This window comes from Paucimonas lemoignei (genome assembly GCF_004342585.1).
GTDB classification, from domain to species: Bacteria; Pseudomonadota; Gammaproteobacteria; order Burkholderiales; family Burkholderiaceae_D; genus Paucimonas; species Paucimonas lemoignei.
The window spans coordinates 1-57,671 of sequence record NZ_SLZQ01000009.1 but is presented as its reverse complement, the minus strand read 5'-3'; the positions used below and the strand labels follow the sequence as shown (position 1 = coordinate 57,671).

General features: G+C 58.0%; 47 protein-coding genes and 1 other RNA gene (1 of these 48 running past the window's edge). 16 read left to right on the top strand and 32 right to left on the bottom strand.

From position 1 onward, the window contains the following. Nucleotides 1-140, bottom strand: the 5' portion of a protein-coding gene (locus EDC30_RS13770) for a hypothetical protein (protein ID WP_132259430.1). Its footprint begins 103 nt before the window's first position; only the first 140 of its 243 coding nucleotides appear in the window; the start codon lies at nt 138-140; its stop codon lies beyond the left edge, outside the window. Between EDC30_RS13770 and EDC30_RS13765 the strand changes: the two genes are divergently transcribed. Further along, a complete protein-coding gene (locus EDC30_RS13765; RefSeq protein ID WP_424446921.1) occupies nt 139-987 on the top strand; it encodes a Crp/Fnr family transcriptional regulator in 849 nt (282 codons plus the stop codon). The genes EDC30_RS13770 and EDC30_RS13765 overlap by 2 nt on opposite strands. A 68-nt stretch (nt 988-1,055) precedes the next feature. Here the strand turns inward: EDC30_RS13765 and EDC30_RS13760 are convergent, their stop codons facing one another. After that, on the bottom strand, nt 1,056-1,709 hold the full coding sequence (locus EDC30_RS13760; RefSeq protein ID WP_132259428.1) for a phasin family protein: 654 nt from the start codon (nt 1,707-1,709) through the stop codon (nt 1,056-1,058). 585 nt (nt 1,710-2,294) lie between these two features. Between EDC30_RS13760 and EDC30_RS13755 the strand changes: the two genes are divergently transcribed. The 4 genes from EDC30_RS13755 to EDC30_RS13740 all read left to right on the top strand — a co-directional run bounded on the left by EDC30_RS13755 (nt 2,295) and on the right by EDC30_RS13740 (nt 7,362). Further along, nucleotides 2,295-3,956, top strand: a complete 1,662-nt coding sequence (locus EDC30_RS13755) for a PHA/PHB synthase family protein (protein WP_132259427.1) — start codon at nt 2,295-2,297, stop codon at nt 3,954-3,956. Between the two features lie 87 nt (nt 3,957-4,043). Further along, nucleotides 4,044-4,529 (top strand): dihydrofolate reductase, encoded by a 486-nt coding sequence (locus EDC30_RS13750; protein ID WP_132259426.1) that lies wholly within the window; start codon nt 4,044-4,046, stop codon nt 4,527-4,529. Nucleotides 4,530-4,653: 124 nt separating this feature from the next. Continuing rightward, nucleotides 4,654-6,909, top strand: coding sequence for an arginine/lysine/ornithine decarboxylase (locus EDC30_RS13745; protein ID WP_132259425.1), 2,256 nt, complete (start codon nt 4,654-4,656; stop codon nt 6,907-6,909). 66 nt (nt 6,910-6,975) lie between these two features. Beyond that, the gene (locus tag EDC30_RS13740; protein WP_132259424.1) at nt 6,976-7,362 is read left to right on the top strand and encodes a YkvA family protein; all 387 of its coding nucleotides are present in this window, start codon (nt 6,976-6,978) and stop codon (nt 7,360-7,362) included. 112 nt (nt 7,363-7,474) lie between these two features. Here the strand turns inward: EDC30_RS13740 and EDC30_RS13735 are convergent, their stop codons facing one another. Both EDC30_RS13735 and EDC30_RS13730 read right to left on the bottom strand, forming a co-directional pair. Beyond that, nucleotides 7,475-7,858, bottom strand: coding sequence for an HPF/RaiA family ribosome-associated protein (locus tag EDC30_RS13735; protein ID WP_132259423.1), 384 nt, complete (start codon nt 7,856-7,858; stop codon nt 7,475-7,477). Between the two features lie 186 nt (nt 7,859-8,044). Next, the gene (locus EDC30_RS13730) at nt 8,045-8,986 is read right to left on the bottom strand and encodes a LysR family transcriptional regulator (protein ID WP_132259422.1); all 942 of its coding nucleotides are present in this window, start codon (nt 8,984-8,986) and stop codon (nt 8,045-8,047) included. A gap of 157 nt (nt 8,987-9,143) precedes the next feature. Here EDC30_RS13730 and EDC30_RS13725 point away from each other — a divergent pair, with 157 nt between their 5' ends. The 3 genes from EDC30_RS13725 (at nt 9,144) to EDC30_RS13715 (ending at nt 13,252) form a co-directional block, all read left to right on the top strand. Continuing rightward, nucleotides 9,144-10,283 (top strand): iron-containing alcohol dehydrogenase, encoded by a 1,140-nt coding sequence (locus EDC30_RS13725; RefSeq protein ID WP_132259421.1) that lies wholly within the window; start codon nt 9,144-9,146, stop codon nt 10,281-10,283. A 62-nt stretch (nt 10,284-10,345) separates the two neighbouring features. Beyond that, on the top strand, nt 10,346-11,929 hold the full coding sequence (locus EDC30_RS13720) for an aldehyde dehydrogenase (NADP(+)) (RefSeq protein ID WP_132259420.1): 1,584 nt from the start codon (nt 10,346-10,348) through the stop codon (nt 11,927-11,929). A gap of 120 nt (nt 11,930-12,049) precedes the next feature. Next, nucleotides 12,050-13,252, top strand: coding sequence for a beta-hydroxybutyrate-binding protein (locus EDC30_RS13715; protein WP_424446920.1), 1,203 nt, complete (start codon nt 12,050-12,052; stop codon nt 13,250-13,252). A gap of 200 nt (nt 13,253-13,452) precedes the next feature. Here EDC30_RS13715 and EDC30_RS13710 read toward each other — a convergent pair whose 3' ends face one another. From EDC30_RS13710 to hrpA, 4 genes are all read right to left on the bottom strand, one after another. Further along, nucleotides 13,453-14,235: a hypothetical protein gene (locus EDC30_RS13710; protein ID WP_132259418.1), complete on the bottom strand. Its 783-nt coding sequence runs from the start codon at nt 14,233-14,235 to the stop codon at nt 13,453-13,455. Between the two features lie 33 nt (nt 14,236-14,268). Then, the gene (locus EDC30_RS13705) at nt 14,269-15,825 is read right to left on the bottom strand and encodes an SH3 domain-containing protein (RefSeq protein ID WP_132259417.1); all 1,557 of its coding nucleotides are present in this window, start codon (nt 15,823-15,825) and stop codon (nt 14,269-14,271) included. A 429-nt stretch (nt 15,826-16,254) separates the two neighbouring features. Next, complete coding sequence (gene dcd, locus EDC30_RS13700) at nt 16,255-16,821, bottom strand: dCTP deaminase (RefSeq protein ID WP_132259416.1); 567 nt, start codon at nt 16,819-16,821, stop codon at nt 16,255-16,257. A 131-nt stretch (nt 16,822-16,952) separates the two neighbouring features. Next, nucleotides 16,953-20,927: an ATP-dependent RNA helicase HrpA gene (hrpA, locus tag EDC30_RS13695; protein WP_132259415.1), complete on the bottom strand. Its 3,975-nt coding sequence runs from the start codon at nt 20,925-20,927 to the stop codon at nt 16,953-16,955. Between the two features lie 23 nt (nt 20,928-20,950). Between hrpA and argA the strand changes: the two genes are divergently transcribed. Next, nucleotides 20,951-22,261, top strand: a complete 1,311-nt coding sequence (argA, locus tag EDC30_RS13690) for an amino-acid N-acetyltransferase (RefSeq protein WP_132259414.1) — start codon at nt 20,951-20,953, stop codon at nt 22,259-22,261. Nucleotides 22,262-22,270: 9 nt separating this feature from the next. Next, on the top strand, nt 22,271-22,543 hold the full coding sequence (locus tag EDC30_RS13685; protein ID WP_132259413.1) for an oxidative damage protection protein: 273 nt from the start codon (nt 22,271-22,273) through the stop codon (nt 22,541-22,543). Nucleotides 22,544-22,608: 65 nt separating this feature from the next. On the opposite strand, the gene rpiA is transcribed toward EDC30_RS13685, so the two are convergent. The 3 genes from rpiA to edd all read right to left on the bottom strand — a co-directional run bounded on the left by rpiA (nt 22,609) and on the right by edd (nt 25,941). Next, entirely contained in the window at nt 22,609-23,280 is a 672-nt protein-coding gene (rpiA, locus tag EDC30_RS13680; protein ID WP_132259412.1) for a ribose-5-phosphate isomerase RpiA, read from the bottom strand. A gap of 94 nt (nt 23,281-23,374) precedes the next feature. Beyond that, complete coding sequence (gene eda, locus EDC30_RS13675; protein WP_207907282.1) at nt 23,375-24,004, bottom strand: bifunctional 4-hydroxy-2-oxoglutarate aldolase/2-dehydro-3-deoxy-phosphogluconate aldolase; 630 nt, start codon at nt 24,002-24,004, stop codon at nt 23,375-23,377. 2 nt (nt 24,005-24,006) lie between these two features. Further along, complete coding sequence (edd, locus tag EDC30_RS13670; protein WP_132259410.1) at nt 24,007-25,941, bottom strand: phosphogluconate dehydratase; 1,935 nt, start codon at nt 25,939-25,941, stop codon at nt 24,007-24,009. Nucleotides 25,942-26,205: 264 nt separating this feature from the next. On the opposite strand from edd, the gene pgi reads away from it, so the two are divergent. The 4 genes from pgi to tal all read left to right on the top strand — a co-directional run bounded on the left by pgi (nt 26,206) and on the right by tal (nt 31,239). Beyond that, entirely contained in the window at nt 26,206-27,858 is a 1,653-nt protein-coding gene (gene pgi / locus EDC30_RS13665; protein WP_132259409.1) for a glucose-6-phosphate isomerase, read from the top strand. 12 nt (nt 27,859-27,870) lie between these two features. Further along, nucleotides 27,871-29,340 carry a glucose-6-phosphate dehydrogenase gene (gene zwf / locus EDC30_RS13660; RefSeq protein WP_132259408.1) on the top strand — a complete coding sequence of 490 codons (1,470 nt, stop codon included), beginning with the start codon at nt 27,871-27,873 and terminating at the stop codon, nt 29,338-29,340. Between the two features lie 6 nt (nt 29,341-29,346). Beyond that, nucleotides 29,347-30,198 carry an SIS domain-containing protein gene (locus EDC30_RS13655; protein ID WP_132259407.1) on the top strand — a complete coding sequence of 284 codons (852 nt, stop codon included), beginning with the start codon at nt 29,347-29,349 and terminating at the stop codon, nt 30,196-30,198. Nucleotides 30,199-30,303: 105 nt separating this feature from the next. Next, nucleotides 30,304-31,239: a transaldolase gene (tal, locus tag EDC30_RS13650; RefSeq protein WP_132259406.1), complete on the top strand. Its 936-nt coding sequence runs from the start codon at nt 30,304-30,306 to the stop codon at nt 31,237-31,239. A 121-nt stretch (nt 31,240-31,360) separates the two neighbouring features. Here tal and EDC30_RS13645 read toward each other — a convergent pair whose 3' ends face one another. The 5 genes from EDC30_RS13645 to dnaX form a co-directional block, all read right to left on the bottom strand. Further along, on the bottom strand, nt 31,361-32,224 hold the full coding sequence (locus EDC30_RS13645; protein WP_132259405.1) for a response regulator: 864 nt from the start codon (nt 32,222-32,224) through the stop codon (nt 31,361-31,363). A gap of 226 nt (nt 32,225-32,450) precedes the next feature. After that, the gene (locus tag EDC30_RS13640) at nt 32,451-33,689 is read right to left on the bottom strand and encodes a CaiB/BaiF CoA transferase family protein (RefSeq protein ID WP_132259404.1); all 1,239 of its coding nucleotides are present in this window, start codon (nt 33,687-33,689) and stop codon (nt 32,451-32,453) included. 191 nt (nt 33,690-33,880) lie between these two features. Then, on the bottom strand, nt 33,881-34,477 hold the full coding sequence (gene recR / locus EDC30_RS13635) for a recombination mediator RecR (RefSeq protein WP_132259403.1): 597 nt from the start codon (nt 34,475-34,477) through the stop codon (nt 33,881-33,883). Nucleotides 34,478-34,525: 48 nt separating this feature from the next. Continuing rightward, the gene (locus EDC30_RS13630) at nt 34,526-34,852 is read right to left on the bottom strand and encodes a YbaB/EbfC family nucleoid-associated protein (RefSeq protein ID WP_132259402.1); all 327 of its coding nucleotides are present in this window, start codon (nt 34,850-34,852) and stop codon (nt 34,526-34,528) included. A gap of 67 nt (nt 34,853-34,919) precedes the next feature. Beyond that, nucleotides 34,920-36,857, bottom strand: coding sequence for a DNA polymerase III subunit gamma/tau (gene dnaX, locus EDC30_RS13625; protein ID WP_132259401.1), 1,938 nt, complete (start codon nt 36,855-36,857; stop codon nt 34,920-34,922). A gap of 169 nt (nt 36,858-37,026) precedes the next feature. Here dnaX and EDC30_RS13620 point away from each other — a divergent pair, with 169 nt between their 5' ends. Then, on the top strand, nt 37,027-38,682 hold the full coding sequence (locus EDC30_RS13620; RefSeq protein ID WP_132259400.1) for an isovaleryl-CoA dehydrogenase: 1,656 nt from the start codon (nt 37,027-37,029) through the stop codon (nt 38,680-38,682). Here the strand turns inward: EDC30_RS13620 and EDC30_RS13615 are convergent. The 4 genes from EDC30_RS13615 to ubiD all read right to left on the bottom strand — a co-directional run bounded on the left by EDC30_RS13615 (nt 38,660) and on the right by ubiD (nt 44,847). Further along, nucleotides 38,660-41,770 carry an efflux RND transporter permease subunit gene (locus EDC30_RS13615; RefSeq protein WP_132259399.1) on the bottom strand — a complete coding sequence of 1,037 codons (3,111 nt, stop codon included), beginning with the start codon at nt 41,768-41,770 and terminating at the stop codon, nt 38,660-38,662. The genes EDC30_RS13620 and EDC30_RS13615 overlap by 23 nt on opposite strands. Nucleotides 41,771-41,810: 40 nt before the next feature. Further along, nucleotides 41,811-42,989 carry an efflux RND transporter periplasmic adaptor subunit gene (locus EDC30_RS13610; RefSeq protein WP_132259398.1) on the bottom strand — a complete coding sequence of 393 codons (1,179 nt, stop codon included), beginning with the start codon at nt 42,987-42,989 and terminating at the stop codon, nt 41,811-41,813. A 234-nt stretch (nt 42,990-43,223) separates the two neighbouring features. Beyond that, nucleotides 43,224-43,322, bottom strand: an RNA gene (ffs, locus tag EDC30_RS13605) — signal recognition particle sRNA small type. A gap of 40 nt (nt 43,323-43,362) precedes the next feature. Continuing rightward, nucleotides 43,363-44,847, bottom strand: coding sequence for a 4-hydroxy-3-polyprenylbenzoate decarboxylase (ubiD, locus tag EDC30_RS13600; RefSeq protein WP_132259397.1), 1,485 nt, complete (start codon nt 44,845-44,847; stop codon nt 43,363-43,365). Between the two features lie 475 nt (nt 44,848-45,322). Here ubiD and EDC30_RS13595 point away from each other — a divergent pair, with 475 nt between their 5' ends. Further along, nucleotides 45,323-46,309, top strand: coding sequence for a transglycosylase SLT domain-containing protein (locus tag EDC30_RS13595; RefSeq protein ID WP_132259396.1), 987 nt, complete (start codon nt 45,323-45,325; stop codon nt 46,307-46,309). Nucleotides 46,310-46,351: 42 nt separating this feature from the next. Here the strand turns inward: EDC30_RS13595 and EDC30_RS13590 are convergent, their stop codons facing one another. The 12 genes from EDC30_RS13590 to pilV form a co-directional block, all read right to left on the bottom strand. Further along, nucleotides 46,352-47,542 (bottom strand): pyridoxal phosphate-dependent aminotransferase, encoded by a 1,191-nt coding sequence (locus tag EDC30_RS13590; protein WP_132259395.1) that lies wholly within the window; start codon nt 47,540-47,542, stop codon nt 46,352-46,354. A 122-nt stretch (nt 47,543-47,664) separates the two neighbouring features. Then, entirely contained in the window at nt 47,665-48,135 is a 471-nt protein-coding gene (nusB, locus tag EDC30_RS13585) for a transcription antitermination factor NusB (RefSeq protein ID WP_132259394.1), read from the bottom strand. A 109-nt stretch (nt 48,136-48,244) separates the two neighbouring features. Continuing rightward, complete coding sequence (gene ribH, locus EDC30_RS13580; RefSeq protein WP_132259393.1) at nt 48,245-48,730, bottom strand: 6,7-dimethyl-8-ribityllumazine synthase; 486 nt, start codon at nt 48,728-48,730, stop codon at nt 48,245-48,247. Nucleotides 48,731-48,784: 54 nt separating this feature from the next. After that, on the bottom strand, nt 48,785-49,891 hold the full coding sequence (ribBA, locus tag EDC30_RS13575) for a bifunctional 3,4-dihydroxy-2-butanone-4-phosphate synthase/GTP cyclohydrolase II (RefSeq protein ID WP_132259392.1): 1,107 nt from the start codon (nt 49,889-49,891) through the stop codon (nt 48,785-48,787). 140 nt (nt 49,892-50,031) lie between these two features. Next, nucleotides 50,032-50,655, bottom strand: a complete 624-nt coding sequence (locus tag EDC30_RS13570; RefSeq protein WP_132259391.1) for a riboflavin synthase — start codon at nt 50,653-50,655, stop codon at nt 50,032-50,034. 13 nt (nt 50,656-50,668) lie between these two features. Then, nucleotides 50,669-51,733 carry a bifunctional diaminohydroxyphosphoribosylaminopyrimidine deaminase/5-amino-6-(5-phosphoribosylamino)uracil reductase RibD gene (gene ribD / locus EDC30_RS13565; protein WP_207907284.1) on the bottom strand — a complete coding sequence of 355 codons (1,065 nt, stop codon included), beginning with the start codon at nt 51,731-51,733 and terminating at the stop codon, nt 50,669-50,671. Nucleotides 51,734-51,877: 144 nt separating this feature from the next. Further along, nucleotides 51,878-52,459: a GspH/FimT family pseudopilin gene (locus tag EDC30_RS13560; protein WP_165973824.1), complete on the bottom strand. Its 582-nt coding sequence runs from the start codon at nt 52,457-52,459 to the stop codon at nt 51,878-51,880. Continuing rightward, nucleotides 52,450-52,935 (bottom strand): type IV pilin protein, encoded by a 486-nt coding sequence (locus tag EDC30_RS13555; protein ID WP_132259389.1) that lies wholly within the window; start codon nt 52,933-52,935, stop codon nt 52,450-52,452. The genes EDC30_RS13560 and EDC30_RS13555 overlap by 10 nt, the downstream gene beginning before the upstream one ends. Nucleotides 52,936-52,953: 18 nt before the next feature. After that, on the bottom strand, nt 52,954-55,119 hold the full coding sequence (locus EDC30_RS13550) for a pilus assembly protein (protein WP_132259388.1): 2,166 nt from the start codon (nt 55,117-55,119) through the stop codon (nt 52,954-52,956). A gap of 2 nt (nt 55,120-55,121) precedes the next feature. After that, complete coding sequence (locus EDC30_RS13545) at nt 55,122-55,796, bottom strand: pilus assembly PilX family protein (RefSeq protein WP_243656788.1); 675 nt, start codon at nt 55,794-55,796, stop codon at nt 55,122-55,124. After that, nucleotides 55,793-56,788, bottom strand: a complete 996-nt coding sequence (locus EDC30_RS13540) for a PilW family protein (protein ID WP_243656787.1) — start codon at nt 56,786-56,788, stop codon at nt 55,793-55,795. Before EDC30_RS13540 ends, EDC30_RS13545 begins: the two co-directional genes overlap by 4 nt. A 12-nt stretch (nt 56,789-56,800) precedes the next feature. Further along, entirely contained in the window at nt 56,801-57,358 is a 558-nt protein-coding gene (gene pilV / locus EDC30_RS13535; RefSeq protein ID WP_132259387.1) for a type IV pilus modification protein PilV, read from the bottom strand. Nucleotides 57,359-57,671: the final 313 nt, after the last annotated feature.

The window sequence follows — 57,671 nt, the reverse complement described above, 5'->3', positions numbered from 1 at the left end:
GTGGCAGATGGTTTTTTCAGACGTATCAGTACATGGATGCCCAGGAAATTCCGCAGCGACTGCCGGATTGGCGGCAGCCTGCTGAAGCTGCCACAGTAAGTGAGCGTATTTTTTCTAACAGGAGATGCCATGTTATCCATGCCCTCATCCGATGCCCGGAGCGAAGCATCGTCTACCGTCTTACCTGCCTCGCCCAATGAAACGGGATGGCAACGCCAGGGAAAACTATGGTCGAACCTGAAGGAGTTATGCGAACTGCTGCGCATCCCTACCACGACCTTGCTGAGCGATGAGGAACTGCTGTTCCAGCACGTGCAATTCAAAACCGGGCAGCGCATCCATACCATCGGCCAGCCGTTCGACACCTTGTACGTGGTGCATTCGGGTTTCCTGAAAACGGTGCTGATCGATGAATTCGGCAATGAACAGGTATTGAGCTTTCCGATGAAGGGTGACCTGTTTGGCGTGGATGGTATCCATACCAAGCGCCATGCATCAGAAGCAGTCGCCTTGTCCAATTGCGACTTGATTTTGCTCCCGTTCAAAAAGCTGACCGCGCTCGGCCGCACCCATGCCGAATTTGAACATGCCATGTATAGCGTGATGAGCCGCGAACTGGTACGCGAGCAAAGCATGGTCAGCATGCTGGGCGCGCTCTCTGCGGAAGCACGCGTTGCCCGTTTCCTGGTCTCACTGTCTGAACGCTACGCGGAAATGGGTTACTCCAGCAAGCTGTTCAATCTGCGCATGACTCGTCACGAAATCGGCAGTTATCTCGGCTTGACTCTGGAAACAGTCAGCCGTACGCTCTCCGCCTTCAATGAGATTGGTTTGATCAGTGTCGACCAGCGTTCGATCGGCATTAAAGATATCGAAGCATTGAAAACCTTGCGCCGCTTGCCTCCATCCAGCTCGCGCGCCAAGCAGTTGGCAGCCAGAAAACAGAAAGCCGCTGCCGCCAATCCCTCGCACATCGCATCGGCTTAATACATGCCGATCCAGGTCGCGCCGATGACGGCGGACCTGGCGACTACTATGGCAGCAGCCTAGCCAGCTTATTTATGATTGCGTTTGCTGCCGTGGTTTCCTTGATTTCCTGATTTCTTCTCACGCCCGGCTGTCATGGCTTCCGCAGTCTCATCGACAGTGTCGACGACCTCCCCGGCATTGTCCTGAACCGTATTCACGACATTCTCGAACGTGGAGCGTGCCACTTCCATGTTTCTGTTGGCGGCACTTGCGGCCTCGCGAAAAGCTGATTGCCATACCGAGAAAATGCCAGTCATTGGGCTATAGATATCCGCTGCAGTAGGCGCATCCCTTTCCGCCTCGGAGGCAAACTCCGAGGCCGCTCCATTGCCAATGCTTCCAATTTGCTCCATGTATGTGCGCATCGAATTGCCCAGTTCGGCCTGCACTTCAGTAAACACCCTGACCAGTTCGCGTTGGTAATTCATCGCACGATCCGGGCGCTGCGAAAAAAACTTTGCCTGGACATCTGCGGCGCCCTGCGGATCACGTACGCTTGCCAGCGATTGGGCAAACCGGAGCTGCTCGATGCATGCTCGATGCGATGCTGCGAGCAATACCTGATCGAGTTTCTCGGCGCTGGAAAACAAGGCATCTGCAAATTGGCGAGAGGCCTCCAACTGCGTCTGGCAAAAAGTCGCCATAGGGCTATAGAGCTTCGGCATATTCATTCCCTGCATGATTTCTCTCCTTGGCAAAGGGATACAGGCGCTTATGCTCCTGAATCAATTGCATTGCGGAAGTTAAAGGCAGGGCAAGCCAGTCTGCTCGCCAGCCGGCCCCACTGGGATCAAATGGAGGCTATCATTCTGGCAGCGAAGTTAAGAGCATTTTTGAGAAGACGCAAAACCTCTCAAATGCTGACATGTTCACCGACTAAAGAATTCAAGTTTCTCCCGCTTCTCACTCCTTCAGTACCAGGCATTACATTGGCTACAGGCGGCCGCTTTATGGCAGCCATATTTTTCAACTATCCATTCTCATATTTCCCTTCCTTTTCTTGCTCCGCAACATACCAATACACATACGAAAGTATGAGCGCTCTATCCCTTTTCTCATCGATGTGTGTGCACGTCCACAAACCGCTTAAATTACTGTAGGAAATTTCTTAACAAGTTGAATATTTCGGAGTAGTATTTTTTTAATAGGCAGAAAGAAGCCGTACCTGCCATGTAAGCTTTGGCGGAGGCATGTCAGAAAAATCTGCCTTTAGCATGGCAAAAAATTCAGCAGTCACTACAAAATAACAATATAAGAGAGAGACTATGCAACTGGACCCTTTTGGCATTGGCAATACCTTCTTCAGGATTCAACAGGCCTGGTTGCAGCATCCGCAGGAACAGCTGGAAGCCCAGCGCGAACTGGCGGCGAGCCTGTGGATGCTGAACCTGAATGCGTTGACCGCCCTGGCTGGAGGCAAAAGCGAGAAGGCGGAAAAAGCTGCACCGGCCGACGAACGTTTTGCGGATCCGGAATGGCAAGCAACGCTTGGTTATTCGCTGATGGTTCAGCATTACCTGGCTTACACCCGCTGGCTCGAACGCATCGTGTACGACACTCCCGGCGTGGAAAGCAAGGACCGCCATGCTGCCGCTTTCTGGACCAGGCAATGGTTCAACGCGCTCGCGCCGAGCAACTTCTTTCTTACCAACCCGGTTGCCCTGCACAAGGCGCTGGAATCGCATGGCGCCAGCCTGATGAAAGGTTTCGAGAACTTCCTCGCAGACCTGAAAGCCGGCGATGTGCAAATGCTGGGCAAGGACACCGGTTTCACGGTCGGGAAAAATCTCGCCAACACACCGGGTTCGGTAGTCTTCCGCAATGAATTGATCGAAGTGATCCAGTATCACCCCGTCGGCAAAAAGGTGCGTGCCATGCCGATCGTGATCACGCCGCCATGGATCAACAAGTTCTATATCATGGACTTGAACGAGAAAAAGAGCATGGTGCGCCACCTGGTCAATGAAGGCTTCACGGTCTTCATGATCAGCTGGAAAAATCCGCGCGCGGACATGGCGGACAACACGTTTGAAAAGTACCTGCTGAAGGGCATCCTGCAAGCCATCGAGGTAGCGCGGGAAATCACCGGCGCGGACAAGGTGCATGCAGTCGGCTACTGCATCGGCGGCACTGCCCTGACGGCGCTGATGGCCTTATTGAACCGCAAATATAAGCCAAGCGACGTGCCGGTGGCGCATTGGACCTTGCTTGCCTCGCTGGCGGACTTTTCGCGTCCAGGCGAAATCGAGGCATTCATCAACGAAAACAGCCTGGCAACGATCGAAGAACTGATGGCCAAGCAAGGCTATCTCGACAAGAACCAGCTGTCTTCCGCGTTCCGCATGCTGAGGCCGAACAGCCTCATCTGGCACTACGTGATCCATAAATACTTGTATGGCGAAACGCCGCCTTCGCTGGACGTGCTGTTCTGGAATACCGACAGCACGCGGCTGCCGCGCGCCATGCATGCCTTCTGCCTGCGCCAGCTCTATGTGGAAAACAATCTGGTGAAAAAGGACGCGCTCGTAATCGGCGGCCAGAAGATCGACCTTGGCCGCATCGCCCAGCCGCTTTACGAAGTCGGCACCACGGAAGACCATATTACGCCCTGGGTAAGCACCTTCAAGACCGCTGCCCTGGTCAAGGGACCGGTGCGTTACGTACTGTCGACATCGGGACATATCCTCGGCATCATCAATCCGCCTAGCCCCACCTCCAAGCGCGAATACTGGGCCGGCGATGCCAGCGGCGCCACCGACAGCACGGTGTGGCTCAGCAGCCAGGCCAAGCAAGCCGGATCCTGGTGGGATGACTGGTGTGCCTGGCTCCATGAGCGCAACGGCGCGATGCAGACGCCGCCGGCTGTGGGATCGGCGAATCATCCCGTATTGTGCGCAGCGCCCGGCGCCTATGTGGCGGAAGACTGAGCCGGCCGCCCTGATGCAAGTTCAGCCCGCACCTTCATCCAAAATGACATAAGATTGGCATTCATTCATCCAGAGCCAGCCCTTTTCATGTCCTTACGCTTAACCATTATCGTTGCCATCGATGCCCAGCGCGGCATCGGCGTGAACAATACCCTGCCCTGGCACCTTCCGGAAGACCTGGCATTCTTCAAGCGAACCACTACAGGGCACCCCATCATCATGGGGCGCAAGACTTTCGATTCGATCGGCAAACCTTTGCCCAACCGGCGCAATATCGTCATCACGCGCAATCCGGCATGGCAGCACGAAGGCGTCGAGGCGGTCGGTTCGCTGGCGGAAGCGGCCAGGCTGGCTGGCGACGGCGAGGCATTCGTGATCGGCGGCGCGCAAATCTTCGCAGACGCGCTTCCCCAGGTGCAGCGCCTGCTGGTCACCGAGATCGACAAAACTTTTGCATGCGACACTTTTCTGCCGCCGATCGATCTTAGCCAATGGCGCGAGACTGCACGGGAAACCCATCATTCCGAGGCCAACGACTGCAATTTCGCCTTTGTGACTTACGAGCGCATTTAATTTCCCCACTGCCGCTCCATATCTGCGACAATCCGTTTTTTTAAAAATTGGCGGGTCCGATTTTTGCTGAAAAATAGTCGACCCGTCTTTTTCACTGCGAGCATGCAGGCAGCTGGAGGCCTCGATGAAATTCCGTTTCCCAATTGTCATCATTGACGAAGATTTCCGCTCTGAAAACACATCCGGCCTCGGCATTCGCGCCCTGGCCAATGCGATGGAACAGGAAGGCATGGAAGTCGTGGGCGTCACCAGCTATGGCGACCTGTCGCAGTTCGCCCAGCAACAGTCGCGCGCCTCGGCCTTCATCCTGTCGATCGACGACGAGGAATTCGGCGGCGGCTCCGACATGGAAGTCGAATCGGCGCTGAAATCGCTGCGCGCCTTTGTCGAAGAAATCCGCCACAAGAACGCCGACATCCCGATCTACCTGTACGGCGAAACCCGCACCTCGCGCCATATCCCCAACGATATCCTGCGCGAATTGCACGGCTTCATCCACATGTTCGAGGACACGCCGGAATTCGTCGCGCGCCATATCATCCGCGAAGCCAAGTCTTATCTCGACAGCCTGCCGCCGCCCTTCTTCCGCGCGCTGGTCCACTATGCTCAGGATGGATCGTATTCGTGGCACTGCCCCGGCCACTCCGGCGGCGTGGCCTTCCTGAAGTCGCCGATCGGCCAGATGTTCCACCAGTTCTTCGGCGAGAACATGCTGCGCGCCGACGTTTGCAATGCTGTTGAAGAACTCGGCCAACTGCTCGACCACACCGGTCCGGTTGCCGCTTCCGAACGCAATGCCGCGCGCATCTTCAATGCCGACCATTGCTATTTCGTCACCAACGGCACCTCGACTTCGAACAAGATGGTGTGGCACTCGACCGTGGCGCCGGGCGACATCGTCGTCGTCGACCGTAACTGCCACAAGTCGATCCTGCACTCGATCATCATGACTGGGGCGATCCCCGTGTTCCTGATGCCGACCCGTAACCACCTCGGCATCATCGGCCCGATCCCGCTGGAAGAATTCACGCCCGAAAGCATCCAGAAAAAGATCGAAGCCAATCCGTTTGCCCGTGAAGCCGCCAACAAGAAGCCGCGCATCCTCACCATCACGCAATCGACTTACGACGGCGTGCTGTACAACGTCGAAACCCTGAAGCAGATGCTGGACGGCCAGATCGACACGCTGCACTTCGACGAAGCGTGGCTGCCGCATGCGACCTTCCATGACTTCTACCGGAACATGCACGCCATCGGCAAGGACCGTCCGCGCGCCAAGGAATCATTGATCTTCTCGACGCAGTCCACCCACAAGCTGCTGGCCGGCTTGTCACAGGCATCGCAAATCCTGGTGCGCGAATCCGAGACCGTCAAGCTCGACCAGGACACCTTCAACGAAGCCTACCTGATGCACACCTCGACTTCGCCGCAGTACGCGATCATCGCCTCGTGCGACGTTGCCGCGGCAATGATGGAGCCGCCGGGAGGCACCGCGCTGGTCGAGGAAAGCATCCAGGAAGCGCTGGAATTCCGCCGCGCGATGAAGAAGGTCGACGAGGAATGGGGCCAGGACTGGTGGTTCAAGGTCTGGGGTCCGGATACCTTTGCCGAGAATGGCATCGGTACGCAGGAAGACTGGATCATCCGCGCCGAGGACAACTGGCATGGCTTCGGCAAGCTGGCGCCGGGCTTCAACATGCTGGATCCGATCAAGGCTACGGTCGTCACTCCCGGCCTGTCGCTGGACGGCTCATTCGGCGACACCGGCATCCCGGCCTCGATCGTCACCAAGTATCTGGCCGAGCATGGCGTTATCGTCGAAAAAGCCGGCTTGTATTCGTTCTTCATCATGTTCACCATCGGCATCACCAAGGGCCGCTGGAACACGCTGGTAACGGCGCTGCAGCAGTTCAAGGACGACTACGACAAGAACCAGCCGATCTGGCGCATCCTGCCCGAATTCGCTGCAGTCAACCCGCGCTACGAGCGCATCGGCTTGCGCGACCTGTGCCACCAGATCCACGACATGTACAAGGCGTATGATGTCGCACGCCTGACCACGGAAATGTACCTGTCGGACATGCAGCCGGCGATGAAGCCGTCGGATGCCTTCGCCAAGATGGCTCACCGCGATATCGAACGCGTGCCTATCGACGAACTGGAAGGTCGGGTCACGGCAATTCTGTTGACGCCTTATCCGCCGGGCATTCCGTTGCTGATCCCGGGCGAGCGCTTCAACAAGACGATCGTCGATTACTTGCGCTTTGCACGTGACTTCAACGAAAAATTTCCCGGGTTTGAAACCGACGTCCATGGCTTGGTCACCCGCGAAGTAAACGGACGCCGCGGCTATTTCGTCGATTGCGTGAAACAGGACTGAGCCCGCCGAGTAGATAAGTAGGCGCCGCCCGCCAGCCATGCGCGGCGCCGATTATCGGAGAGAGCGATGCTTGAGCAACTGAAGGCCCGTGCTCGACAACTGAAGGCCGACACCTACGTTCTCTACCTGGCTGCGCGCCATCCTTCCACGCCATGGCATGCCAAGCTGCTGGTCGCGGCAGTTGTGGCTTATGCCCTGAGTCCGATCGATCTGATTCCTGACTTTATCCCTGTGCTGGGTTACCTCGATGACCTCGTGCTTGTCCCCATCGGCATTGCGCTCGCCATCAGGCTGATTCCGGAAACTGTCCTCGCAGATTGCCGCAAGCAAGCAGCGGAAGCCATGCGCAGCGGTAAACTGCAAAGTCGGTCTGCCGCGGCGGTCATCATTGTGATCTGGGTGGTGCTGGCGACAACTTGCGCAATATGGCTGTACAAGAACCTCTCGCGTTGATAAGAGCGCTAAGGTAAGTATTTGAAGAAGGGAATATTCGGGCGCATGCCATTACTATTGAATAGTAATGGCTGATGATTCCGATACTCCCTTTCGACAGGATTACGCGTGATTAGCCTGGAGTGTTTGCAGACACGTCCGCCTCCGCACGGGCCGTCAGTGTCGCAGCAGGACGTGCGGCCTGTCTTATCGCCTGGTGGCCACGGGATACGATGCGCCCTACGCGATAGGCAGCGCGCTTGACCGCGCGGTCGATGGCGTTATACATATTTTCCTGCACTTCCCTGATCACGACTTCGGGTTTTCCCGGCATCTTCACCGATACCTGGCATTGCATATCCCGTCCTCCGCGCGGGCCGTTCAGGTCGCGCAGGCGAACCACGATATCGCCAATACGTCCACGTACCGGCCCAAACGCCGTTTGCAGTCGCTGCTCGAGATATTCGCGTAATGACGGCGTGATTGAAAACTCTGGGGAAACCATATGAACTTGCATAACATCCTCCTTGTGGAACACGCGTTCTGGAATGCGTGTCAGGACTATTGTGGGACAAGGGTATGGCAAGTTGAAGCCAGGTTTAACTGAATGGCACTTCAATAAAACCGAAGTATAAGAAGCACGCTGGAATTTAGAAGACTGTCTTTTCGGGCAGCATCTCGGCTGCACTTGGTCAGCTTACTTTCAGGCAGTATTGTTTTGGCCGCTGTGTGGCACTAACTCGTCAATTAACATGCGCGCAGCCGGCGAAAGCACGCTTCCTTTTCGCGTAACCAGCTGATACGGCTCGCTACGCGACTGCAGCGTCAATGGCAGTACCGTGGTCATGCCGAATCGGGAGCAAAATTGCGCCACATCGGTCGATAACAATGCAACGAACGTCGGATTTCTCTGCAATAACGACAGCGTTGTGAAAGCCGAGGTCGTTTCCAACAGGTAGAGCGGGAAACGCAAACCAGCCTCGTGGAATTCACGCTCCAGCAGCAACCGCATCGGCATGTTGGCAGAGTAGACGACCCAGCGGAATCCGGCCAAGTCGGATAACTGCAGTTTCTTCTCTTTCGCCAGCGGATGATTTTTATTCGCCACCACTGCCAACTGTTCATCGCGCACGTCGACGCTATCATACAGGTCCGGCCTCTGGCTGATGCTGGTGCGGCAGATCGCCAGGTCCAGCCTTCCCTCATCCAGCAGCTGAAGCAGCTGGGCACTGGTGTCTTCCACGATTTCCACCGACAGCGCCTGGCGCTTTTCCAGCAACCGCGACAAGGCATCCGTCAATAACGGTACCGCTCCCATGATCGTGCCCAGCGACAGGCGACCGCCATGGCCCTGGAGAATACCCAACATTTCTTCGCGCAGATGAGCCAGGTCGGTCTGGATCAGGCGGGCATAACGAATGACGACATGTCCGACGTCATTGGGTTCAAGGCCGCGATTCGTGCGAACGAAGAGCGTGGTGCCCAGCGCCGACTCGATTTCCTGCAGGGCTTTGCTGGCGCCGGGCTGGGTCAAAGCGACTTCTTCGGCCGCCTTGATCAGCGAGCCGTGGTCGCTCAATGCGACAAGGAGACGCAGTTGTTTAAGACGCAGGCGGGAAACAATCGAATTAAGAGAAGGCAGCATAAAACCCTTTGATATGAAGAAAAGTTATATCAGCATAATTTGTTGTCAATATGCAGGCAAGCTTTACTCCCCTACAGTTCACCGTGAATTTATCGCTGATGCATTGTGAATCAGCGCAGGCAACACATTGTTTCTATAACTTTTAGGGAAGCCATCCATGGCACTGATTAATTACATCACACAGGTTCAATTCGATTTTGGCGCCTTGAGTCTCCTCCAACAGGAATGCGAACGCATTGGTATCCGCCGCCCGATGATCGTCACCGATACTGGCATCAAGGCCGCCGGGATCGTGGACCGGGTGCTGGCGCAACTGTCCAATCCATCCAGCGTGGCGGTATTTGACCGCACACCGCCCAATCCCAACGAGGCTGCGGTGCGCGCGGCAGCCGAGATTTACCGCGAAGGCGCATTCGACGGCATCATCGCCGTCGGCGGCGGCTCGTCGATCGACCTGGCCAAAGGCGTCGCCGTGCTGGCCACCCACACCGGCCCGCTGAAGACCTATGCGGCAATCGAAGGCGGCGTTGCCCGCATCACTTCGGCCACCGCGCCGGTGATCGCGATCCCGACAACTGCCGGCACCGGCAGCGAAGTGGGCCGCGGCGCTATCCTGATTCTCGACGATGGCCGCAAGGTCGGCGTGCTGTCGCCGTATCTGGTACCGAAATCAGCAATCTGCGATCCGGAACTGACGCTCAAGCTGCCCGCCATGCTGACAGCAGCCACCGGCATGGATGCCATTGCCCATTGCATGGAAACCTTCATGGCGCCAGCCTTCAATCCACCGGCGGACGGCATTGCGCTCGACGGCCTGTGGCGCGCATGGGGCCATATCGAACGCGCCACCCGTGATCCGGAAGATCGCGAAGCCCGCTTCAACATGATGAGCGCATCGATGCAGGGCGCCATGGCGTTTCAAAAGGGCTTGGGTTGTGTGCATAGCCTCAGCCACTCCTTGGGCGGCGCCAACCCGCGCCTGCACCATGGCACCCTGAATGCGATTTTCCTGCCGGCGGTGATCGAGTTCAACCGTACCTCGGAGTCGGTGCAGAAGGAGAACAAGCTGGCGCGCATGGCGCAGGCAATGGGCCTGTCCAGCCCCGACGATATCGGCCCCGCCATCAAGGCCCTTAACAAGCGGCTCGGACTGCCGGCCGGACTGCAGGAAATGGGCGTGGAACGCGACCTCTTCCCGAAGATTATTCAAGGGGCGTTGGCCGATCACAGCCACAAGACCAATCCGCGTGTCGCCAGTGCTGAAGATTACGCAGCGATGCTCGAACAGTCGATGTAAGCGGCGGAGATTTTTTCGCGAATTTGAACGGCCTATCCCATATTAAACAAGGACTACATCCAGTGACCATTACCATCCTCGGCCACAACTATATCGACGGCCAGCGCAGCGCCAAGGGAAGCATCACGCTGCAAAGCCTTGCAGCCGCAAGCGGCGAAGCCCATCCGGCCGCATTTTATGAAGCGACCGATGCCGAAGTCGACGCTGCAGTCGCTGCTGCCGTTGCCGCCTACCCGCGCTACCGGAAAGTACCGGCAGAAAAGCGCGCGGCATTTCTGGAAGCGGTTGCAGATGAAATCGATGCCCTCGGTGACGAGTTTGTCACCGAAGTCGTCCGCGAATCCGGTTTGCCGACCGGCCGCATCGTCGGCGAACGCTCGCGTACCAGCGGCCAGATGCGCCTGTTCGCCAAGGTACTGCGACGCGGCGACTTCCATGGCGCGCGTATCGATCGGGCATTGCCCGACCGGCAGCCATTTGCGCGCCCGGATTTACGCCAGGTGAAAATGGGCATCGGGCCAGTCGCCGTATTCGGCGCCAGCAATTTCCCTTTGGCGTTTTCAGTCGCCGGCGGCGATACCGCTGCGGCGCTCGCGGCAGGTTGCCCGGTCGTGGTCAAGGCGCATACCGGCCATATGGTCACTTCCGAACAGGTTGCCGATGCCATCGAACGCGCCGTCGCCCGTTGCGGGATGCCCGCCGGCGTATTCAACATGATCTACGGCGTCAATGTCGGCGCCAGGCTGGTGAAGGCGGACGGCATCCAGGCAGTCGGCTTTACCGGCTCGCTGAAAGGCGGACGGGCATTGTGCGATATGGCGGCTGCACGTCCTCAGTCGATTCCGGTATTTGCGGAAATGTCGAGCGTCAATCCGGTCATTCTGCTGCCGCAAGCGTTGAAAAACCGTGGCGCCAAGATTGCCGGTGAACTGGCTGCATCGGTGACGATGGGTTGCGGCCAATTCTGTACCAATCCCGGCCTGGTGATTGGCGTCCGCTCGCCGGAAATGAGCGAATTTGTCGGCCAGTTGAAAAAAGCGATGGCATCGCAGACGCCGCAGACCATGCTGACCGCTGCAACGCATGCCAACTACTCAGCTGGCATCAACAGGTTGCGCCAGTTGCCTGGCATCGAAGTTCTCGTCACTGGAGACGCCACTGGTCAACAGGCAGCGCCTCACCTGTTCAAGGCAAATGCGGCGCTGCTTCTCGACCCTGCCGCACCACTGGAAGACGAAGTGTTTGGCCCGGCAACCGTGGTGGTAGAGCTGGCCGACCGCGAACAGTTACTGGCATTTGCCGCACGCATGCATGGGCAACTGACTGCGACGCTCCAAGCCGAGCGTGACGATCTGCTGGCGCACCAGGATGTGATCGAATGCCTGGAACAGAAAGTCGGGCGCTTGCTCTTCAATGGTTATCCGACCGGCGTGGAAGTATGCGATGCGATGGTGCACGGAGGACCATATCCGGCAACGTCCGATGCACGCGGCACATCGGTTGGCAGCCTGGCGATCGACCGTTTCCTGCGCCCGGTCTGCTATCAGAACTATCCGGATGAGCTATTACCGCCTGCCCTGCAGAATGCCAATCCGCTTGGTTTATTACGCCTGGTCGACGGAAGCATGACGCAGGCAGCGATCTAGCGCAGTTGAGCGTCATAGCCATTCCTGGGCACGTGTGCTCTTCGCTCGCTACAGAATGAATGGCTTCAGGTTTAGGAAGAAGGCAAGGCAATTAATTTTAACTGGAGGATGACCATGAAAATGAATAAAAAACTCACTTTACTAGCAGCAGCCGTAGCTGGTGCTTTTGGAATCAGCGCTTCCGCAAGCGCGGCCGACAATGTAATCAAGATCGGCTTTATTACCGATATGTCCGGCGTCTACGCCGACTTTGATGGGCAAGGAGGCGTCGAAGCAATCAAGCTGGCGATTGCAGACTTTGGCGGCGCCATCAACGGCAAGAAAATTGAACTGATTACCGCCGACCATTTGAATAAGGCCGACGTCGCAGCCGATCGTGCACGCGAGTGGTTCGACAAACAGGGCGTGGACTTGCTGATTGGCGGTTCCAATTCCGCAGCCAATCTGGCAATGGCCAAAATCGCCGCTGAAAAGAAAAAGGTTTTCATTTCGGCGGGATCGGGCACTACTCGCTTGACCAACGAGGAATGCAATCCCTACACGATCCAATATGCCTATGACACCACTGCGCTGGCGCGCGGCACAGGCGCCGCTCTGACCAAGCAGGGTGGAAAATCCTGGTATTTCCTGACAGTCGATTATGCGTTCGGCACATCGCTGGAAAAAGATACCGCCGATGTGGTCAAGGCCAATGGCGGCAAGGTGATGGGTAGCGTGAAGCACCCACTGTCAGCGCCTGATTTTTCATCCTTCCTGCTGCAGGCGCAAGCATCCAAGGCACAAGTGCTTGGGCTGGCCAATGCGGGCGGCGATGTCATCAATTCGATCAAGGCAGCCAATGAGTTTGGTCTCACCAAATCGATGAAGCTGGCAGGCATGATGATCTTCATTAACGATATCCATGCGCTTGGCTTGAGTGTCACGCAAGGCATGTACCTGACCGATGGCTGGTACTGGGATCTGAATGAAGACTCGCGCAAGTGGTCGGCACGCTATTTCGACAAGATGAAAAAGATGCCGTCGATGTTCCAGGCAGCCGATGCTTCGGCAACGATTCAATATCTGAATGCAGTCAAGGCGACGGGCACCACGGATGCGGATACGATCATGGCGCATTTACGCAAAACCAAGATCAATGATTTCTTCACCAAGGACGGCGTGGTGCGCCCGGACGGCCGCATGGTGCATGACATGTATTTGATGCAAGTAAAATCGCCGGCCGAGTCGACGCGTCCATGGGATTATTACAAGCTGGTGCAAACGATCCCCGGAGAGCAGGCGTACATGACCAAAGCCGAATCCAAGTGCGCACTCTGGAAGTAAACGAACGGCTCCCGCAGAAAGAAGCCGCTCAGTAATGGCCAAGCGGTATCACGCCTGAAAAAGACAAAGCCCCGGATGAATCACATTCCGGGGCTTGTCATTTCACGCCAATCCAATGGGCGAGTACACCAACCCGGCTTAGGGGTGACTAGCGAATCGCCCAACTAAAAACTCAGCGCCCTATGCTCCACCAATCCGGCTCAACCGCCGCTCTGCCGCTGAACAAATTCGGACAGCGTCCCCTCCAGCAACCTTCGCTTGGCAGAACCCGGCGGCAATTGCCCGGCCAATTCCTGAAAGCGCGCCAGATTGCCACTGTTAATAAAGGGCAGAATTTCTTCAGCAACGACCTGTCCTGCGAAATGCCCGCCGGTCTGCAAGGTCTCGATCAGGGTATTTTCCACGCGACTGCGTGAACCCTCATCGGGATAGCGCACCAATTCACGCATGGCCTGACTATAGATCTGTGCATCATGGCCTTGCTGCAAGGCGCTGAGAATAGGATCCACATTGGCCGAGTTGGCAGGCAAGGCACTGATCAGGCTGAGCGCCGCTTCCTGAATATGACCGTCCTCATTCTGCATGTAGCGGCGGGCGATGCTGCCGCCGTCGACTTCGCCCAACGCACCGGCACGGGCCAGTACCGCCAGGTTGTTGAGCTCTGTCGCCACGCGCCGGCCAAGATCGAAGTGGGAAGCGCGCGGGTCGGAATCGTCAAGGTCGCACTGTTGCGGCTGCTGCTCGCATTGCGCCAGAGCCTGCAAACGTTGCATCGCAACCTTGGCTGGCCCCTGGTTGAAAGCCGCGAGTCCCGCCGCCTGCCCGCCAGATGATGGCGCTGCTGCGGCCGCCGTGCCGGAAGCGACCGGTTGCGAGGGTCCAGTTTCTTCGCTGCCGCTACTACCGGCAGCCGAGAACGCGGCATAAAAAAGCCCGGTCACGATGAGAAAGGCGGCCGGCACCGCCCACATCCGATGTTTCATGCGATGGATTCCCATTGGCTGGCTTGCATAGGCTTACTTTTGGATCACCCAGTCTTTTTGCGTCGAATTCGGCAACAACTGGCCGGCATAGATATAACCGGTATGGCCACCGTAGCTGACGCGGTAATAGACATCGTTGCTGCCATTGCGCGTTTCCCATCCTGCGATGGTCAGCACGGTCAGGCGCGGCACGCGGGTCAGCAAATTGCCGCCCGGTGTGGCGCGCAGGTTGATGCCGCTCGGCGCCTGGATGGAAATACGGTCGCCTGTAATCGGAATCAAGTGAGAACCTGCGGGAGCAGCTATGCTTGCTGCCCAGCTCGAGTAATCAGCCTTGTCGCCTGCGTAGAAATAACCGGTTTTACCATTGTAGGTAACGCGGTAATAGCGATCCTGGCTGGATTTGCCGCGCACTTCGAAGTCCAGCACTTGCACCTTTGCGCCGGTCGACAATACGGTGACGATGCTGCCTGCAGGCGTAGCGCGGATGTAAATATCCTTGCCGGCCTTGACGTAATTGCCCACACGATTGACCGGCGGAGAATAGCTGGCGGCGCAGGCGTGGCGGTCATGATCGACGCGCTTGAGCTTGTCTACCGCATTCAGAGCAACAGATACCACAGCATTCTCGTCAAAGCTGGCGTAATTGCCCAGGCAAGCGGCATCGCGGCGTTCAGCCATGCAATGCATCGTCTTGCTGTTGTCGAGCGCGCAGGCGACACCGCCGGGCAGCACCATCAATTTGCCGACCCATTGCTGGGTAGCGCCGCCGGGCGGGCAGACTTCACCGCCTTCGATCAGGCAGCTGGCATCGATGCGGGCCGGCGCCGAATGGTTCTGCACGTAGGCGTTCCAGGCCAGGCCGTCGTACTTTTCCGCATAGCCCTGGTCATTGCGCGCCCAGGCATCCTTGGGATTGGTCCAGCGGCAAATCTTGCCGGCGCCACCGTTATAAGCCGAATAGGCAGCGCGCGAACGGCTGCGCCAGTCGGTGGCATAACGCACGCAGCTCGCAGAGGCCGCGCGCTGCCAGTTGCCATAGAATTCTTCCATCCCGTACAACATATTTTCGACGAGATTCCAGCCTTTGCCAGCCTTGACGGCGACGAAATGCCAGCGGTCATCCACTTGCATTATGCCGTGGCCATGGCCCGAGTCGCCGCGCATCATCTTCAGGCGACCGTCGGTCGCAGAACGGTAATGACTCCAGTAGCTTTCCTGATGCGCCAGCGCCAGCATGGCGCGCAGCCATGCGTTTTTCTCTTCCGCGGAAGCGGAAGGCTTGCGGGAATTGAGGTAATACAGCGCGATATCGCGCATGGCTGGATACATGTCCGACATGTAGCGCGCACGCTCGCCATTGACTTCCGACTTGTCGTTGAAGACAAGTGCTTTCATGTTAGTCGTGATGAACTTGTCGTCGCCAAAAGAGTTGGCGTCGCAGGCATAGGGCGCGCGGCCGAAAGTCCAGGAACCGCTGACACGGTTAACACATTTCCAGTAATCCGGAGTCGGGTTGGCTGCAGCATGGCTCTCGAAAGGCAGCAGCGCAGCGATAAACGCAATAGCGGCGAAGGCAAGGGTTCTCATAAGTATTTTTGTTATTAAGGTAAGGAAAGAGGACGTCGTAACCGGGATTTTCCGCTTAAGAAAATTAATGCTTTTTCTGCAACGGTTCGCCATCATAGATTTGCGTTGCAATTTTTACAATCAGGAACGCTCGCCAAAATAAAATATTTGGCAAATATGCAACAAATTAATTAACACCATCTTCCTCGACTCCGGAGTTAATGCAATGTAAAGCTTGCGAAGAGGTAGCGCTTCCCGGTCATGGCATGCTCGGAAAGCATAGATAGGGTCAGACTGGCAGAGTCGCCAGCCGACCGACTGAAGCAACGGTCAGGCATGCGAGGGTGGTAGATTAGGAGATAGCACCAGGCACCAGCGTATCGCAGTACCCGGCATAGCCGTGACAGGTGCCGGACAAACTGTTATCCGGCGCCAGAAAGGGAAGAAGAATCAGGTCTTTGGCAAAGTTACGCCATGCTGCCCCTGGTATTTGCCACCGCGATCCTTGTACGAGGTTTCGCACACTTCGTCGCTTTCGAAGAATAAGACTTGCGCGCAGCCTTCGCCGGCATAGATCTTCGCCGGTAGCGGCGTGGTATTGGAAAACTCCAGCGTCACATAACCTTCCCACTCCGGTTCGAACGGCGTGACGTTGACGATGATGCCACAACGCGCATACGTCGATTTACCCAGGCAGATGGTCAGGACATTGCGCGGAATCCGGAAGTATTCGACCGTGCGTGCCAGTGCAAAAGAATTCGGGGGAATGATGCAGACATCGCCCTTGAAATCGACGAAGGATTTTTCATCGAAATTTTTCGGATCCACGATGGTGGAATTGATGTTGGTGAAAATCTTGAATTCGTTGGCGCAGCGGATATCGTAGCCATACGACGACGTGCCATACGAAACGATTTTCTGGTCATTGGCATAGCGTACCTGGCCAGGTTCAAACGGCTCGATCATGCCGTGTTCTTCGGCCATGCGCCGGATCCATTTATCAGATTTAATTGCCATGTTGTCTCTTCGTGAAGTTGCCACTGCCCTGCGCCAGCAATGACGCAGCCGGCAGCCGGCGTAGTAGCGCGATTTTACGTGAAAACCGCATGGTTTCTTTAAAATTGGAAATTTCCAAAGGCAATCCCAGGCTAGCGTTGCATCGATTCCCAAACTTTTTGCAGCCGCTTGGGCGAAACCGGCATCGGCGTCCGCAACTCCTGGGCAAATAGCGAAACGCGCAACTCTTCGAGCAGCCAACGGAATTCCACCATCCTGGGATCGGACCGTGCGCCCTGCCCTTTCAGCGCGCGTTGCCAAGGCTGCGCGACCTGCTGCCATTCCGCCATCAAGCGGGTGTCACGCGCAGGATCGGCGCGCAGCTTTTCCAGCCGTACGCTGATGGCTTTCAGGTAGCGCGGAAAATGGCTGAGCTGCGTGTAATCGTTATCGGCGATGAATCGCTTGGTCATCAAGCCTTGCAATTGCGACTGGATATCTGCGACTGCCTGAGGATGGCCTTTGGCGCCCTGGAGCTTTTTCGGCAGCGCGTAATATTCCGCGAGGATTTGCCCCGCCAGGCGCGCGATTTCATTGACCAGCAAGCCGAGGCGGCCTTTTCCTTCATCCTTGCGCTGGTTGAATTCGGCGGCATTCTTCGGCAACGGTTGCTGCAGGCAGGCGCGTTCAAGCCCGGCCTGGATGATCTGGTCACGCAGTTCCTCCTGCGTACCCAGGCTCATGAATTGCATGCCCATCTGCTGCAAGCCCGGGACATTCTTTTCCAGGTATTTGAGCTGCTCCTTCAGTTGCAACGCCATCAGCCGCCGCAAGCCGGCATGGTGGATGCGCGCCGCCTCATCGGGATCGTCAAAGACTTCGATGTCGCAATGACTGCCCTTATCGACCAGCGCTGGAAAGCCGATCAGGGTTTGCTTGCCGCGCTGGATTTCCAGCAGTTCCGGCAATTCACCGAAAGACCAGGTGGTGAGGTTCTGCTGATCTGCCGCAGCCACCTGACTGGTTTGACCTGCACTCCCTGACTTGTTACCAGCCGACGTGGCCGGTTTCGCTTCGCTGTCTATGCCATTCCTGTCAGAGACAGCGGCACCGGTCGTACTTGCCAGCGGCGCCACGACAGCGGTTTCAGCCAGGCGCTGAAAGCTTTCTCTCGCCTGGCTGCCGAACTCGCCCTGCAGCGCCGCGAGATTGCGCCCCATGTCCAGCTGGCGGCCATGCTCGTCGACCACCTTGAAATTCATGAAGTGATGCGCCGGCAAAGTTTCCAGCTTGAAGTCGGCCTGCTTGACGGCGATGCCTGTCTGTTCGCGGACATCGGCGATCAGGGTCTCGAGCAATGGCCCCTTGCCGAAACCATGAGCCGCATCGGTGCGCTCGACGAAGCCGGCAGCATAGTCCGGCAGCGGCACGCAATGCCGACGCAGTTTTTGCGGCAGCGATTTCAGGAGCAAATGGACCTTTTCCTTCAGCATGCCGGGCACGAGCCATTCGCAACGCGCAGCAGATACCTGGTTCAGCGCATACAGAGGAACGGTGAGCGTCACGCCATCGCGCGGCGAACCCGGCTCGAAATGATAGGTCAGCGCCATGTCGACGCCGGCTACGCTCATGACCTTCGGGAAGACGTCGGTGGTGATGCCAGCCGCCTCGTGCCGCATCAGGTCGTCGCGGTTCAGGTGCAACAGCTTGGGGTTTTCCGCCGCCGCATCCTTGAGCCATTTTTCGAACGCCGCGCCGTTGCAGATTTCTTCCGGGATGAGCCTGTCGTAAAAGGCGAAGATCAGCTCTTCATCCACCAGGACATCCTGGCGGCGCGACTTGTGTTCCAGGTTTTCGATTTCGCGCACCAGGCGCTGGTTGTGCGTGAAGAATGGCGCCTTCGTGTCGTAATCGCCGCCCACCAGCGCCCCGCGAATGAAAATCTCGCGTGCTTCTTTCGGGTTGATCGCGCCGTAATTGATGCGGCGCTGGCTGTACACGACCAGGCCATACAGCGTCGCGCGCTCGTAGGCGGAAACCTGAGCGGCACGCTTTTCCCAGCGTGGATCGCCCCAGGATTTCTTCAGCAAATGCCCGCCGATGCGCTCCAGCCATTCCGGTTGGATATTGGCGATGGAACGCGCATACAGGCGATTGGTTTCGACAAGTTCGGCTGCCATCACCCACTTGCCCGCCTTTTTCGCCAGATGCGAACCGGGCCACACATGGAACTTGATGCCGCGCGCGCCCAGGTAATGCGGCTCATCCTCGGCCTTGAAACCGATATTGCCCAGCAAGCCGGTCATCAATGCCACATGCAATTGCTGATACGTGGCCGGCAGCTCGTTCAAGCGCCAGCCCTGCTCGCGCACCAAGGTCAGCAACTGGGAATGCACATCGCGCCATTCGCGCAAGCGAAGCTGCGAGAGGAAATTGGCGCGGCAATTATCGGCAAGCTGGCGGTTGGTTTTCTTGTGCTCGATGGCTTCCTCGAACCACTTCCACAGCTTCACATACGAGAGAAATTCCGATTTTTCATCGGCAAACTTCTTGTGCGCCTGGTCAGCCGCCTGCTGCGCTTCCAGAGGGCGTTCGCGCGGATCCTGCACCGACAACGCGGCGGCGATGATCAATACCTCCGACAGGCAGGCGTTGTCGCGCGCGGCCAGGATCATGCGGCCGATACGCGGATCCAGCGGCAGCTTGGCCAGTTGTTTACCGATAGCGGTCAGCTGGTTGTTGTCATCGACAGCTCCCAATTCTTGCAACAACTGGTAGCCGTCGGCAATCGCGCGGCCCAATGGCGGCTCGATGAAAGGGAAAGTCTCGACATCGGCCAGGCGCAACGATTTCATGCGCAAGATGACCGACGCCAGCGAAGAACGCAGGATTTCCGGATCGGTGAATTTGGGGCGCTGCAGGAAGTCCTGCTCTTCGTACAGGCGGATGCACACGCCGGCCGCCACGCGGCCGCAACGGCCGGCGCGCTGGTTGGCAGCAGACTGCGCCACCGGCTCGATCTGCAATTGCTCGACCTTGTTGCGGTAGCTGTAGCGTTTGACGCGCGCGGTGCCCGCATCGACGACGTAGCGAATGCCCGGCACGGTCAGCGAAGTCTCCGCCACGTTGGTCGCCAGGACGATGCGGCGGGCATTCGATGCCTTGAATACGCGCTCCTGCTCCTGTGCAGACAGGCGTGCAAACAGCGGCAGGATTTCGACATGCGGCGGATGGTGCTTGCGCAGCGTCTCGGCGACATCGCGGATCTCGCGCTCGCCCGGCAAAAACACCAAGACATCACCCGGGCCGATACGGCATAACTCGTCCACGGCATCGGCAACCGCATCCATGAGGTCGCGCTGCTCCCGCCCCTTTTGCGCAGCGGTAGGCACGGCACCCGGTTTTGCCGCCGCCGTCCGGTCAGCCGGCTCGACTGGGCGATAACGGATCTCTACCGGGTAGAGTCGACCTGACACTTCGATTACCGGCGCTGGCTTGTCGCCGCGCGCAAAATGCCTGGCGAATCGCTCGGCGTCGATGGTGGCCGACGTGATTATGATTTTCAGGTCCGGGCGCTTGGGCAGCAACTGCTTCAGGTAACCCAGCAGGAAGTCGATGTTGAGGCTGCGTTCATGCGCCTCGTCGATAATGATCGTGTCGTACTGCTTGAGCAGCGGATCGGTCTGGGTTTCGGCCAGCAGGATACCGTCGGTCATCAGCTTGACCGATGCGCCCTTCGATAGCGTATCGGTGAAACGCACCTTGAAGCCGACATGTTCGCCCAGCGGCGAACCGAGTTCCTGGGCGATGCGCTTGGCCGTGCTGGATGCGGCAATGCGGCGCGGCTGCGTGTGGCCGATCAGGCCGGCCTGGCCGCGCCCGATCTCCAGGCAAATCTTGGGCAATTGAGTGGTTTTGCCGGAACCGGTCTCGCCGGAAACAATGACGACCTGGTTCGCGCGCAAGGCAGCGGCAATCTCTTCACGGCGGCCGGAAACCGGCAATTCCTCCGGGAAGACGATCGGCGGCAAAGGATTGCGCACTGGCGCAGGAGGCGGTGTGCGGCCTGGCTTGGCCGACCTGGTCGGCGCTGCTGTGATATTTTTAGGAAGTTCAGATAAAGACATGTCTAGCGAATTATAATGCGCCCATGGAAAACCCGATTCAATTCGTAGCCTGGCTGCGCTCGGTCGCGCCGTATATCCACGCCTTCCGGGGCAAGACCTTCGTGGTTGCCTTTCCGGGCGAACTTGTCATGTCTGGCGCGCTGCCGGTGCTGGCACATGACTTGTCACTTTTGCACGCCCTCGGCATCAAGGTCGTGATCGTGCATGGCTCGCGGCCACAGGTCGAAGAGCAGCTTGCCCTGCGCCACGTGGAAGCGCGCTTCCACAATGGCTTGCGCATCACCGACGTGGCGGCGCTCGAATGCGCCAAGGAAGCCGCCGGCGAACTGCGTCTGGATATCGAAGCTGCCTTCAGCCAGGGCTTGCCAAACACGCCGATGGCCCACGCCGCGATCCGTATCATTTCCGGCAATTTCGTGGTGGCCAAGCCGCTCGGCGTAATCGACGGCATCGATTTCGAATGGACCGGCCTGACCCGCAAGATCGCTTACGAAACCATCAACCCGATTCTCGACAATGGCGGCCTGGTGCTGCTGTCGCCGCTTGGCTTTTCGCCTACAGGGGAAATCTTCAACCTGACGATGGAAGACGTGGCAGTCGCCGCCGCTTCCGCCCTGCGCGCGGACAAGTTGATCTTCATTACCGAAACGCCAATGCTGGTCGATGCGGCCGGCGTCGAAATGCGCGAACTGTCCACACACCAGGCGGCAGCGGTACTCGCCTCCAACTGCCTGCCGCTGGATTCGGCGTTTTACCTCGAACATGCCATGAAGGCTTGCCGCAAAGGCGTGCCGCGTGCGCATATCGTCCCGTTCGCCACCGATGGTTCGGCTCTGCTGGAACTCTTCACGCACGATGGCATCGGCACCATGGTTTCCAATGAAAACGTGGAAAGCCTGCGCCAGGCAACGATCGAGGACGTCGGCGGCATCCTCCAGCTGATCGAACCGCTGGAAGCCGATGGCACGCTGGTCAAGCGTGGCCGCGAACTGATCGAACGGGAAATCGAGTATTTCTCGGTGATCGAACACGATAACGTGATCTTCGGTTGTGCGGCGCTCTACCCTTTTCCGGCCGAGAAAATGGCCGAGATGGCATGCCTCATCGTCAACCCGGACGTGCAAGGCCAGGGAGATGGTGAAAGGCTGTTGAAACACATGGAAGATCGTGCCCGCGCTGCCGGCATCAAGAAACTGTTTGTATTGACCACACGCACTGCGCACTGGTTCCTCAAGCGCGGCTTCCGCGCCGCCTCGGTGGATGATTTGCCGAAGAACCGTCAACTCATGTACAACTGGCAGCGCAAGTCGCTCGTATTCATCAAGAACCTTTAAGGAAAAAACATGGCACGCACTGTTCACTGCATCAAGCTCAACAAGGAAGCCGAAGGGCTGGACTTCCCGCCGTACCCGGGCGAACTGGGCAAGCGCATCTATGAAAACGTCTCGAAGGAAGCTTGGGCCGGCTGGCTCAAGCACCAGACCATGTTGGTCAACGAGAACCGCCTGAACCTGGCCGATGCGCGCGCGCGCAAGTACCTGGCGACGCAGATGGAACGGCACTTCTTCGGTGAAGGCGCCGATGCGGCACAGGGTTATGTGCCGCCGAGCGAATAAGCTTGAAAGATTAAAAACAAAAAAGCCCGCAACCGATTAGCGGGCTTTTTTCATTGGGGCGACACTCAGTAAGTGAATTTCTTCACGCCTTCTGCCATGCCCAGCAAACCGACATTGGCGCCGCGCCGTGCGAACAGACCCACGGTCACCACGCCGACGATATTGTTGATTTGCTCTTCCAGTGCAACCGGATCGGCGATTTGCAAGCCGTGCAAATCGAGGATATAGCAGCCATTGTCGGTCACCAGCGGCTGGCCATCCTTCATGCGCAGACGCGGCTCGCCGCCCAGCTTCGTCAGTTGGCGAGCAACAGCGGCTTGCGCCATCGGGATCACTTCGACCGGCAAGGGGAATTTACCGAGCTTGTCGACCAGCTTGGAGCCGTCGGCGATGCAAACGAATTTGTCCGCCACCGAGGCGACGATCTTTTCACGCGTCAGCGCCGCACCGCCACCCTTGATCATCGCGCCGCTTGCAGTGATTTCGTCAGCGCCGTCGATATACACCGGCATCGACGTGACATCATTCAAGTCGAATACCTGGATGCCATGCGATTTCAGACGCTCAGCCGTCGCTTCGGATGAGGCCACCGCGCCCTTGATCCTGTCCTTGATCTTGCCCAGTTCGTCGATGAAGTAATTGGCGGTCGAACCGGTGCCGACACCGATGATTTCGCCTTCAACCACGTATTCGATGGCGGCACGGGCTACCGCCTGCTTGAGTTCGTCCTGAGTCATGATTGCTCGCAAATTGAGGAAGGCGTTATTTTAGCCCAGTCGGCAGCTTGCAGAGTCACCTCGGACAGAGTCCATTGCATAAACAAGGCGGGCCTTAAGATGCGCGGCGCAAGGCGCTGGCAGCCTGCGCCAATCTGGTAATGGCCGCCCAGTCGCCGGCATGGATAGCATCTCTGGGCGTGAGCCAGGAACCGCCAACGCAGGCCACGTTGTTCAGTGCGAGGAATTGCGGAGCGGTCTCTTGCGTGATGCCGCCGGTCGGGCAGAACGTGATGTCGGGCAGCGGTCCGGCCATTGCCTTGAGCATGCCGAGTCCGCCAGCCTGCATCGCCGGGAAAAGCTTTACCTGCTCAAAGCCATGCTCGCGCGCGACCAGGACTTCGCTCGGCGTCATCACGCCCGGCAGGAGCGGCAAGCCGGTCGTCCTGGCAGCCTCGGCCATTAATGGCGTGAGTCCGGGAGAGACGCCAAACTCCGCGCCGGCATCGAGCGCCAGCGCAAATTCCTCCGGGCGCGTCAGCGTGCCGACGCCGACGATGGCGTCCGGCACCTGCTCGGCAATCGCCCGGATCGCCGCCAGGCCATGCACGGTGCGCAGCGTCACTTCGAGCACGCGGATCCCGCCTTCCACCAGCGCTTTCGCCAGCGGCACGGCATGATCCAGTTGGTCGATGGCAATCACCGGGATCACCGGCGAAACATGCATGATGTCTAGGATTTTCATGATTAGCGTTTTTGTACGATCAGGGTGTCGCGGTCGTTGAAGGGCGTATCTTCATCATTGAAGGGTTCGCCCGCATCGGCGCCCAGCGAATTGTTTTCGAATTCGCCCGGCAAAACCGGCGGCAGGTCGAACGTCGCGCCGCCCTCCTCCGCCGAACTGACATTACGGCGAAACATTGCAAACAATTCGCGCCCCATGCCGACCTGGTTCGCAGAGAGGTCGATGGCCTCGACCTTGCGGGCATTCCATTCCTCCAGCGGCACCACCGCTTCGAGCAAGCCGTTTTCGGCGTCCAGGCGAATCGTGTCGCCGCTTCTTACCTTGCCAAGCGGGCCGCCAGCCAGCACTTCCGGCGATACATGGATCGCTGCCGGCACCTTGCCCGATGCGCCGGACATGCGGCCATCCGTCACCAGGCCGACGTGGTAACCGGCATCCTGCAGGCTGCCCAGGGCCGGCGTGAGCGAATGCAGCTCCGGCATGCCATTGGCGCGCGGCCCCTGCAAACGCACCACCGCGATGAAATCGCGCTGCAACTCGCCTGCTTCAAAAGCGCGCATGAACGCGTCCTGCGAATTGAAGACGATGGCTGGCGCCTCGACCAGTCTGTGTTGCGGCTTGACTGCCGAAATCTTGATGACGGCGCGCCCCAGGTTGCCCGACAAGAGGCGCAGGCCGCCTTCCGGCGAAAACGGTTCGGCAACCGGACGCAGCACGCTGAGGTCGCCGCTTTTTTCCGGCGCCGGCTTCCATACCAGCTTGCCCTCTTCCAGCAAGGGCTCGACGCAATGGGCGCGCAAGCCATGGCCGAGAATGGTGGTGACATCTTCATGCAGCAAGCCGGCGTCGAGCAGTTCGCGAATGACGAAGGGCGTGCCGCCCGCGCTATGAAAATAATTGACGTCGGCGTCGCCATTCGGATAGATCCGCGCCAGCAGCGGCACCACGCCGGACAGCACGTTGAAATCATCCCAGTCGATCACGATGCCTGCCGCCTTGGCAATCGCCACCAGGTGCATGGTGTGGTTGGTCGAGCCGCCGGTCGCCAGCAATGCCACGATCCCGTTGACGATAGACTTTTCATCGATCACATGGCCAACCGGCAGATATTCCTTGCCTTGCGCGGAAATCTCCAGGGCCCGGCGCGCCGAGGCACGAGTCAAGGCATCGCGCAGAGGCGTGTTCGGCGTGATGAACGCGGCGCCCGGCAGGTGCAGGCCCATCACATCCATCAGCATCTGGTTGCTGTTGGCCGTGCCATAGAACGTGCAGGTGCCGGCATCGTGATAGGACTTGGATTCCGCCTCGAGCAATTCGTCGCGGCCGATCTTGCCTTGCGCGTACAACTGGCGCACGCGCGACTTTTCCGGGTTGGACAAGCCCGAGGTCATCGGGCCGCCGGGTATGAAGACTGCCGGAATATGGCCGAAATGCAGCGCGCCGATCAGCAGGCCGGGCACGATCTTGTCGCAGATACCCAGATAGACGGCGGCATCGAACATATTGTGGGAAAGCGCCACCGCGGTCGCCATGGCGATGGTGTCGCGCGAAAACAGCGACAGTTCCATGCCGGGCTGGCCTTGCGTGATGCCGTCGCACATGGCAGGCGTGCCACCGGCGAATTGCGCCACGCCGCCGGCTTCACGCACGGCTTCCTTGATCACGGGCGGGAAATGCTCGTACGGCTGATGCGCGGAGAGCATGTCGTTATACGACGACACGATCGCTACCGACGGCACTCTCAGCTGCTTGAGCTTGAGCTTGTCATTCGCCGGGAAAGCCGCAAAGCCATGCGCAAGATTGGTACAGGACAGCGTGCCGCGCTGTACGCCCTGGTGTCTTGCCGTCTCGAGCCGGCGCAGATATGCGCGTCGATAGGGTTGGCTGCGCCGGATAATTTTTTCCGTGACAGCCGCTACAGTGGCATGAATTGACATGGCTAGCCTATCTCTCGTTAAACCGTTTTGAAATTTTACTACACATACGAACGCCGCCAGGCGAAGGCCAAGCTTTCTTCAGGAGAGGCATCAATTTCCTGAAACAATCATGAAGCAATATAGCAACTCTTGCTCTACCTCACAGGTAAATACGAAAACCTGCCGCGCAGGATTTCTTCATCCCTTAAAAACTCTACACTATCAATCAGTAGTAAATTTACTAAAAACTATTGTATAGTCTTCTTAATTATCTTTTGACAAAAAATGCCAGTCACTCACTTCACCGCCACGCCGGCCCACGCTGCACTGACTGAACATCTCACCGTCGCGCGCCGCTGGAAGATGCGCGACTTGTTTGCGGAAGATCCGGCACGCGCACAAGCCTTTTCCCTGGAAGCGGCGGGCCTGTTTCTTGACTATTCCAAGAACCGCATCAATCGCGACACCCTCGACTTGCTGGCAGCTCTCGCACGCGAATGCCAGGTCGAAATGCGGCGCGACGCCATGTTTGCCGGCGAGACCATCAATGAAACCGAAGGACGCGCCGCCTTGCATACCGCCCTGCGAGCCCCGCGCGGACAAAACCTGCGACTGGGCGGACAAGATGTCAATGCCGAGGTGCATGCGGTGCTGGATCGGCTGCACGACTTCTCCAATCGGGTGCGTTCCGGCGCTTGGCTGGGCTACAAGGAAGAGCCGATCACCGATATCGTCAACATCGGCATCGGCGGCTCCGACCTCGGCCCGAAAATGGCTTGCCAGGCATTGCGCGCCTATGTGCATCCACGCATCAAGCCGCACTTCGTCTCCAACGTCGACGGCCACGATCTTGCCGCGCTGTTGCCGACTCTGAATCCCGCCACCACGCTTTTCATCATCGCTTCAAAAACGTTCACGACCGCCGAGACCATGATGAATGCGCAAACGGCGCGCGCCTGGTTTCTCGACCAGCACCCCTATGTCGACGACCTGAAGAAACATTTTGTAGCGGTATCCACCAACGCCGAAGCGGTTCAATCGTTTGGCATTGACCCGGAAAATATGTTCCCCTTCTGGGATTGGGTTGGCGGCCGCTATTCGCTTTGGTCGGCAATCGGCTTGCCGGTGATGCTAGCCATCGGCTTTGAGCGCTTTTCACACTTGCTGGCTGGCGCGCATGAACTGGACCGGCATTTCCAGACTGCGCCACTGGAACGGAACATGCCGGTACTGCTGGGTTTGATCGGTATCTGGAATCGCAATTACTTCAACGAAGCCGCGATCTCCATTGCCCCCTACCATCAGGATCTGAAATTTTTTCCGGCTTACCTGCAGCAACTTGAGATGGAAAGCAATGGCAAGCATGTCAGCCTCGATGGCAAGCCCGTGGCGGCACCAACCTGCCCGATAGTGTGGGGCGACGTCGGCACCAATGGCCAGCATGCTTATTTCCAGCTGCTGCATCAGGGCACCGACATCGTGCCCGTGGATTTCATTACTGCATTGCGGCCCAGTCACGACTTGCCCGGGCATCATGCTGCCTTGCTGGCTAACTGCTTTGCCCAATCCGAGGCTTTAATGCTTGGAAAATCAGCGGATGAAGTCAAACGCGAACTGGCGAAAGAAGGCAAGTCGGCTGCAGCCATCGACGCCTTGCTGCCCCATAAGATTTTTGAAGGCAACCGTCCCAGTAATACCATCTTGCTCGATGAATTATCGCCAGCAAGCCTGGGCGCCCTGATTGCGCTATATGAACACAAGACCTTTGTGCAAGGCGTGATCTGGGGCGTCAACAGTTTCGACCAGTGGGGTGTTGAACTGGGCAAGGTATTGGCAAAACAAATCCAGGCGGAACTGAATGGCGCCAATACATCTAACCAGCACGACAGTTCCACGCAAAGCTTGATCGCCCGCGCCCGCGCGGCACTTACCACATAAGGCACATGCACCATGGCCCTGGCTGATTTCGATATCGTATTGTTTGGCGGCGGCGGCGACCTCGCCATGCGCAAGCTGCTGCCCGCCTTGTTCGCCCGCGACCGGGACGGTCACTTGCCGCCGGGCGCGCGCATCATTTGTGCCGGGCGGCACCACTGGAGCCGGGAGGAATTCCTTAACGTCCTCGAAACGAACGCGCGTCCTCATGTCGCGGCAGCCGAAACACAGCCGCAGCGCTGGCAAGCCTTCTGCGAGCGCGTGCAATACGTCGCCCTCGATGCCACCGATCCCGCAGCCTACGAGCCGCTGATCCAAGCCATGCGCCCCGACTCCGAACTGGTACGGGTGTTTTACATGGCGACGCCGCCCGCCTTGTTTTCACGCATCTGCCACAACCTCGCCGATGTCGGACTGGCCAATGAGCGTTCCCGCGTGGTGCTGGAAAAGCCGCTCGGGCGTGACCTGGCAAGCGCGCGGCAAATCAATGCCGAGGTAGGCAAGGTTTTCAACGAATCGCAGATCTACCGGATCGACCATTATCTCGGCAAGGAGACCGTGCAGAACCTGCTCGCGCTCCGGTTCGGCAACGTGCTGTTCGAGCCGCTATGGCGCCGCGAATTCATCTCGGATGTGCAAATCACCATCGCTGAAGAACTGGGAGTCGGCAACCGCATCGAGTATTACGACACGGCCGGTGCGCTGCGCGACATGCTGCAGAATCATTTGCTGCAGCTCCTGTGCATCGTCGCCATGGAACCACCCCTGAGCGTGCAAGCCGATCCGGTACGCGATGAAAAGCTCAAGGTTTTGCGCTCGCTGAAACGCTTCAATCAGACCACGCTGGCGCAAAACATCGTGCGCGGCCAGTATCGCGCAGGCCACGTCGGCGGCATCGCCGTGCCCGGCTATCGACAGGAAGGCGCGCCACCCGACTCGCGCACCGAAACCTTCGTCGCCGTGAAAGCCGAGATCGATACCTGGCGCTGGGCGGGGGTCCCCTTCTATCTGCGTACCGGCAAACGCATGGCCGATCAATTGGCTGAAATCGTGGTGCGTTTCAAGGCCTTGCCGCACTCGATCTTTGCGCAGCCAAGCTCCACCTTCCAGCCGAACTGCCTGGTCATCAGCCTGCAGCCGGAAGAAGGCCTGCAGCTGAACCTGATGGCCAAGACGCCCGGCGACCGCATGCGCCTGAAACCTGTCGAACTGGAACTCGACTTCCGCGAGCAATTCAAGATGCCGCGCATGGAAGCCTACGAGCGCCTGTTGCTGGATGTGCTGCGCGGCCAGCTTACGCTGTTCATGCGCAGCGACGAACTGGAAGCGGCATGGGAATGGGTCGAGCCCATCCTGAATTACTGGGAGCAGGAACAGACTGAACCGCTGCCCTACAGCGCCGGCACCTGGGGCCCGGCCGCCGCGAGCGCCCTCATCGGCCGCGATGGCTTGCAGTGGCGCGAAGAAGCCCTGCCGGAGATGTAAGCACGCATGCTGCTGGATTCCATACGTACTCAACTCCCTACCCTGTCCAAGTCGGAGAAACGGGTCGCGCTCGCGGTCCTGGAAAACCCGCAGCTGGCGGTGTCGGAAAACATCACGGCGCTCGCCAGGAATGCGCAGGTATCGGAACCGACCGTCGTGCGCTTTTGCCGCGCGATCGGCTACGACGGCTGGCACGAGTTCAAGCTTAAACTGGCGCAGAACCTGGCCTTGGCCATGCCCGGCGGCGACGAGACCCTCGCGCCCGACGACCTGACCGCCGATTTGGTCGGCAAGATCTGCAGCCGCTCGATCAACGCGCTGCTCGATTTGCGCAACAACCTGCAGCCGGAAGCGATCCAGCGCGCGCTCGATGTCCTCGCCCGCGCCAACAAGATCGAGTTCTATGGCCAAGGCACTTCCGGCATCATCGCCGCCGATGCGCAGCACAAGTTCTTCCGCTCGGGCGTGCCAACAGTGGCCTATTCCGATCCCCATATTCACAGCATTTCGGCATCGCTCTTGAACCAGGGCGATGCGGTAGTGGCCATCTCCCAGCGCGGCGGCAGCGCAGCCCTGCTCGGCAGCGTGCGGCTGGCCAGAAAGGCTGGCGCCGATGTCATCGCCCTGGTCCCAAGCGGCACGCCCCTGGCGGAACTTGCCACGGTGCTGGTGCCGATCGATCTGTCCTTCAATGCTGATCCGTATACGCCGATCTCGGCGCGTCTGGCGCATCTGGTCGTGATCGACATCCTGGCAGTAGGCCTGGCGCTGAAGCGCGGCCCGGAAATCCGCAAGAAAATGCTGAATGCGCAAAAGTCCTTGCAGAAAATGGATATGCCTTTTGACACTTTCCTCTGATTGATTAAAAGCAATGCAATGCGCTCTGATGCCGAAAAATCGGCAGGCTATAACGTGAATTGCGTACAATAAGCGCTTGCCTTGCAGCTTATATTTCCTGACGCCATGAACCAACTCGAACAACTCAAGCAATACACCACCATCGTTGCCGACACGGGTGACTTTCAGGCGATGAAAGCCTTCGCGCCGCGTGATGCCACGACCAATCCCTCATTGATCCTCAAGGCAGTGCAAAAGGATGAATATCGCCCGTTGCTCGAACAGGCCGTGCGCGATCACGGCAGCAAGTCGACCGGCGACATCATCGATCGCTTGCTGGTGGCATTCGGCCGCGAAATCGTGAAGATCATCCCGGGCCGTGTCTCGACCGAAACCGATGCGCGACTTTCCTTCGATACCGAAGGCACCATCGCCAAGGGTCGCGAACTGATCCGCCTGTACGAGCAGGCCGACGTGCCGCGCGAGCGCGTGCTAATCAAGATTGCCTCGACCTGGGAAGGCATCCGCGCCGCCGAAGTGCTGGAAAAGGAAGGCATCCGCTGCAACATGACCCTGCTGTTTTCGCTGCCGCAGGCGATTGCCTGCGCCGAAGCGGGCGCGCAACTGATTTCACCCTTCGTTGGCCGCATCTACGACTGGTACAAGAAATCGACCGGCGAGGAATACACCGGCGAAAACGATCCGGGCGTGCAATCGGTCAAGCGCATTTATAACTACTATCGCAAGTTCGGCTACAAGACCGAAGTGATGGGCGCGAGCTTCCGCAACACCTCGCAATTGACGGAACTGGCTGGTTGCGACCTGCTTACGATCAGCCCGGAATTGCTGCAAAAGCTGGCAGAGACCGATGCGCCGGTTACGCGCAAGCTCAGCAGCGAGTCGGCACAGGCGTCCGACCTAGAAAAACTGTCGCTTGATGAAAAGACATTCCGCCTGATGGTCAACGACGATGCGATGGCGACAGAAAAACTGGCCGAAGGCATCCGCCTCTTCTGCGCCGACGCCATCAAACTGGAGAAGATGGTCGACGCGCTGCGCTGATCAATCGCCTGTATTCGGCAGCAAATAAAAAAGCGGGAATTCATCCCGCTTTTTTATTTCCAGATATTCCGCCTCAGCCATGGAAGCATGATGTTCTTCATGCCTTATCCTTACCGGTTACTCAGGCGACGTTGATCACCTTGCGTGCACTCGGCAAGAACTTGGCAATCGTCGCGAGCAACTCATCCTCGCTGACCGGCTTGCCCAGATAGGCATCGCACCCTGCCCAGTTGCCGCGGAATTTATCGAAAGTACCCGACTTGCTGGTCAACATGACGACCGCGGTATTCCGGGTGGCGGCGCTCCCCTTGATGCGCTTGCATACCTGATAGCCATCGATGCCCGGCATCATGATGTCCAGGAAAATGCAGGTATAGGGCTTGGCCTGCGCCATATCGATGGCGCTCTCGCCGTCGGCCGCATAATCGACATCGAAGCGGAATGGCGCCAGCTTGGCCTTCATGAAAGCGCGCACGGTAGCGCTGTCATCCACCACCAGCACCGACTCGTTCGGGCTGGGTTCGACAATGACGACTTCCGGCGGCAGGTCCTGGTCGATGGCGCGGCGGAAGGTACGGCCATCCCACTTCTCGCCATTCGCGCTCTCGCGCCGGCTCCGTTCCGCCAGCGCCGCCTGCATCACGACATCCAGTTGCTCGAACAGACGCATCCAGTGAATCGGCTTCTCCACTCGCGGCCAGCCGATGTCCATCGGCGAGCGACCGATCAGCACTGCCGGCGCGTAAGCATTGGGCGCGCGTTCGGCGAGCTCCTTCAACGCTTCCGGACTGTCTCCGTTTGCCAGATAAATGTCCGTGCGCTGGTTCGGCTCCGTCGCTTCGGCATAAAAAAACGCCCGACGTCCGGTCAGGCGAAAAGTCGATGACAGCATGGCCTTTTCGGCAGGAGAAAAACCGATGATCTCAAGGTTAAAACGCCTGGGACCGGCAGCAACGGCGGGAGCAGTCTGTAAAGCCTGGTTCATAGTATTGTTTTCTAAAAAGAAAGACTGTACGGCTTACGATGATGATATTGATCAAATGATAACAGAATTCAATCGGAGAAAAAGCAGGAAAATTGCAAATTCTTGTATCAAATTGTTATTTCGGCGAGGCAAGATTGTCAGTTAAATTTTGCCGCCAACTGAAAAATGTCCGAGTGTTGTTGTGTCCGTCCAACCAAGGCTTCTGCAAACAGAAAGTTCGCCGATGCTAAATCACTTTTTCAATGCGTAGCTGCTCAATGGCCGCAAGTTCATAACCCAGTTCAGCCAATATTGCTTCAGTATGCTCGCCCAGCTTGGGGCCGAGCCAGCGGGTTTCACCTGGTGTCTGTGACAGTTTAGGCGTAATCGCCGGCAGCCTGATCGGCGTGCCATCGCTGAATTGGTGCTGTTCGAACATTTGCCGCGCCAGGAATTGCGGGTCGCTCATCATGTCGCGCACCGAGTAGATTTTCCCAACCGGCACGTCGGCTGCCTGCAAGGTCGCCAACGCTTCATCGATACTTTGCGTATCGCACCAGGCCTGGATCGCGCCATCGATTTCCGTTGTGCGCGGCACGCGTCCGTCGTTGCGTGCGAGTTGCGGATCATCGGCCATATCTTCGCGGCCGATGGCGATCATGAGGCGCTTGAAGATGGCGTCGCCATTGCCGGCGATGACGATATTGGCGCCTTCTTTCGTCATATAGGTATTCGACGGCACGATGCCCGGCAAGGCGCCGCCGGTACGCTCGCGCACCACGCCCGCGTGGTCATATTCCGGCACGAGCGACTCCATCATGTTGAACACCGCCTCGTACAGCGCGACGTCCACCACCTGTCCCTGGCCGGCGCGGCAAGCTTCGCCAGTTTCGCCATTCCAGCGGCCACCGGTGGCATCGCGGTGGCGCAAAGCCATCATCGCGCCGATCACGCCATGCAAAGCCGCGAGAGAATCGCCGATGGAAATGCCGATGCGTACCGGCGGGCGATCCGGATGTCCTGACACATAACGCATGCCGCCCATCGATTCGCCGATTGCGCCAAAGCCCGGCAAGTCTTTCATCGGTCCGGTCTGGCCATAACCGGACAGGCGCACCATGATGGTCGCGGGGTTGATTGCCTTGAGCGCTTCGTAACCCAGCCCCCACTTTTCCAGCACGCCGGGACGGTAGTTCTCGATGATGATGTCCGCTTCGAGCGCCAGCTTTCTGGCGATCTCCTGCCCGCGCGGATCTTTCAGATTAAGCGTGATGCTTTTCTTGTTGCGCGACTGGACGTACCACCAGAGCGAGGTGCCATCCTTCAGGACGCGCCACTGGCGAATCGGATCGCCGCCATCGGGCGATTCGACCTTGATGACTTCGGCGCCGAATTCGGCAAGCATGCGGGAACAGAACGGGCCGGCGATCAGCGTGCCGAGCTCCAGCACCTTGATGCCGGCAAGCGGGCCAAAAGAGGAAGTCATGGGAATAGCGCGTAGTCGGGATGAAAAAATGGCATTATCCCACGCGTAGCTGCGTGCTCAAAAGAGCAGTGATGTGACTGGATTTACTTACATGGCACAAGCGCCTACTGATTACGGGGCGCCCTTGCCGTGATTCGCCGCCCTTGCCGTGATTCACCATGCGCGCGCCGCAAATGGCGTTGCACCGAAAATCAGGTCGCCCGGCGATCCAGCATGGCACGCGCAATCGTGCCGGCGTCCACGTATTCCAGCTCGCCGCCGACCGGCACGCCGCGCGCCAGGCGACTCACTTTCAAGCCGCGCGCCTTGAGCGTTTCGCTGATGTAGTGAGCGGTCGCTTCGCCTTCGTTGGTGAAGTTGGTCGCCAGGATCACTTCCTTCACCACGCCATCCGTGGCCCGCGCGATCAGCTTTTCGAGATGAATGTCCTTGGGGCCGATGCCGTCGAGTGGCGACAGATGCCCCATCAGGACAAAGTACAAGCCCTTGTAGGTCAGGGTCTGCTCGATCATCAACTGGTCGGCCGGCGTCTCGACCACGCACAACAGGCTCAGGTCGCGATCCGGGTCAAGACAAGTCTCGCATACCGGATTCTCGGTGAACGTATTGCAGCGCTCACAATGATGAACGCGCTCAACCGCCTGGTTCAGCGCCCTACCCAGCATCGCCGCGCCGTCGCGGTCATGCTGCATCAGGTGGTAAGCCATGCGTTGCGCAGACTTGGGCCCGACGCCGGGCAAGCGGCGCAGGGCTTCGGACAGGAATTCGAGACTGGACGGAGTTTTCACGTAAGCTTAATTCCGGAGGCGGCAACGAACTGCCGCATCGTTATTAATTTAAAACGGCATCTTGAAGCCAGGCGGCAGCGGCAAGCCGGCGGTAACACCAGCCATCTTTTCCTGCGACGTCGCTTCTGCCTTGCGCACCGCATCGTTGAAGGCGGCAGCCACCAGGTCTTCCAGCATATCCTTGTCATCGCCCAGCAGCGAAGGGTCGATCGACACGCGTTTGACATCGTTCTTGCAAGTCATGACGACCTTGACCATGCCGGCGCCGGACTGGCCTTCGACTTCGATGGCGGCCAGCTGGTCCTGCATCTTCTTCATATTGTCCTGCATTGCCTGTGCTTGCTTCATCAAGCCTGCCAATTGGCCTTTCATCATGGTAGAGCTCCTTAATAGTTAAACGCGTTAAGTTATACGCCAGGGCAGGTTGTGCCCCATTGATCCATCACACCGGCCTGATCGATCCCGGCACGATCGTGGCGCCGAATTCGCGCATCAGGGTCTGCACGAACGGGTCGGTATTCATCGTTTCTTCCGCCTGCCGCTGGCGTTCTGCCCGGTCGGCCAACGCAGCCGCATTGGCGGTCTGTTCGACAGCGCCGATTTCCGTCGTCACGCGCACCGGCTTGCCGAAATGCTCGGTCAACGCCGCCGCCAGCTTGTCCACGCTGCCGGCTGCGCACAAGGTTTCCAGCGGCACGCGCAAGTTGAATATCACATTGTTGCCGCTGGTATCGCAGTCGATCAATTCGCTTTGCTGCGCCAGCTGCTGCGCCACACCTCGTACCGGCAAGTTTGCCGCGAGCGCGGGCCAGTTGCCATCCCAGTTCAGCGCCGGCACCGGGCCGGACATCACCTGGCGCCGGGGCGAGGCACCGGTACGGGCTGCCGGCACTATGGCTCCTGCGGGCTCTTCGGCAACTTCAGTTTTTTTTTGAGCCTCGGCCACGGTGGCGACGCCAGCCGATGCTGCATGCACCACGTCATCTTCCCATGGCGCCGGCGACTTCGGCTGAGAAGCAGTCGGTGCTGGAGCCGGCATGGCTGGCTCTGCCGGCCGCGGCGATGCGTTGACGGTCACGCCGGCGGGCAACTTGCCGCCATTACGCGCGGCTTCCAGGGCAGCACGTGCCGGGCTCATGCCACCCGCGGAGCGAGCCGGCGCAGGCACGCTGGCGCTGGCGACCTGTGGCGTTGCTGCAAGCTTTGCCGGTGCCGGTGCCGGAGCTACCGGCGCGGCAGCTACCGCTGGCGTCTGCACGACCTGCGCTTCGCCGCCGCCGATTCCGGGACGAAAAGCCAACATGCGCAACAAGGTCATAGAGAAACCGGCATATTCATCCGGCGCCAGTCCCAGTTCATTTCGGCCATGCACGGCGATCTGGTAAAACAGCTGCACTTCTTCCGGATCGAACTCTTTTGCCAGCCGCAGGATATCTTCGCGTTCAGGCAAATCGTCCGGCACGGCGGAAGGCACCGACTGCGCCAGGGCGATGCGATGCAGCAGCGAACCCAGGTCCTGCAGCGCGCCGTTATACGACAGGCTGCGCGCCGCCATTTCATCGGCGACAGCAAGCAAGCCAGCGCCATCCTTTTGCGCCAGTGCATCCAGTACGCGCACGAGATAGGATTGATCGAGCGCGCCAAGCATGCCCTGCACCGCTTCCAGCGTCACCTTGCCGGCGGCATAGGCGATCGCCTGGTCGGTCAACGACAAGGCATCGCGCATCGAACCATGCGCGCCCTGTGCCAGCAAGCGCAAAGCCGGCGTTTCGAACTCGATGCTTTCCTGGCCGAGAATATTTTCCAGATGGCCGACGATATGCCCGGGCGGCATCTGCTTCAAGTTGAATTGCAGGCAGCGCGACAGCACTGTTACCGGAATCTTTTGCGGATCGGTGGTCGCGAGAATGAACTTCACATGCTCCGGCGGCTCTTCCAATGTCTTCAGCATGGCGTTGAAGGCATGATTGGTGAGCATGTGCACTTCGTCGATCATGTAGACCTTGAAGCGGGCATTGGACGGTGCGTAAATCGCCTGTTCCAGCAATTGCGCCATTTCATCGACGCCGCGGTTGGAAGCCGCGTCCATCTCGATGTAATCGACGAAACGCCCGGCATCGATTGCCGTACAAGCCTCGCATACGCCGCAAGGCTGGGCCGTGATGTCGCCATTGCCATCCGCGCCGCGGCAATTGAAGGATTTGGCGAGGATACGGGACAAGGTAGTCTTGCCGACACCGCGCGTGCCGGTGAACAGGTAAGCGTGATGCAGGCGCTTGTGCTCGAGCGCATGCGTCAGCGCGCGCACGACGTGCTCTTGCCCGACCAGGGTGTCAAAGCTTTTGGGGCGATACTTTCTTGCCAGAACTTGATAAGACATAGCCGCGCTACATGTTGAATGTAAATAGCATTTTACCTGACCTGCGGCCTGGCAAGGCGACTTCCTGCCCTTTGCCATGCAAATCCGCAGGACTGGGTCTTGCCAGACTTGCAAACCGCGCTGGAATCCTCCTATTATCGAAAGACTGATAGTCGTCCCGGAGAAGGTAATGCAATGGTTCACCCATGAAGTCACCAACCAGGTACCTGAATTGCGCGACTACGATCTGTTCGTCAGCGATATCGCGCTGTGCGAAGGCGTGGAACGCGAAAATGCCGATTGGCACCTGGACGAACTGCGGCGCCTTGGCACCGAATTGGGCCAGGGGCGCATCCTGCAGCTGGGCGACATGGCCAACCATCATTTGCCGGAGCTGATGACGCACGACCGTTACGGCAATCGCACTGATGTCGTGAGCTTTCATCCAAGCTGGCACCTGCTGCTGGCGCTGCTGCGGCGAGAGGGATTGCATGCCCTGCCCTGGACGACGCCACGCCCAGGCGCCCATGTGGCGCGCGCCGCCGGTTATTACATGCATGCGCAGATCGAAGCCGGCTCGCTCTGCCCGACCACCATGACCTTTGCATCGATTCCGGTGCTGCAAAAGGAAGCAGGCTTGTTCGCCCAGCTGCAGGAAAAACTCTATTCGCTGGAGCACGACCCGCGCGACTTGCCGATGTCCGCCAAGGATTCCATTCTGATCGGCATGGGCATGACGGAAAAACAGGGCGGCTCGGATGTGCGCAGCAATGCCACGATCGCCCGTCCCGACGGCCCAGGCGGACGCGGCACCGAATATCTGCTCACCGGGCACAAATGGTTTTTTTCGGCGCCGATGTGCGATGCCCATCTTGTGTTGGCTCGCACCGAGGAAGGCTTGTCCTGCTTTTTCGTGCCGCGCTGGCGTCCGGATGGCACAAAGAATACCGTCCTGATACAACGCTTGAAGGACAAGCTCGGCAACCGCTCGAATTCGAGCAGCGAAGTCGAGTTCCAGGATGCCTATGGCGTCATGATCGGCGAGGAAGGACGCGGCATCCCCACCATTATTGAAATGGCCGGCTATACGCGCCTGGATTGCGTCATCGGCAGCGCCGGCCTGATGCGCCAGGCCTTTGCGCAGGCAGTGCATCACGCCCGCCACCGTAGCGCCTTCGGCAAGCCGCTGATCGAACAGCCGCTGATGCGCAACGTGCTATGCGACCTGGCGCTGGAAAGCGAAGCCGCGACCCAGCTCATGCTGCGCCTGGCGGCAGCGTTCGATTTTCCGAACGAACCGCTGGACCGCGCATGGCGCCGCATCATGACGCCGGCCGCCAAGTTCTGGATCTGCAAGCGCGCGCTGGAATTTTCCGGCGAATGCATGGAAGTCTGGGGCGGCAATGGTTATGTCGAGACCGGACCGATGGCGCGCATGTACCGTGAAGCGCCGGTCAATTCGATCTGGGAAGGCTCGGGCAATATCATGTGCCTCGATGTCTTGCGCGCCATCGAGCGCGAGCCCGATGCTTTCGCGCTGCTGCTCGACGATATGCTGGATGTCGCGGCTGACCATCCCGACGTGCAGGTTCTGGTGGAAAGCCTGAAGGACGATATGACAGCGCCACCACAGCAGCGCGAAATGCTGGCGCGCCGCTTCGCGCAAAAACTGGTGCTGGCGGCGCAATGCTGCCTGATGCTGGAACATGCCCCGTCAGCCATCGCCGAGGCATTCATTGCCAGCCGCGCAGACCCCGATTGCGGACGCGTCTACGGCACCCTGGGCGGCGCCTCAACTTCCCCGACCTTACAGCGGCAGATTCTCAGCCGTGCCTGGCCGCACTGACGTCTGCTGGCGCACTCTGCGCCAATACCTCCGGCGACAATTGTAGCGGCCCGGTGCCGCTGAATCGATCGAGATACAGGTAGATCACCGGGGTGATGAAAAGCGTGATCACCTGCGACACCAGCAAGCCGCCAACGATTGCCACGCCCAGCGGCTGGCGCAGTTCTGCGCCGGCGCCCCAGCCGAATGCAATCGGCACCGCGCCCATCAAGGCTGCCAGCGTCGTCATCATGATCGGCCTGAAGCGCAGGATACAGGCGGTACGGATCGCCTTTGTCGGCTCCATGCCTTCACTGCGCTGAGCATCGAGCGCGAAATCGATCATCATGATGGCGTTCTTCTTGACGATACCGATCAGCATCAGGATACCGATCGTGGCAATCAGCGTCAGCTCGAAACCGAACAAGTCCAGCGCCAGCAAGGCGCCGACAGCAGCAGACGGCAAGCCGGCGAGAATCGTGATCGGATGAATATAGCTTTCGTACAGCACGCCTAACAGAATGTAGATCACCGCCACCGCTAGCAGCAGCAAGGCAACCTGGCTCGTCTGCGACGACTGGAACACTGCCGCATCGCCCGCATACGATGTGATGATACTGGCCGGCATGCCAAGCTCTTGCTTGAAGTTTTCCAGCTTGTTGCTGGCATCTCCCAGCGGCACCTTCGGCGCCAGGTTGAATGACACCGTGATCGCCTGCAGCTGCCCCTGATGGTTGACCGCGACCGGCCCAGCCGAACGCCGCACCGTGGCCACGCTCATCAGCGGCACCAGCGCGCCAGCCTTGCTGCGCACATAGATATCGTTCAAGTCCTTTTCATCCTGCTGGCCGGAACCGGCGCTTTGCAGGATGACTTGGTAACTATTGCTGCTCGTGAAAATGGTGGAGACCTGCCGTTCGCCATACGCGCTATACAACGCACTGCGGATATCCGCAATTTGCACGCCGGCCTGGTTGGCACGGTCCCGATCGATTTCCACTTCCGCCTGCAAGCCCTTCAACTGCGAATCGCTCGTCACATCGCGGAAGATCGGGTCAGCGCGCATTTTTTCCTGCAGCTTCTCCGACCAGCCGTTCAGCTCGTCGGCGCGCACGCTTTGCAGCACATACTGATAGCGACTCTTGCTGGAGCGCCCGCCAAGCCGCAGGTTCTGCACCGGCGTCAGATACACAGCCAAGCCTGGAATGCTACTGACTTCCTTGCGCATGCGTTCGAGCACCTTGCTCATGGATTCGCGCTCGCTGCGCGGCTTCAAGCCGATGAAGATATTACCCGTGTTGGTGCCCGAAATGCGCGAGGAAATGGTCGCGACATTCGGGTCGCGCATCATGGCATCCGATGCCGTCTTGACCAGGTTGACCATCACCGGATACGACACATCCTGCGGCCCTTCCACCACGGCGGAAATCTGGCCGATATCTTCTTCAGGGAAAAAGCCCTTCGGCATGCTCTGAAACAGCCAGGCCGTCAGCGCAAAAGTGGACAGCGCCACCATCAACACCAGGAAACGCTTCTGCAGGCACCAGTCTAGCGCGCGCTCGTAAGCACCAAGCACTGCCTGGAATACGCGCTCGAAACCGCGGCTCAGCCAGTTGTCCGGCTCTTTCTCGCCATGGCGAAGATAACGGCTGCACAGCATCGGCACCAGGGTCAGCGACACCACCGCCGACACCAGGATGGCGAGCGACACAACGGCGGCGAATTCATGGAACATCAGGCCGATCACGCCCGGCATGTAGAAAATCGGAATGAACACCGCCACCAGCGAAATCGAAATCGAGATGATGGTGAAGCCGACTTCGCGCGAGCCCTTCAATGCCGCCGCCAGCGGCTCCATGCCGTCTTCGATGTGGCGCACGATGTTTTCCAGCATGACGATGGCGTCATCCACCACCAGGCCGACCGCGATCGTAATACCCAGCAGCGAGATATTGTCGAGGCTGTAACCCAGCGCATACATCAGCGCAAAGCAGCCGATCAGCGAAATCGGCAGGGATAATACCGGAATGAGGGTCGCCGAAAGACGCTTCAGGAACAGGAAGATCACCATGATGACCAGGGCAATGGTCAAAAACAGCGTGATCTTCACGTCATGAATCGCCTCGCGAATGGAGACCGAGCGGTCGTTCAGAACCTTCAGCTCCACCGACCCCGGCATCTGATCGCGGAACTGCGGCAGCCGCGCCTTGACGGCATCGACCACTTCCACCGTATTGGCATTGGGCTGACGCTGGATGCCCAGCGTGATCGACGGCTCGCCATTGGCCCAGCTGCCGCTCTTGGCCGATTCCACGCTATCCTCGATCGTGGCAACGTCTTTGAGACGCATGGACACGCCATCCTTGCTTTGAATGACCAGTTCGGCAAAGGCAGCCGCATTCGGCAATTGCTTGTTGGCTTCCAGCGTCAAACTCTGGCGAGGGCCATCCAGCACGCCGACCGGCGTATTGGCATTGGCGGCGCGGACGGCGGCGGCCAGCTCGTCCAGCGTCATATTGCGCGCCGCCAGTTCATCGGCGCGCGCCTGGATGCGCACGGCATAGCGGCGCTGGCCGAACACCAGCACCTGCGCCACGCCATTGATGGTCGATAGCGAAGGCGAGATCAGGTTTTCCGCGTAATCGTTCAGCTCAGCCAGCGACAGCGAGGGCGAAGTCAGCACTACCAGCAAGACCGACTGGTCCGCCGGATTCACCTTGCGATAGGCCGGCAGCGAAGTCATCTCTTCCGGCAGACTGCGCTGGGCCCGCAGCAAGGCGGCCTGCACATCCACCGCCGCGGCATCGATGTCGCGATCCGGGTTGAACTCCAGCGTGATGGAGGTATTGCCACGCGTATTGCTCGAACTGATCGTAGCCAGCCCGGCAATGGTCGAAAATTGTTTTTCCAGCGGGGTGGCGACCGACGCCGCCATGATCTCCGGGCTCGCCCCCGGCAGGGCAGCCGTGACATTGATGATCGGCGTGTTATAGCTGGGCAGCGCCGCAATCGGCAAGCCGGCATAGGCGAACAAGCCGATCACGACGATGGCGATGGAAAGCAGCACGGTCATGACCGGCCGGCGGATGCAAAGTTCGGAGATATTCACGTTCGCTGATTACTTCTACAGGCTGTTAGTCGTCAAATCCTCAGGCGGCATTCTTGCGTGTCTTGTCCGCATTGCCGCCTTCCGTTTCGGGACCGCTGCCTTTGCCGTCCTTGACATTCGCCTCCTGCACCTTGCTGCCGGGACGCAGGTTTTGCGTGCCCTCGACCACCACGCGCGCGCCCGGCTCAATGCCGGCGACTGCCGCCTGTCCTTGCTCGATCGTCAAGACCTCGATATTGCGCGCCTTGACCGTCTCGTCCTGGCTCACGACATAGATAAACTGGCGCTCCGGGCCGGTCACCACGGCTTGCGCCGGCACCACGACGGCATCGGGCAGCGTTCGCGCCACCATTCGCACGGCGACATAATTACCGGGCCACATGCGATGGTCTGCATTGGCGAATTCCGCCTTCATGCGCACGGTGCCGGTCTGGGTATCGGCGGCATTATCGATAAAGACAAGTTTGCCCTTAATCTCCGTGCCATTCGCCAATTGCGCCACGACAGGGGCATCGCCCTTCGGATAGCTGGCAAGGATATGGCTCAATTCCTTCTCCGCCACGGAAAAGCTGACGGCGATCGGATCAAGCTGCGAGATGGTCAACATCGGATTGCCTGTCGGTTGCGCCAGGCTGCCCGGCCGCACGCTGATGGCGCCGATGCGCCCCGCAATGCTGGCGGCAATGGTGTTGTGGCCAAGCGCTACCCGGCTTGCGCGAATCGTCGCTTCATCGCCCTGCACGGCACCGCGTAGCGCTTCAACCTGGCTGCGCGCCGTATCGACTGCCGCCTGCGAAATGAATTGCTGTGCCAGCAGGTCCTGATTGCGCCGGAGCGTCGCTTCCGCTTCCGCCAGCGCAGCGCGATTACGCGACAGTTGCGCACGCGCATTGGCTACCGCCGCTTCGTCGCTGCGCGGATCGAGTGTAAACAATAGCTGACCAGCCTTGACTTCCTGGCCTTCGCGGACATGAATCGCCCGTACGACATTTTGCACTTGCGGACGCACTTCAACCGTATTGATGGCGGTGACATAGCCATTCGCCCGAACCATCACCGGAATCGATTTTTTTTGCGCCTGTACGCTCTTGATTGTCTGTACCTGAGAGCGCGGTTTCTGCGATTGACCTTCCGGTTTGCCTGACCAGAAAAAGTAAGCGGCGACGGCAACAATAATAAGAATGGCGCCGACGGTCAGTTGCTTTCGTGTTACATGCATATGAGATAAGCAAGAGCGGTAAATTCAGCAGAGCTTCCTGGTGGGTGAGGAAACGACCCTTTTGGAGGAATAGCCAGAGCAACACAATACCACTTTGCCAGCCTTTGTGTTGCCTGAGGAAATGATGGAATGGAGCGGTCCCAAGAGTCTGCTTGCTCTTGCGCTTGCCAAAGATTGGTGAAATGTCGGCGCCCAATCAACAAGGAGCCTGAATGAGGATGAGAAGAAGATAATAAAGGCGAGCCTTGTCTGCGGCACTTGTGGGAATCGGCTGTGGCTGCTTCGTTCCCGACCTGACCAGGTTCACCAAGCCACAATGCGCAGGGGCCCGCCAAGAGAGATTTTACCAGCAATATGCGTTTTCACCCAACATTCAAATTCCCAACTCTTGCCAGATGCTATCCACCCGGGCTTTCACCTCATCCGTCATGACGATGGTCCGGCCCCATTCCCGACTGGTTTCGCCCGGCCACTTGTTGGTGGCATCGATGCCCATCTTGCTGCCCAGACCACTTACCGGCGACGCAAAATCCAGGTAATCGATCGGGGTATTGTCCACCAGCGTCGTATCGCGCACGGGGTCGACCCGGGTCGTGATCGCCCAGATGACTTCCTTCCAGTCGCGGATATTCACATCCTCATCCACGACCACGATGAACTTGGTATACATGAACTGACGCAGGAAGCTCCAGACGCCGAACATCACCCGCTTGGCATGCCCCGGATAGGATTTCTTCATCTGCACCACCGCCATGCGGTAGCTGCAGCCTTCCGGCGGCAGGTAAAAATCCGTAATCTCGGAAAACTGCTTCTGCAGCAAAGGCACGAATACCTCGTTCAACGCCACGCCGAGCACAGCCGGCTCATCCGGAGGTTTGCCTGTATACGTAGAGTGGTAAATCGGGTCGCGCCGCATGGTGATCCGGTCGATCGTAAATACCGGGAACCAGTCCTGCTCATTGTAGTAACCGGTGTGGTCGCCATACGGCCCTTCAAGAGCATGCTCATAACCGCTCGGATGCGAGGCATCGGGATAGATATGCCCTTCCAGGACAATTTCCGCCGAGGCCGGCACTCGCAACTCGCTGCCGATCGCCTTGACCAACTCGGTACGACTGCCGCGCAGCAGTCCGGCAAACTGGTATTCCGACAAGCTGTCCGGCACCGGCGTGACTGCACCTAATATAGTGGCGGGGTCGGCACCCAGCGCCACCGCCACAGGATATGGCTTGCCGGGATTGGCAATCGCATGCTCGCGAAAATCCAGCGCACCACCGCGATGCGCCAGCCAGCGCATGATCACCTTGTTCCGGCCCAGCACCTGCTGTCGGTAGATACCCAGGTTCTGCCGCTTTTTATGCGGCCCCTTCGTAATCACCAGCCCCCAGGTAATCAACGGCGCGACATCCCCCGGCCAGCAATGCTGAATCGGCAGCTTTGCGAGGTCGACGTCATCGCCTTCCCAGACGATGTCATGGCAAGGCGCGGAGCGCGACTCTTTCGGCGCCATATCCCATAATGCCTTGAGTAAGGAGCCCAGGCCTAATGCATCGCGAAAGCCTTTAGGTGGCTCCGGCTCTTTCAGGCTGGCCAGCACCTGGCCGATACGGCGCAATTCGCCGACATCCTCCGCGCCCATCCCGAGAGCAACTCGACGCGGCGTGCCAAACAGATTTCCCAGGACGGGCATCGTATGCCCGGTCGGGCGCTCGAACAGCAAGGCAGGTCCGCCGGCTCGCAAGGTGCGATCGCACACCTCGGTCATTTCCAGATGCGGTGACACGGAAACCGCAATACGCTTGAGTTCGCCAATTTCTTGCAACTTCGCAATAAAGTCCCGCAAATCCGTATATTTCATATTTTTTACAATTCTTTTAACTTCTGCAGATTATCAAAGAAGATTTGGCAAGTCGCTGTTTTTATTGATTTTTGCTGCACTGCAGCGCATTTCTATATGCAAATTGGTTATGGATTTCAAATTTTATATTATTGACTGGATATAATTCAGCCCCTACAATCTTTTTCACTTGAAGCGGAAGCAGCCCTCACCAGAACAAGCGCTGCGGAATAAACCAAATCAGTTCACGGGGTTCGGGGCCCCACATGACATTTTAAGGAGTGTTGCCAAAGGCGTCAGCCTTCCCCCGGAAAAATTTGCCTGTCACTGGGTCCGTAGCGCAAACCGCGCCGCCAGTTGAACAAAATGGCAAGACGACCGTCTGACTATGCTCTCAGCAATGCCAGACGATGTTTCTGATTGACGGCATAAATGGAAAACGCTCCGGGTCTACCCGGTGTGGGATCGTTTGTGCCGTGACGATTCAGGAGAAACCATGCTGTACCGTTTTATCCAGGCTGGGGAGGCCTTGAGCCGGAAAACTGCAGACCAATCTGCCGTTGTCGCCACCTCTCTCGCACGTGCCACTTTACGCGGCATCATGACCATTGCCCATCATTCGCTGATGGTTCTCGGCGTTGCCGCTATCGCCGCCTTGACTCTGTTATTCGTCAAACCGCACTTTACCGACCATTTGAAAGCCCTGTCGCCATTTGCAGCCGAAGTGGCAGACGCTGATGATGAAGACGAGCTTGACCCGCTCGCGGATTTGGCGGCGCCTGACACGACTCCGGCTCTTCCTTCGCCGCAGGTAAGCACTACCCCTGCCTCCGTGGTGAAACAACCAGCCAGAATCGAACTGCAAATTAAAAACACTAGCCTTTCAAATGAACAATTAGCGGTTTCCCGCTGGATCTCGCGCCGTTACCGTGTCGCTTCCGACGCGACTCACATGCTGGTGTCGGAAGCGTACAAGAATGCCGAGAAACTTCAACTGGATCCGCTGCTTATCCTTGCGGTCGCCGCCATTGAATCGGGCTTCAATCCCTTTGCTGAAAGTGCAGGCGGAGCGCAGGGGCTGATGCAAGTCATGTCAAAAGTGCATCGCGATAAGTTTCGTGAACATGGCGGCGTTCGCGCTGCGCTGGACCCTGTCGCCAATATCCGCGTTGGATCGGCGATCCTGAAAGATTATGTCAAGAGAGCCGGTTCAGTCGAAGCGGGGCTGAAGCGCTACGTTGGCGCGGCGGCCTTCGCGACAGATTCCGGATATGGTTCGCGCGTATTGGCTGAATACCGCCGCCTGCAGGAAGTGGCTGGCAAGTCCTCGCCTTCCACCATCGCCACCTCGGCTGAACCGGACAGCTCCACCAACGCTCCGTCCCATTCCAAGAAGGCACCGGCTGATGCCGACAAATCCGCCGCCATGGAATCGGCAGATAGCATTGCCTCAAACCGTTTTTCGCTGCATGCCTTGTCTTGAGCGTTATTGGCCCAATAAAAAAGGAGCCTTGCGGCTCCTTTTTTATTTCACTACGTTTTTAGAATTTCCCGTCCTGAAATAGTCCTGCAGGCGCCTGACAGCTTCCTGGAGATTTTCCATGGAAGTCGCGTAAGAGATCCGGACATATTGGCGGGGACAATAACTGCCGAAATCCAGTCCCGGTACCATGACGACCCCAGCCTTTTGCAACATATCCCGCGTCAGACGGTCGGCATCGTCGGACAAAGCACTGCAATCCGCATAGACATAAAAAGCGCCATCCGGCTTTACCGGAATGGTAAAACCCAATTCTTCCAGTGCCGGTACAATAAAATCGCGGCGACGGCGGAATTCCCGCTTGCGCTCTTCAAACAGCGCGAGCGCTTCTGGCGTAAAGCATGCCAACCCGGCGTACTGGGAAATCGCCGAGGCGCAGATAAATAAATTTTGCGCGAGCTTTTCGATTTGCGGCACGAGTGCTTCCGGCACCACCAGCCATCCCAGGCGCCAGCCTGTCATGTTGAAATACTTGGAAAAGCTGTTGATGACGATAATATCGTCGCCCAGCGACAGAGCGGAAAAAGGCTCCGTGTCGTAACTCAAGCCCTGATAAATCTCGTCGACGATCGTAAAGCCGCCGCGCTCCCTGACGGTTGCCGCAATCCGGCCCAGCTCTGCCGGCTCGATGGAAGTACCGGTCGGGTTCGACGGCGAAGCCAGCAGCACGCCGCGCGTCGTCGGGCCCCAGTGAGCGCGCACCATTGCTTCGCTCAATTGAAAGCGTTCCGCCGGCCCGCTCGGAATCATCCGGGCTTGCCCTTCGAAAGCCGCGACGAAATGGCGGTTACACGGGTAGGAAGGGTCAGGCATCAACACTTCGGCGCCTTTTTCCACCAGTGCGGCACATGCCAGCAACAAGGCGCCAGAGGCACCGGCAGTCACGATGATGCGTTCCGGCGCCACTTGCAAGCCATAGGTCTGCAAGTAGTGGCTGGAAATCGCTTGCCGCAAGGCGGGCAAGCCGAGTGCCGACGTATATTGCGTCAATCCTTGAGCCATGGCCCGGCTGGCGGCTTCAATGGCCTGCGGCGCCGCCGTGAAATCAGGTTCACCGATTCCCATATGGATGATGGAACGCCCCTGCTGCTCCAATGCAGCAGCCATTTTCGCCAGCTCCATGACATGGAACGGTGCGATATTCCCGAGACGGGATGCGAGATAAGTCAGATTCATGCTTGGATGCAGCCCGGCTAGCGAATATTTGCCGGAGCCATTGTACAAAATCGTCGGCGGCACAAGTATGGTACCGCGATCATCAGGGGCGCAATTCCATGCAGCCCCTTGCAAGAGAGGGATTACTCTTTGCGAGCGGCCTGCACTTCCACTGCCCGCACTTTGCCTGCCAGTTTATCCAGCACGCCATTGACATACTTGTGACCGTCAATGCCGCCGAACGACTTGGTCAGTTCAACGGCTTCGTTGATCACCACCTTGTAGGGAATTTCAAGATGGTGCTTGAGCTCATAGGCGCCGATCAGCAGCGCGGCGTGCTCGATCGGCGACAGTTCACCGATCGGGCGATCGATCAGCGGGCTTAACTCATCTCGCAGCAAGGTGGCATCACGGATCGCACCGTGCAACAACACGTCGAAGTGCGCGGCATCGGCCTTGTTGAACCCATGCGCCTCGCGCATATGGGCATCGATCGCGCCGGCGTCCTCATTATTCAGCAGCCACTGATACAGCCCCTGGAGCGCAAATTCACGCGCGCGATGACGCGGTGTACGGTTCTTGTTCGGATTGGCGTGAAATTCTTTTTGCGTCATGAATGAAAATACCTGTAATCCCGGGCAAAGCCGGAATAAATAAATGCCATCTCAGCAGCGTCGCATCATGAAGTTGAGGCGACCTGCGTTAGTCTTACCTGCGTTAGTCTTACTCGTCCTCGGTCGCGTCCGTCAGCTCTTCCAGAGCGATCGCGAGATTAGCCATTTCAACCGCAACACGGGCAGCATCGGCGCCCTTTTCAAGCATGCGCGCCTCGGCCTGCTCATCGGTTTCCGTGGTCAGCACTGCATTGGCAATCGGAATGCCGTAGTCCAGGCCGACCCGAGTGATGCCGGCGCCGGACTCGTTCGACACCAGCTCAAAATGATAGGTTTCGCCGCGGATAACCGCGCCGATGGCGATCAGCGCATCGAATTGCTGGGTTTCGGCAAGCTTTTGCAATGCCAGCGGGATCTCCAGGGCGCCCGGCACCGATACATGCAGCACATCCTCGTCGGCCACGCCCAGACGCTGCAGCTCCGCCAGGCAGGAATCCAGCAAGCCCTGACAAACGTCTTCATTGAAACGTGCCTGGGCAATCCCGATACGCAGGCCTTCGCCATCCAGATTCGATTCGTAGCTTCCCACTGCCATGGCTTTTCCCCTTATTACTGCATGCAAAAATTGAATGTCCCGGGACTTTGCGCCTCAGGACCGTTCCTGAAAACCGACCACTTCCAGATTAAAGCCTGCCATCGACGGCATCTTGCGCGGATTGGACAACAAGCGCATCTTGCCGACATTGACATCCTTCAGAATCTGCGCGCCGATACCATAGGTGCGCAAATCCATGCTGGAAGCGCGCCCTTGCGGACGCTTCTCCGGCGCATTGAGCGCGGCGAACTGGCCGAACATCTGTTCTGCGGATTCTTCGCAATTGAGCAAGACCATTACGCCATGCGACTGCGCCTGGATGGCTCTCAGTGCGGCGGCCATATTCCAGGAGTGGGTGGTTGCTTCGGTATCGAGCAGATCCAGCACCGAGACCGGCTGATGCACGCGAACCAACGTTTCGATGTCGGGACGCGGCTCGCCGTGCACCAGCGCCAGATGCGCGCCGCCGCTAGGCTTGTCGCGATATGCAACCACCTTGAAACGACCGTACGCAGTTTGCATTTCACGCTCGCCAACGCGCTCAATCACGCTTTCATGCTGGCTGCGGTAATGAATCAGATCCGCGATGGTGCCGATCTTCAGGCCGTGTTCCTTGGCGAATTCAATCAAATCCGGCAGGCGCGCCATGGTTCCGTCATCATTCATGACTTCGCAGATGACGGCGGCCGGCGTAAGGCCTGCCATTTCCGCCAGGTCGCAACCGGCTTCGGTATGACCGGCACGCATCAACACGCCACCCTTCTGGGCTTTCAGCGGGAAGATATGGCCAGGCTGAACGATATCCGAAGGCTTGGCATGCTTGGCCACAGCCACCTTGACGGTATGTGCACGATCCGCCGCCGAAATGCCGGTGGTGACGCCTTCGGCGGCTTCGATCGATACGGTGAAATTGGTGCCGAAAGCGGTGCCGTTACGGGTTGCCATCATCGGCAATTCCAGCTGTGCGCAGCGCTCTTCGGTCAGTGTCAGGCAAATCAGCCCGCGACCAAACTTTGCCATGAAATTGATGGCTTCCGGCGTAACGAAATCGGCTGCCAGTATCAGGTCGCCTTCGTTCTCGCGATCTTCTTCATCGACCAGAATGACCATGCGGCCGGCACGCAATTCGGCGACGATTTCATTTGTTGTTGCTAAAGACATAAATGGTTTCCTCGGTAGACCGCTATTTTAATGGATTTGGCTTGTTCGAGTCCGCAAGGTCCAAACTTCATGAGCGCAAGCGGCGGCTCGCCCTTGCCAGGTGCAAGCCGCCGCTACTTATCCAGGAGAGAAAATTTGTCTTACTGGCCAGATTCGGAGAGAGACAGCATCCGTTCGACGTAACGCGCAATCAAGTCCACTTCGAGATTCACTTTTGAACCGGCGCGCAAATGCTTCAGCGTGGTCACTTCGACGGTATGCGGAATCAGATTGATGGAAAACTCGCAGCCCGACTCGCCATCGGCAACACGGTTCACCGTGAGCGAAACGCCATTGACCACGATCGAGCCCTTGAAGACCAGGTACTTCGCCAGCGACCTCGGCGCCTCGATCACCAGTTCATGGGATTCGCCGACCGGCTCAAAACGACGCACCACGCCCAGGCCATCGACATGGCCGGAAACCAGGTGACCGCCCAGGCGCTCCGCCAGGGTGAGCGCTTTTTCGAGATTGACTTCGCCCGGTGCATCCAGCCCAACGGTGCAATTGAGACTCTCGCGCGAAACTTCAACCTCGAAGCCCACACCGGTCTTGGCAACGACCGTCATGCAGGCGCCGTTCAGGGCGATCGAATCGCCCAATGCCACATCGGCAAGCGGCAGCCCTCCCGCATCGACGGACAGGCGAACGCCGGCATCCTGCTCCTTGCCCAGCGGCGTGACGGTAGTGATCTTGCCGACAGCTGCAACAATTCCAGTAAACATAACAAATTAAAATTCAGAGGAAACGAGCTAGGATACGCAAATCTGGGCCGATCTGCCGGACTTCATGAAAAGTCAGATCGCGCCGGCCCTCAAGCGAGTCGAGTCGGGGCAAGTCAAACATTTCCATGGCGTCTCCCAACAGGCTGGGAGCCAGGTATAGCAAGAGCTCGTCGACGCAACCGTCTGCAATCAGTGCGCCATTCAGCCGCGAGCCGGCTTCAACGTGCAACTCATTGATCTGCCGCCGTCCCAGCTCTTGCATCAATGCCGGCAAGTCCACCTTGCCGTGCGCGTTCGGCAACAGGATAATTTCCGCGTCGCGCTCGCGCAGCAAGGCTTCCTTTTCCGGATTCGGCTGCGCCGTCACGATCCAGGTGCCGCCGCCTTCGAGGATGCGCGCATCCGGATTGATATGCAGCTTGCTGTCGACCACGATGCGGCGTGGCTGGCGCGGCGTGTCGATGCCGCGCACCGTCATTTGCGGATCATCCTGGTTGACGGTGCCGCTGCCGGTGAGAATGGCGCAGGCACGAGCGCGCCACCAGTGGCCATCCTGACGCGCTTCCGACGATGTGATCCACTGGCTCTTGCCGTTGTGCAGCGCCGTCTTGCCATCCAGGCTGGCAGCAGACTTCATGCGCACCCACGGGCGGCCCCGCTGCATGCGCGATAAAAAGCCGATATTCATTTCACGCGCTTCCTGTTCCAGCACGCCACATGTGGTCTCGATGCCGGCGGCCTGCAGTTTAGCCATCCCCTGCCCCGCCACCAGGGGATTGGGATCACTGATCGCCGCCACGACACGGGCAAGGCCTGCCGCAATCAACGCATCAGCGCACGGCGGCGTCCGACCGTAATGGCTGCAAGGCTCCAGCGTCACGTAAGCCGTCGCGCCGCGCACCTCTTTGCCGCGCGCAGCAGCGTCACGCAAAGCCTGGACTTCGGCATGGGCCTGCCCTGCAGGCTGGGTGAAGCCTTCGCCGATGACTTCTCCACCGCGCACGATGACGCATCCGACGCGAGGATTGGGGCTGGTGATGAACATGCCCTTGGCTGCCAAATGAAGGGCTAACCGCATGCCATCAAGATCATTAGTAATATTCACGTAGCTGGCTTGTGCTGAATTTTGGTGACATGTACTGCCGCTACGAACGAGGATTCTGCCAATCTCAAACAAACTCTGAACGAGCATGGTCAGCTTCGTCAGACGGCAGAACCCGCCTCAATCCGCATCGTCAGTACCGGTGCAGGTTTTATCCTTCTCGGGGTTACAAACACGCGCCCGTCCGGAAAAATTCAGCTTGATACGCCGCACTTCCTCACCGAGCATGAACGATACGGTTCCGAGTTGCGGGGTCTCGCTGCTGGCGTTCGTGCGCGTGCGACCGCTGCCATTATAAGCAAGATAAGGTTTGCTGGAGTCAGTCAACACGGATTTTATGGCCATTCCATGAGGCACCACATCCTGCCGCAAGATGACCATCTCGCCGGCGTCGGCTTGCTGATTGCCATTTTCGTCAACAAATGCCATCCAGCCGTGGCTCCAGTCTTTTCCATCTAGCGGCACCAGGTCGACTCTTGTGCCGCGCCGGATCGCCTCGGATCGCGCCATATGCAGCGCGCCGACAAAGCCGTTCACGCTGGTATTCAGCCGTTGGTTGTGAATCAGCGCCTGATAACCAGGGACGCCAACCATGAGCAGGATCGCGGCGATGCATAGTGCAACCATCAGTTCGATCAGGGAAAAGCCAGAACGCAAACGCACTCCGATTGCATTGAAGTCGGCTCCAATCCTCACCAGCATTTCTCGCCCACAGGAAGTTTAGCGCCATTGCTCGTCAAGGACATTACCTGGCATTCAGGGTCGTCGTAGCCCTTTCCGACCCGACTGCCTCCCGCTGTCGCCGTAATAAGAACACAGTCGGTCAATGTACTGTCAGCGCAGGCCTTGCCTTGAATTTCATAGGTGCTCGATGCAGGATTGTCACCCGAATACCACTTGAATTGCTTGGCTTCGACATCGGTCGCATCAGCCGAAAATTGTACATACGTGGTATGCAATGAATAAAAACGCTCCTGCTGTTGCATTAACTGCAGAAGCGCGGCACGGGCTTCGGTCCGCTTCGCTTTACGGATCGCGTGCTGATAAGACGGATAAACAAGAGCCGCGAGAACAGCGATGATTGAGACTGTGATCACCAGTTCTATCAATGTAAATCCGCGGTGTCGATAGCCATAGCATCGATCACTGGCAGGAACGCTTTTGACTGAGTTATCCATCTGCTTTCTGGATGCACGCTATTTCCGTAGCGCCTTGAGGCGCAATTCCGGCCAATTCACAATCTCGCGCCAGGACAGCCGCATGGCGGGCAGCGTTACCTCAGGCATGCTGCCTTCGGCATCTTCCTGGACGGCCGCAGTATTTCCTTTGGTGCCGCCTGAGCCGGCATTAATCACAACTGACCTGCGCCGCACGGTGGATTTACCGAACACATTGCGACTGCCGGCTGCCATAGCTGTCTGCAGGGTCAGCGGCGCTGCCAGCATGCCTATGTGCGAAAGCATGCCGCTATTTTTATCGCCGGGCGACAGTCCGCTCAAGGCATTCAGAACGTAACTGCGTCCACCGCCGTGAGAGCAAGGCGCAGCACATGGAATCAGGCTATTGAAAATCAGCCTGCCGGAATCAACCACCGGATTGCTGACATTGCGTTCACCGCTCTCATCAGATGCCAGAAAATCGAAATACCAGCCACGTTGTTGCTCCGCGCTTTCGCCGTACAAGAATTCCTGTCCGGTGATTTGCAATGCATCTCCCTCTTTTACCAATCGGCGTGGCTCGAGCTGATTCCGCCCCGATACCTTGTAGGATTTTTGCGTCGTATCGTATATTCCGTAGAAGGATTGAACCGAAAACGCTGCAGGTTTCGTATCCGCCTCTTCCATGAATTTCCCAGTGCCGAACAGAACCACGTAGCCGCTGCCAGGAGCAAAAACCACCCTTGGCTGGACTGTGATCGGCTGCCTGCGTGCCGAGGAATCCTGCGCGGTAAATAGCGGGGTCTTACCGGAATTCTCTTTTGACCACGGCAGAAATCCCGTGAAATCGAATCTCCAGAGATTGCCCTGCAAGTCGCCGGCATACGCAAAACGCACAGCGCCGTCTTCACCAAGAACCAGCCCAGGAGAACTTAAGCCGTTCGGCAAGCCTGTGTCGAGAATCGGCTTCTTGAATTTGAAATAGTTGATGCCTAATTGCCATCGTTCCTCTGGCTTCTTGTCCAGCGCGAGCAGAAATAGCACAGCAGGCGCGAGCGGATCGGCATGCCCATCCTCCAGATAATTATTCACGCCACTGCCAACCATGGCGAAATAGCGATACTCCAAACCTTCAGCTGTCTGGCGGGCTTTGAATCGCGCGATTACCGGCACATTGAATACATTGCCGATATCCCCGTCGTCGCGATCCGTAAATTCCCACAGGGCGCCAATCCCGCTTTTAAAATCCTCGGGAGTCGACACATCCAGAGCAAATACGCCTTGCGCTCCACCTCCCATCCCTGCGACCAGCACAGTCTTCCATCCTCCCCGGACCTGAGCCTCTGCTACGGCAATAGCGCCGTCGACATAATTCTGATGGTGATACTCGGGCTGGGCCAACTGAGATACTTTTTCCAGCAAGGCGTCAGGAAGATAGGCAAAGAATTCAATGCCGCTAGATGCATCGAAGGCATGCAGCATTCCGTCATTCGCCCCGACATACACCGCATTTGCACGACTCTTATGCGCTTCATAAAAGGATCGATAATCCGCACCGCCACTTACGGACGCAGGCGCCCCGACGAAAACGGGATTGCTGTTGACGATATCTCCGAGCACGCGATCCCGCGGACGGAATATGCCATTCGCCTGTCCAAGTTCATCTTCCCGTTCGCCACGCAAGAATCCGAGTCGCCTGGGGCCGAGGCCATCGGTTGCACCACCAAGCCGCGAAACGTCCAGCTTGGTTCTCTGGACTTCGGCAAGCTTCTCCCATTTGAATTCGGTGATGCCTGATCGCGTATCCGCATTGGCTGTATATATCTGGCGGTTTACTGACAGAGGTAGCGGCGTCTCATTCTTCTTCCCTGTTAGTATCTCAGCCGCATCCCATTCCGGAGCTGAACCTAACTGGACACCTCGATCACTGGTCATCGTGACCGGCAACTTGATGAGCTTGCCGCTCCATGTGGCGGCATCAAAACCTGATTGATAGAGAAAAGTACGCCCCGGCGAGCCTTTATCAGTACCCAGCGTTGCGCCGGACATCCCATGAGCATCATGTAATAGCGGTTCCGAAGCAATATGGATAATCGGCACGGCGGCATGAACGCCCTGTGAAATGCCAAACGCAAGGATCAATGGGAAACAGATGCAGCGCCTTCGGCGTGCAAGAATGCAGTGAAGGTAGAGAGATGGGCGCATCGCTAATCTTCCTTGCGATAGAAGCTTTGCAAGGCAATTTGCGTCGACTCTCGTGCACCGAAGCCAATCGCCGTCACACGATAAAAATAGCTTGGCTTATCTGCAGGCTCACCGGGCCTGTTATAAGGCATCAGCTCGATAATGTATCTCGGCAAACGACTAGGTAAGGTGCCTTTCCCAACCTGAAAGCTTTGGCCGGTAAAACTGCCGAATGCCACGGATTGCGCTGTGGCGTCGCTCTTGCTGAAGTCAACTATCTGCCATGGCTGCATCTCGTCATTCACAGCTCTGCAAAGCCCTCGGTATATTTCACCAGAATCGTCGTTGCACACAGCCTCATCCGGATCGGGAAATCCAAACGCGCTATGCCTTGAAAAGATATGACTGCGAGATTTGGCAGAGTCTGGAGAATTTTCAATATCGATTTCGGCATCGCGCAAAGCCGCTTCAGCAGCCTGAAGGGCTATCTGACGATCGGTCTCATTGCTTGCGCTCTTCCAGCCAAGAACTGCACTTTGAGCCGCTGCCAATCCGAGCATGAGAACAGCCATCAGGATGACGAGCGTGACGATCACCGTTCCGTTCTGATTGCAGGAGCGCATCAAGCTATACAAATGCTGCGATAAGCATTTATTTGGAATTTGCTCTGCATGCGCAGCTTGCCGCGGAGGAGTCATATACCTCCTCCGTCTGTCCGATTACGTAGCATGATAGTGGCGCTGAAGACCTTACGAATGCGATTTCGGCTCCTCGCCGGCAAATCCGGTTCGCTGATGCGGGTCCCTACGTCTACAACGCCATAGGCATCGGAATACTCCTTACCAAAAAGATCGTAAGACTTACGTAGTGCATCATTACGTCCGGCGCGCGCGCCGCGTACAAGCAGCGCAATCTTAACCGCAACAATGTTTTTCCAATGCGTCTTGCGATTTTTCTCCAAGATCCGGGCCGCGCTATCTGCACCGGTCAATACCAGTTTGTCATCCAGCTGCTCCACTTCAGTGGCCGTCAAAAAATGGTTCGGCAAGCCATCCCTATCACTGTCCAGCCCATACAAGACCTGGAACGATTCGACCCCACGGACGATGGCAACCGCGTTCCAGCTTGTCTTACCTCGATACTTACAACGTAGCTCGGGCTCTCCGGCAGAATCTTCGGCCACATAGAAGATGCTCCAACCTCGGTCAGTCATTCCACCAGACTTTGATTCCGATCCAACACCAAATCCGGCGCAATTGAGCATGGAACCGTCACCATTGTCTCCGCCACCTGAACCATGAAACCGAATACCCAGCACATCGCTTCCATTGACCGATTTGGCGACTGGCGAGTCCACAGCGGCTGTCGTCGCTTTCAGACTCTTGGCGTCTAAACCGACGATGGTTGCGCTCTCATCTGAACGGGTTAGCTTCGCAGTACCGCCTCCGCTCCAATCCTCGTAACCTGACTGCCGCAGCGCCCTTGCTATCACTTCCAGTCCATATCGCCCGCTTTCCTGAATGAGGGCGGCATCATCGTTTGCTGTGTAAGCGGATTGGCTCGTTACAAAGATTGATGTGGCAGCAAGGACAATGAGGAGGCTTAACGCGAGCGAAACCATGAGCTCGACCAAAGTCAATCCCGAGTGAGCTGACAAGCCCTGACAACCGAATTTTGGATACGCGTGCATTTTCCGTCTCCCTCACGTTTGAACGAGGATTACAAGACGGGGGCTTTCCTTGCCGCCTGCTGGAAGCGCCGTGTGATCGGATGGAGATCGCCAACTCAGCTTGACGACGATAGGTGCGCTTTTGCCAGCATCATGACAGTCCCACTGATAGGTATTGCTGCTGTCGCTCCATGGTGCAGCGTCGCGACAAACCTTTATTCGTCCGTTCGGCAACGAGGATTTGAGTCTCCGTTGGATCTCATAAATCTGTGCATCTGTAATTTCTACGGCATTACACGCAGATGAGACGTCATAACAAAGGCTGTGAGCACTAATAACGCTCTCTTCACTTTTAAAGTCCAGTCTTAAATACGCATTGGCAGCATCAGCATCATTATTTACTGTGGCTGCACGGATCTGGTCTGCGGTATCTATCGCGAGTTGAAGCGCGGTGCTATGGAATCCTGATTGCTGGTTGCTGCGCAACGCATTGAGCTGCATGGACGCAGCGCCAATTATCCCGACCGATAAAACAAGTAGAGAGACAAGCACTTCGATTAATGAAAATCCTGTTTCAGCATGTTTTTTCATGTTGAGTACTTTCTGCTTTTTCTTGAATTTTTGACAAGCATAAGATACACGAGAAAGTAGGACGCTTTGATCTCATATTTATGGGAGAAAACGGGCCCAAATATAAGATCTTTGATATGAATTAAAGGCGGGAGAGGCCTGGCCCATCGTACAGGGAGGGGGGTGGACCGCTGGTAAGGAAGGTGCGGTGAGGGTGAGTGAGGGAGTGTGGTGAGGGTGAGGAAGTTACGTGGAGGGCCTGCAAAGCAAAAACCCCCAGGCTCGTGTAGAGCGAGGGGGTTTTTTAATAAGAGCCTGACGATGACCTACTTTC

Bases quoted from the DNA above. Each gene is read 5' to 3' on its own strand.
- EDC30_RS13715 (WP_424446920.1), top strand. From the start codon at position 12,050: ATGAATAAAAAACTCACTTTACTAGCAGCAGCCGTAGCTGGTGCTTTT.
- nusB (WP_132259394.1), bottom strand. From the start codon at position 48,135: ATGACGCAAAAAGAATTTCACGCCAATCCGAACAAGAACCGTACACCG.
- EDC30_RS13745 (WP_132259425.1), top strand. From the start codon at position 4,654: ATGAAATTCCGTTTCCCAATTGTCATCATTGACGAAGATTTCCGCTCT.
- EDC30_RS13765 (WP_424446921.1), top strand. From the start codon at position 139: ATGCCCTCATCCGATGCCCGGAGCGAAGCATCGTCTACCGTCTTACCT.
- EDC30_RS13540 (WP_243656787.1), bottom strand. From the start codon at position 56,788: ATGCACGCGTATCCAAAATTCGGTTGTCAGGGCTTGTCAGCTCACTCG.
- EDC30_RS13620 (WP_132259400.1), top strand. From the start codon at position 37,027: ATGCAATGGTTCACCCATGAAGTCACCAACCAGGTACCTGAATTGCGC.
- EDC30_RS13570 (WP_132259391.1), bottom strand. From the start codon at position 50,655: ATGTTTACTGGAATTGTTGCAGCTGTCGGCAAGATCACTACCGTCACG.
- tal (WP_132259406.1), top strand. From the start codon at position 30,304: ATGAACCAACTCGAACAACTCAAGCAATACACCACCATCGTTGCCGAC.
- EDC30_RS13755 (WP_132259427.1), top strand. From the start codon at position 2,295: ATGCAACTGGACCCTTTTGGCATTGGCAATACCTTCTTCAGGATTCAA.
- EDC30_RS13595 (WP_132259396.1), top strand. From the start codon at position 45,323: ATGCTGTACCGTTTTATCCAGGCTGGGGAGGCCTTGAGCCGGAAAACT.
- EDC30_RS13550 (WP_132259388.1), bottom strand. From the start codon at position 55,119: ATGCGCCCATCTCTCTACCTTCACTGCATTCTTGCACGCCGAAGGCGC.
- zwf (WP_132259408.1), top strand. From the start codon at position 27,871: ATGGCCCTGGCTGATTTCGATATCGTATTGTTTGGCGGCGGCGGCGAC.
- argA (WP_132259414.1), top strand. From the start codon at position 20,951: ATGGAAAACCCGATTCAATTCGTAGCCTGGCTGCGCTCGGTCGCGCCG.
- edd (WP_132259410.1), bottom strand. From the start codon at position 25,941: ATGTCAATTCATGCCACTGTAGCGGCTGTCACGGAAAAAATTATCCGG.
- EDC30_RS13655 (WP_132259407.1), top strand. From the start codon at position 29,347: ATGCTGCTGGATTCCATACGTACTCAACTCCCTACCCTGTCCAAGTCG.
- EDC30_RS13735 (WP_132259423.1), bottom strand. From the start codon at position 7,858: ATGCAAGTTCATATGGTTTCCCCAGAGTTTTCAATCACGCCGTCATTA.
- EDC30_RS13725 (WP_132259421.1), top strand. From the start codon at position 9,144: ATGGCACTGATTAATTACATCACACAGGTTCAATTCGATTTTGGCGCC.
- ribBA (WP_132259392.1), bottom strand. From the start codon at position 49,891: ATGTCTTTAGCAACAACAAATGAAATCGTCGCCGAATTGCGTGCCGGC.
- rpiA (WP_132259412.1), bottom strand. From the start codon at position 23,280: ATGACTCAGGACGAACTCAAGCAGGCGGTAGCCCGTGCCGCCATCGAA.
- eda (WP_207907282.1), bottom strand. From the start codon at position 24,004: ATGAAAATCCTAGACATCATGCATGTTTCGCCGGTGATCCCGGTGATT.
- dnaX (WP_132259401.1), bottom strand. From the start codon at position 36,857: ATGTCTTATCAAGTTCTGGCAAGAAAGTATCGCCCCAAAAGCTTTGAC.
- ribH (WP_132259393.1), bottom strand. From the start codon at position 48,730: ATGGCAGTGGGAAGCTACGAATCGAATCTGGATGGCGAAGGCCTGCGT.
- EDC30_RS13685 (WP_132259413.1), top strand. From the start codon at position 22,271: ATGGCACGCACTGTTCACTGCATCAAGCTCAACAAGGAAGCCGAAGGG.
- hrpA (WP_132259415.1), bottom strand. From the start codon at position 20,927: ATGTCTTTATCTGAACTTCCTAAAAATATCACAGCAGCGCCGACCAGG.
- EDC30_RS13630 (WP_132259402.1), bottom strand. From the start codon at position 34,852: ATGATGAAAGGCCAATTGGCAGGCTTGATGAAGCAAGCACAGGCAATG.
- pgi (WP_132259409.1), top strand. From the start codon at position 26,206: ATGCCAGTCACTCACTTCACCGCCACGCCGGCCCACGCTGCACTGACT.
- EDC30_RS13705 (WP_132259417.1), bottom strand. From the start codon at position 15,825: ATGAGAACCCTTGCCTTCGCCGCTATTGCGTTTATCGCTGCGCTGCTG.
- EDC30_RS13760 (WP_132259428.1), bottom strand. From the start codon at position 1,709: ATGCAGGGAATGAATATGCCGAAGCTCTATAGCCCTATGGCGACTTTT.
- pilV (WP_132259387.1), bottom strand. From the start codon at position 57,358: ATGAAAAAACATGCTGAAACAGGATTTTCATTAATCGAAGTGCTTGTC.
- ubiD (WP_132259397.1), bottom strand. From the start codon at position 44,847: ATGAAATATACGGATTTGCGGGACTTTATTGCGAAGTTGCAAGAAATT.
- EDC30_RS13730 (WP_132259422.1), bottom strand. From the start codon at position 8,986: ATGCTGCCTTCTCTTAATTCGATTGTTTCCCGCCTGCGTCTTAAACAA.
- EDC30_RS13640 (WP_132259404.1), bottom strand. From the start codon at position 33,689: ATGACTTCCTCTTTTGGCCCGCTTGCCGGCATCAAGGTGCTGGAGCTC.
- EDC30_RS13645 (WP_132259405.1), bottom strand. From the start codon at position 32,224: ATGAACCAGGCTTTACAGACTGCTCCCGCCGTTGCTGCCGGTCCCAGG.
- EDC30_RS13555 (WP_132259389.1), bottom strand. From the start codon at position 52,935: ATGGATAACTCAGTCAAAAGCGTTCCTGCCAGTGATCGATGCTATGGC.
- EDC30_RS13560 (WP_165973824.1), bottom strand. From the start codon at position 52,459: ATGCTGGTGAGGATTGGAGCCGACTTCAATGCAATCGGAGTGCGTTTG.
- dcd (WP_132259416.1), bottom strand. From the start codon at position 16,821: ATGGCAATTAAATCTGATAAATGGATCCGGCGCATGGCCGAAGAACAC.
- EDC30_RS13740 (WP_132259424.1), top strand. From the start codon at position 6,976: ATGCTTGAGCAACTGAAGGCCCGTGCTCGACAACTGAAGGCCGACACC.
- EDC30_RS13590 (WP_132259395.1), bottom strand. From the start codon at position 47,542: ATGAATCTGACTTATCTCGCATCCCGTCTCGGGAATATCGCACCGTTC.
- EDC30_RS13545 (WP_243656788.1), bottom strand. From the start codon at position 55,796: ATGACTCCTCCGCGGCAAGCTGCGCATGCAGAGCAAATTCCAAATAAA.
- ribD (WP_207907284.1), bottom strand. From the start codon at position 51,733: ATGCGGTTAGCCCTTCATTTGGCAGCCAAGGGCATGTTCATCACCAGC.
- EDC30_RS13750 (WP_132259426.1), top strand. From the start codon at position 4,044: ATGTCCTTACGCTTAACCATTATCGTTGCCATCGATGCCCAGCGCGGC.
- EDC30_RS13710 (WP_132259418.1), bottom strand. From the start codon at position 14,235: ATGAAACATCGGATGTGGGCGGTGCCGGCCGCCTTTCTCATCGTGACC.
- EDC30_RS13610 (WP_132259398.1), bottom strand. From the start codon at position 42,989: ATGCATGTAACACGAAAGCAACTGACCGTCGGCGCCATTCTTATTATT.